Annotated in this window: 56 protein-coding genes (2 of these 56 running past the window's edge); 34 read left to right on the top strand and 22 right to left on the bottom strand. The window is 65.2% G+C overall.

The features are described 5' to 3' along the window. Positions 1–566, top strand: partial view of a transaldolase family protein gene (locus ACW5CM_RS07205; RefSeq protein ID WP_457124622.1) — the 3' portion only. Its footprint begins 106 nt before the window's first position; 566 of the gene's 672 nt are visible here — the last part of the coding sequence; its start codon lies beyond the left edge, outside the window; it ends in the stop codon at positions 564–566. An 89-nt stretch (positions 567–655) separates the two neighbouring features. On the opposite strand, the gene ACW5CM_RS07200 is transcribed toward ACW5CM_RS07205, so the two are convergent. Next, entirely contained in the window at positions 656–1336 is a 681-nt protein-coding gene (locus ACW5CM_RS07200; protein ID WP_438252828.1) for a FadR/GntR family transcriptional regulator, read from the bottom strand. Between the two features lie 48 nt (positions 1337–1384). Here ACW5CM_RS07200 and ACW5CM_RS07195 point away from each other — a divergent pair, with 48 nt between their 5' ends. Next, a complete protein-coding gene (locus tag ACW5CM_RS07195; RefSeq protein ID WP_457124621.1) occupies positions 1385–2251 on the top strand; it encodes an amidohydrolase family protein in 867 nt (288 codons plus the stop codon). 135 nt (positions 2252–2386) lie between these two features. Here ACW5CM_RS07195 and ACW5CM_RS07190 read toward each other — a convergent pair whose 3' ends face one another. Together ACW5CM_RS07190 and ACW5CM_RS07185 are read right to left on the bottom strand one after the other, a co-directional pair. Next, entirely contained in the window at positions 2387–3151 is a 765-nt protein-coding gene (locus tag ACW5CM_RS07190) for an SDR family NAD(P)-dependent oxidoreductase (protein WP_457124620.1), read from the bottom strand. Continuing rightward, complete coding sequence (locus tag ACW5CM_RS07185; protein ID WP_438252831.1) at positions 3148–4008, bottom strand: fumarylacetoacetate hydrolase family protein; 861 nt, start codon at positions 4006–4008, stop codon at positions 3148–3150. The genes ACW5CM_RS07190 and ACW5CM_RS07185 overlap by 4 nt, the downstream gene beginning before the upstream one ends. Positions 4009–4134: 126 nt before the next feature. Here ACW5CM_RS07185 and ACW5CM_RS07180 point away from each other — a divergent pair, with 126 nt between their 5' ends. The 3 genes from ACW5CM_RS07180 (at position 4135) to ACW5CM_RS07170 (ending at position 6906) form a co-directional block, all read left to right on the top strand. Beyond that, on the top strand, positions 4135–5430 hold the full coding sequence (locus tag ACW5CM_RS07180; protein WP_457124619.1) for an L-fuconate dehydratase: 1296 nt from the start codon (positions 4135–4137) through the stop codon (positions 5428–5430). Continuing rightward, positions 5417–6379: an aldo/keto reductase gene (locus ACW5CM_RS07175; RefSeq protein ID WP_457124618.1), complete on the top strand. Its 963-nt coding sequence runs from the start codon at positions 5417–5419 to the stop codon at positions 6377–6379. The genes ACW5CM_RS07180 and ACW5CM_RS07175 overlap by 14 nt, the downstream gene beginning before the upstream one ends. Positions 6380–6486: 107 nt before the next feature. Beyond that, positions 6487–6906, top strand: coding sequence for an RbsD/FucU family protein (locus ACW5CM_RS07170; protein ID WP_438252834.1), 420 nt, complete (start codon positions 6487–6489; stop codon positions 6904–6906). Positions 6907–7010: 104 nt separating this feature from the next. Here ACW5CM_RS07170 and ACW5CM_RS07165 read toward each other — a convergent pair whose 3' ends face one another. After that, complete coding sequence (locus ACW5CM_RS07165; RefSeq protein WP_439255607.1) at positions 7011–7883, bottom strand: sugar phosphate isomerase/epimerase family protein; 873 nt, start codon at positions 7881–7883, stop codon at positions 7011–7013. Between the two features lie 133 nt (positions 7884–8016). Between ACW5CM_RS07165 and ACW5CM_RS07160 the strand changes: the two genes are divergently transcribed. From ACW5CM_RS07160 to ACW5CM_RS07150, 3 genes are all read left to right on the top strand, one after another. After that, on the top strand, positions 8017–9588 hold the full coding sequence (locus ACW5CM_RS07160) for a sugar ABC transporter ATP-binding protein (RefSeq protein ID WP_457124617.1): 1572 nt from the start codon (positions 8017–8019) through the stop codon (positions 9586–9588). Continuing rightward, on the top strand, positions 9588–10619 hold the full coding sequence (locus ACW5CM_RS07155; protein ID WP_438252837.1) for an ABC transporter permease: 1032 nt from the start codon (positions 9588–9590) through the stop codon (positions 10617–10619). The genes ACW5CM_RS07160 and ACW5CM_RS07155 overlap by 1 nt, the downstream gene beginning before the upstream one ends. A 71-nt stretch (positions 10620–10690) precedes the next feature. Beyond that, positions 10691–11695: an ABC transporter substrate-binding protein gene (locus tag ACW5CM_RS07150; protein ID WP_438252838.1), complete on the top strand. Its 1005-nt coding sequence runs from the start codon at positions 10691–10693 to the stop codon at positions 11693–11695. Between the two features lie 90 nt (positions 11696–11785). On the opposite strand, the gene ACW5CM_RS07145 is transcribed toward ACW5CM_RS07150, so the two are convergent. After that, positions 11786–12316, bottom strand: a complete 531-nt coding sequence (locus ACW5CM_RS07145; protein ID WP_438252839.1) for an adenine phosphoribosyltransferase — start codon at positions 12314–12316, stop codon at positions 11786–11788. A 143-nt stretch (positions 12317–12459) separates the two neighbouring features. Here ACW5CM_RS07145 and ACW5CM_RS07140 point away from each other — a divergent pair, with 143 nt between their 5' ends. From ACW5CM_RS07140 to ACW5CM_RS07115, 6 genes are all read left to right on the top strand, one after another. Beyond that, on the top strand, positions 12460–13779 hold the full coding sequence (locus ACW5CM_RS07140; protein ID WP_457124616.1) for an ABC transporter substrate-binding protein: 1320 nt from the start codon (positions 12460–12462) through the stop codon (positions 13777–13779). A 100-nt stretch (positions 13780–13879) separates the two neighbouring features. After that, on the top strand, positions 13880–14920 hold the full coding sequence (locus ACW5CM_RS07135) for a carbohydrate ABC transporter permease (RefSeq protein ID WP_439255610.1): 1041 nt from the start codon (positions 13880–13882) through the stop codon (positions 14918–14920). After that, positions 14917–15807: a carbohydrate ABC transporter permease gene (locus ACW5CM_RS07130; protein ID WP_438252842.1), complete on the top strand. Its 891-nt coding sequence runs from the start codon at positions 14917–14919 to the stop codon at positions 15805–15807. The genes ACW5CM_RS07135 and ACW5CM_RS07130 overlap by 4 nt, the downstream gene beginning before the upstream one ends. After that, positions 15804–17246 carry a GH1 family beta-glucosidase gene (locus tag ACW5CM_RS07125; protein WP_457124615.1) on the top strand — a complete coding sequence of 481 codons (1443 nt, stop codon included), beginning with the start codon at positions 15804–15806 and terminating at the stop codon, positions 17244–17246. Before ACW5CM_RS07130 ends, ACW5CM_RS07125 begins: the two co-directional genes overlap by 4 nt. A 21-nt stretch (positions 17247–17267) precedes the next feature. Next, positions 17268–18263, top strand: a complete 996-nt coding sequence (locus ACW5CM_RS07120; RefSeq protein ID WP_438252844.1) for a LacI family DNA-binding transcriptional regulator — start codon at positions 17268–17270, stop codon at positions 18261–18263. 189 nt (positions 18264–18452) lie between these two features. Then, positions 18453–19124 (top strand): HAD family hydrolase, encoded by a 672-nt coding sequence (locus ACW5CM_RS07115; protein ID WP_438252845.1) that lies wholly within the window; start codon positions 18453–18455, stop codon positions 19122–19124. 5 nt (positions 19125–19129) lie between these two features. Here the strand turns inward: ACW5CM_RS07115 and ACW5CM_RS07110 are convergent, their stop codons facing one another. Then, positions 19130–19984, bottom strand: a complete 855-nt coding sequence (locus ACW5CM_RS07110) for a VOC family protein (protein WP_438252846.1) — start codon at positions 19982–19984, stop codon at positions 19130–19132. A gap of 91 nt (positions 19985–20075) precedes the next feature. Between ACW5CM_RS07110 and ACW5CM_RS07105 the strand changes: the two genes are divergently transcribed. Both ACW5CM_RS07105 and ACW5CM_RS07100 read left to right on the top strand, forming a co-directional pair. Next, positions 20076–20834, top strand: a complete 759-nt coding sequence (locus tag ACW5CM_RS07105) for a LamB/YcsF family protein (RefSeq protein WP_457124614.1) — start codon at positions 20076–20078, stop codon at positions 20832–20834. Next, positions 20834–22378: a 5-oxoprolinase subunit B/C family protein gene (locus ACW5CM_RS07100; RefSeq protein WP_457124613.1), complete on the top strand. Its 1545-nt coding sequence runs from the start codon at positions 20834–20836 to the stop codon at positions 22376–22378. The genes ACW5CM_RS07105 and ACW5CM_RS07100 overlap by 1 nt, the downstream gene beginning before the upstream one ends. A gap of 99 nt (positions 22379–22477) precedes the next feature. On the opposite strand, the gene ACW5CM_RS07095 is transcribed toward ACW5CM_RS07100, so the two are convergent. After that, entirely contained in the window at positions 22478–23818 is a 1341-nt protein-coding gene (locus ACW5CM_RS07095; RefSeq protein ID WP_457124612.1) for a uracil-xanthine permease family protein, read from the bottom strand. A gap of 162 nt (positions 23819–23980) precedes the next feature. On the opposite strand from ACW5CM_RS07095, the gene ACW5CM_RS07090 reads away from it, so the two are divergent. Both ACW5CM_RS07090 and ACW5CM_RS07085 read left to right on the top strand, forming a co-directional pair. Next, positions 23981–24244 (top strand): type II toxin-antitoxin system VapB family antitoxin, encoded by a 264-nt coding sequence (locus ACW5CM_RS07090; protein WP_457124611.1) that lies wholly within the window; start codon positions 23981–23983, stop codon positions 24242–24244. Beyond that, positions 24241–24633, top strand: coding sequence for a type II toxin-antitoxin system VapC family toxin (locus ACW5CM_RS07085; protein WP_457124610.1), 393 nt, complete (start codon positions 24241–24243; stop codon positions 24631–24633). The genes ACW5CM_RS07090 and ACW5CM_RS07085 overlap by 4 nt, the downstream gene beginning before the upstream one ends. Here ACW5CM_RS07085 and ACW5CM_RS07080 read toward each other — a convergent pair whose 3' ends face one another. Next, positions 24634–25494 carry a phosphoribosylaminoimidazolesuccinocarboxamide synthase gene (locus ACW5CM_RS07080; protein WP_457124609.1) on the bottom strand — a complete coding sequence of 287 codons (861 nt, stop codon included), beginning with the start codon at positions 25492–25494 and terminating at the stop codon, positions 24634–24636. It abuts the gene before it with no gap. A 67-nt stretch (positions 25495–25561) separates the two neighbouring features. Between ACW5CM_RS07080 and ACW5CM_RS07075 the strand changes: the two genes are divergently transcribed. Both ACW5CM_RS07075 and ACW5CM_RS07070 read left to right on the top strand, forming a co-directional pair. Then, positions 25562–27109 (top strand): MFS transporter, encoded by a 1548-nt coding sequence (locus tag ACW5CM_RS07075; protein ID WP_457124608.1) that lies wholly within the window; start codon positions 25562–25564, stop codon positions 27107–27109. Next, positions 27100–27177 carry a DUF2442 domain-containing protein gene (locus ACW5CM_RS07070; protein WP_457124637.1) on the top strand — a complete coding sequence of 26 codons (78 nt, stop codon included), beginning with the start codon at positions 27100–27102 and terminating at the stop codon, positions 27175–27177. The genes ACW5CM_RS07075 and ACW5CM_RS07070 overlap by 10 nt, the downstream gene beginning before the upstream one ends. Positions 27178–27324: 147 nt before the next feature. Here ACW5CM_RS07070 and ACW5CM_RS07065 read toward each other — a convergent pair whose 3' ends face one another. The 3 genes from ACW5CM_RS07065 to ACW5CM_RS07055 form a co-directional block, all read right to left on the bottom strand. Beyond that, positions 27325–28329, bottom strand: coding sequence for a sugar phosphate isomerase/epimerase family protein (locus ACW5CM_RS07065; protein WP_457124607.1), 1005 nt, complete (start codon positions 28327–28329; stop codon positions 27325–27327). A gap of 31 nt (positions 28330–28360) precedes the next feature. Continuing rightward, a complete protein-coding gene (locus ACW5CM_RS07060) occupies positions 28361–29500 on the bottom strand; it encodes a Gfo/Idh/MocA family protein (RefSeq protein WP_457124636.1) in 1140 nt (379 codons plus the stop codon). Positions 29501–29581: 81 nt separating this feature from the next. Continuing rightward, positions 29582–30634 carry a substrate-binding domain-containing protein gene (locus ACW5CM_RS07055; RefSeq protein ID WP_438252856.1) on the bottom strand — a complete coding sequence of 351 codons (1053 nt, stop codon included), beginning with the start codon at positions 30632–30634 and terminating at the stop codon, positions 29582–29584. Positions 30635–30929: 295 nt separating this feature from the next. On the opposite strand from ACW5CM_RS07055, the gene ACW5CM_RS07050 reads away from it, so the two are divergent. From ACW5CM_RS07050 to ACW5CM_RS07040, 3 genes are all read left to right on the top strand, one after another. After that, positions 30930–32414 (top strand): sugar ABC transporter ATP-binding protein, encoded by a 1485-nt coding sequence (locus ACW5CM_RS07050; protein ID WP_457124635.1) that lies wholly within the window; start codon positions 30930–30932, stop codon positions 32412–32414. A gap of 5 nt (positions 32415–32419) precedes the next feature. Then, positions 32420–33475 carry an ABC transporter permease gene (locus ACW5CM_RS07045; RefSeq protein WP_457124634.1) on the top strand — a complete coding sequence of 352 codons (1056 nt, stop codon included), beginning with the start codon at positions 32420–32422 and terminating at the stop codon, positions 33473–33475. Between the two features lie 83 nt (positions 33476–33558). After that, positions 33559–34737, top strand: a complete 1179-nt coding sequence (locus ACW5CM_RS07040) for an ROK family transcriptional regulator (RefSeq protein ID WP_438252859.1) — start codon at positions 33559–33561, stop codon at positions 34735–34737. Between the two features lie 73 nt (positions 34738–34810). Here ACW5CM_RS07040 and purD read toward each other — a convergent pair whose 3' ends face one another. Together purD and ACW5CM_RS07030 are read right to left on the bottom strand one after the other, a co-directional pair. Beyond that, positions 34811–36088 carry a phosphoribosylamine--glycine ligase gene (gene purD, locus ACW5CM_RS07035; protein WP_457124606.1) on the bottom strand — a complete coding sequence of 426 codons (1278 nt, stop codon included), beginning with the start codon at positions 36086–36088 and terminating at the stop codon, positions 34811–34813. A gap of 77 nt (positions 36089–36165) precedes the next feature. Continuing rightward, a complete protein-coding gene (locus ACW5CM_RS07030) occupies positions 36166–36837 on the bottom strand; it encodes an NUDIX hydrolase (RefSeq protein WP_439255626.1) in 672 nt (223 codons plus the stop codon). A 43-nt stretch (positions 36838–36880) separates the two neighbouring features. Here ACW5CM_RS07030 and ACW5CM_RS07025 point away from each other — a divergent pair, with 43 nt between their 5' ends. Both ACW5CM_RS07025 and ACW5CM_RS07020 read left to right on the top strand, forming a co-directional pair. Then, positions 36881–37249, top strand: coding sequence for a sterol carrier family protein (locus tag ACW5CM_RS07025; protein WP_457124605.1), 369 nt, complete (start codon positions 36881–36883; stop codon positions 37247–37249). A gap of 48 nt (positions 37250–37297) precedes the next feature. After that, a complete protein-coding gene (locus tag ACW5CM_RS07020; protein ID WP_438252863.1) occupies positions 37298–37606 on the top strand; it encodes a potassium transporter Trk in 309 nt (102 codons plus the stop codon). Between the two features lie 105 nt (positions 37607–37711). Here ACW5CM_RS07020 and ACW5CM_RS07015 read toward each other — a convergent pair whose 3' ends face one another. Beyond that, complete coding sequence (locus ACW5CM_RS07015) at positions 37712–38317, bottom strand: zinc-binding alcohol dehydrogenase (protein WP_438252864.1); 606 nt, start codon at positions 38315–38317, stop codon at positions 37712–37714. Positions 38318–38466: 149 nt separating this feature from the next. Between ACW5CM_RS07015 and ACW5CM_RS07010 the strand changes: the two genes are divergently transcribed. The 3 genes from ACW5CM_RS07010 (at position 38467) to ACW5CM_RS07000 (ending at position 41068) form a co-directional block, all read left to right on the top strand. Further along, complete coding sequence (locus ACW5CM_RS07010) at positions 38467–39531, top strand: ThuA domain-containing protein (protein WP_457124604.1); 1065 nt, start codon at positions 38467–38469, stop codon at positions 39529–39531. Positions 39532–39647: 116 nt separating this feature from the next. Continuing rightward, a complete protein-coding gene (locus ACW5CM_RS07005; RefSeq protein ID WP_457124603.1) occupies positions 39648–40394 on the top strand; it encodes an IclR family transcriptional regulator in 747 nt (248 codons plus the stop codon). A gap of 5 nt (positions 40395–40399) precedes the next feature. Then, positions 40400–41068 carry an IclR family transcriptional regulator gene (locus ACW5CM_RS07000; RefSeq protein ID WP_457124602.1) on the top strand — a complete coding sequence of 223 codons (669 nt, stop codon included), beginning with the start codon at positions 40400–40402 and terminating at the stop codon, positions 41066–41068. A 92-nt stretch (positions 41069–41160) separates the two neighbouring features. Here ACW5CM_RS07000 and dctP read toward each other — a convergent pair whose 3' ends face one another. The 5 genes from dctP to ACW5CM_RS06975 all read right to left on the bottom strand — a co-directional run bounded on the left by dctP (position 41161) and on the right by ACW5CM_RS06975 (position 47493). Beyond that, positions 41161–42213: a TRAP transporter substrate-binding protein DctP gene (dctP, locus tag ACW5CM_RS06995; protein ID WP_457124601.1), complete on the bottom strand. Its 1053-nt coding sequence runs from the start codon at positions 42211–42213 to the stop codon at positions 41161–41163. A 105-nt stretch (positions 42214–42318) separates the two neighbouring features. Beyond that, complete coding sequence (locus tag ACW5CM_RS06990) at positions 42319–42756, bottom strand: type II 3-dehydroquinate dehydratase (RefSeq protein ID WP_457124600.1); 438 nt, start codon at positions 42754–42756, stop codon at positions 42319–42321. A gap of 28 nt (positions 42757–42784) precedes the next feature. Further along, positions 42785–44062, bottom strand: a complete 1278-nt coding sequence (locus ACW5CM_RS06985) for a TRAP transporter large permease (RefSeq protein ID WP_439255633.1) — start codon at positions 44060–44062, stop codon at positions 42785–42787. Positions 44063–44064: 2 nt separating this feature from the next. Next, positions 44065–44652, bottom strand: a complete 588-nt coding sequence (locus ACW5CM_RS06980) for a TRAP transporter small permease (RefSeq protein WP_439255634.1) — start codon at positions 44650–44652, stop codon at positions 44065–44067. A 165-nt stretch (positions 44653–44817) separates the two neighbouring features. Further along, positions 44818–47493 carry an outer membrane protein assembly factor BamB family protein gene (locus tag ACW5CM_RS06975; RefSeq protein ID WP_457124599.1) on the bottom strand — a complete coding sequence of 892 codons (2676 nt, stop codon included), beginning with the start codon at positions 47491–47493 and terminating at the stop codon, positions 44818–44820. A 135-nt stretch (positions 47494–47628) separates the two neighbouring features. Here ACW5CM_RS06975 and purM point away from each other — a divergent pair, with 135 nt between their 5' ends. Genes purM through ACW5CM_RS06960 form a run of 3 tightly spaced genes read left to right on the top strand, consistent with a single transcriptional unit; the run spans position 47629 to position 51515 of the window. Then, on the top strand, positions 47629–48747 hold the full coding sequence (gene purM, locus ACW5CM_RS06970) for a phosphoribosylformylglycinamidine cyclo-ligase (RefSeq protein ID WP_438252865.1): 1119 nt from the start codon (positions 47629–47631) through the stop codon (positions 48745–48747). Positions 48748–48753: 6 nt separating this feature from the next. Beyond that, positions 48754–50226: an amidophosphoribosyltransferase gene (purF, locus tag ACW5CM_RS06965; protein ID WP_457124598.1), complete on the top strand. Its 1473-nt coding sequence runs from the start codon at positions 48754–48756 to the stop codon at positions 50224–50226. Beyond that, positions 50223–51515, top strand: coding sequence for an MFS transporter (locus ACW5CM_RS06960; protein WP_457124597.1), 1293 nt, complete (start codon positions 50223–50225; stop codon positions 51513–51515). Before purF ends, ACW5CM_RS06960 begins: the two co-directional genes overlap by 4 nt. 94 nt (positions 51516–51609) lie before the next feature. Here the strand turns inward: ACW5CM_RS06960 and ACW5CM_RS06955 are convergent, their stop codons facing one another. Next, positions 51610–51795 (bottom strand): DUF3073 domain-containing protein, encoded by a 186-nt coding sequence (locus ACW5CM_RS06955; RefSeq protein WP_438252868.1) that lies wholly within the window; start codon positions 51793–51795, stop codon positions 51610–51612. A gap of 150 nt (positions 51796–51945) precedes the next feature. On the opposite strand from ACW5CM_RS06955, the gene ACW5CM_RS06950 reads away from it, so the two are divergent. Further along, entirely contained in the window at positions 51946–52488 is a 543-nt protein-coding gene (locus tag ACW5CM_RS06950) for a universal stress protein (RefSeq protein WP_438252869.1), read from the top strand. A gap of 22 nt (positions 52489–52510) precedes the next feature. On the opposite strand, the gene ACW5CM_RS06945 is transcribed toward ACW5CM_RS06950, so the two are convergent. Both ACW5CM_RS06945 and ACW5CM_RS06940 read right to left on the bottom strand, forming a co-directional pair. Beyond that, positions 52511–53143, bottom strand: a complete 633-nt coding sequence (locus ACW5CM_RS06945; RefSeq protein WP_457124596.1) for a PadR family transcriptional regulator — start codon at positions 53141–53143, stop codon at positions 52511–52513. Further along, positions 53140–53979, bottom strand: coding sequence for a DUF4097 family beta strand repeat-containing protein (locus ACW5CM_RS06940; RefSeq protein ID WP_438252871.1), 840 nt, complete (start codon positions 53977–53979; stop codon positions 53140–53142). The genes ACW5CM_RS06945 and ACW5CM_RS06940 overlap by 4 nt, the downstream gene beginning before the upstream one ends. Before the next feature lie 203 nt (positions 53980–54182). Here ACW5CM_RS06940 and ACW5CM_RS06935 point away from each other — a divergent pair, with 203 nt between their 5' ends. Then, positions 54183–54557 (top strand): hypothetical protein, encoded by a 375-nt coding sequence (locus ACW5CM_RS06935; protein WP_438252872.1) that lies wholly within the window; start codon positions 54183–54185, stop codon positions 54555–54557. Positions 54558–54561: 4 nt separating this feature from the next. Continuing rightward, on the top strand, positions 54562–55213 hold the 5' portion of the coding sequence (locus ACW5CM_RS06930) for a nitroreductase family protein (RefSeq protein WP_457124595.1). 170 nt of this gene lie beyond the right edge of the window; only the first 652 of its 822 coding nucleotides appear in the window; its start codon is at positions 54562–54564; its stop codon lies off the right edge, out of view.

Genomic DNA, 55213 nt, shown 5'->3' with positions numbered 1-55213 from the left:
ACCCGACGATCCTCGAACGCGGTGGCCGCACTGCGGCCGAGATCCCCGAGCTCTACGCCCGGTGGGAGGCGGAGGGCGCTCAGGAGATCTTCTTCCAGACCTGGGGTGCTGACCGCGCCGCCCTGCTGGGCAACGCCGAAATGATCCGCGCGCTCGGTGAGCGGGTCGCGGTGAAGGTTCCAGCGACCGCCGACGGCTTCGCCGTCGCGTCTACCCTGGTTCGCGACGGCGCGACAGTTCTCATCACCGCGGTCTATTCGGTTGCCCAGGCGCTCGCCGCAGCCAGCATCGGCGCGCAGTACATCGCTCCCTACCTCGGGCGGCTCCGGGATGCCGGAGTCGACGGCGATGCGCTGATCCCCGAGATGCAGGCGGTGTGTGCGGGCAGCGCGACGAACGTGCTCGCGGCCAGTCTGCGCTCAGCCGATGACATCGTCTCGCTGCGTCTGGCCGGTGTGCCGTACTTCACGGCCGCCCCCGACGTTCTCGACGAGGTGCTGTTCCACCAGGTCAGCGACAGCTCGGCTTCGGAGTTCGAAGCGGCCATGGGGCGCATCGGGGCGTGAGCTCGGCTCGCGGTTGCGGGCGCGGGCGCGGGTTGCGGGCGCGGCTGTGGCCGCAGGCTGCGGGCGCGGGCGCGGGCGCAGGCGAGATGTCAGGCCGTCGCGGCCTGACGCAACCAGCGCTCGACCCCGGCGATATGCGCGGTCGAGAGCGACGTGGCCAGGTTCGGATCGTGCTGTGCGATGGCGTCCGCGATCGCGCGATGCTCGGAGAGAGTGCGTTCGACCGCACCCTGCTCGGTGAGGCCGCGCCATACCCGTGCACGCACGGTCTGTCCGCTCAGACTCTCGATGAGACTGGCCAGGTAGCTGTTGCCTGCCATGCGCACGATCTCGCGATGGAAGCGGATGTCGTGCTCGACCAGCTCGTCAATGGTGACCTCAGCCCCATCGACGCTCTCGAGTTCCTCGTGCAGAGCGCTGACCGCCTCGGGGGTGCCGAGGGTTGCGGCAAGGCCCGTCGCCTGCGATTCCAGCATCCGCCGCACCGCGAAGATCTCCAAGAGCGAGTCGTCATCGTGCATGTCGGCGACGAATGAGATCGCCTCCAGCAGCAGGTGTGGCTCGAGGCTCGTGACATATGTGCCGTCGCCGCGACGCACATCGAGCACGCGGATGACCTCGAGCGCCTTGACCGCTTCGCGCATCGAGTTGCGGGAGAGTCCGAGGCGCTCGGACAGTTCCTTCTCCGGGGGGAGTCGATCTCCGGGGGAGAGCTCTCCGGAAACGATCATCGCCTTGATCTTCTCGATCGCCTCATCGGTGACTGCCATGCTCGTCATCATGGCACATAGGTCGGATGTCTGGGGCAGGATGGACGCATGCGTGTTCTCGATTCACATCTGCACCTGTGGGATCCGTCTCGTCTTGATTACTCCTGGCTTGAGGGGCCGCTGCGCGCACGGTTCGGACCCGAGGAACTCGCCGCCGCTGTAGGTGGCATCGATGAGTCGCACGGGTTCGTCTTCGTGCAGGCCGGCTCCGCCGAGGACCAGTACCTCGACGAGGTCGCGTGGGTCTCGTCGGTGGCTGAGCAGGTGAACGTGCGCGGAATCGTCGCCGGCGCACGGCTCGATTTGGGAGAGGCGACAGTGCGGTATCTGGATGCTGTCGCCGAGCATCCGCTCGTGGTCGGAGTGCGTCATCTGCTGCAGGGAGCGCCGGTGGGCCTGGCGCGGTCGGTGGAATTTCGTGCCGGGGCGGCCGCGCTTGCCGAGCGTGGATTGACCTTCGACGCCTGCGTTCAGACGGTGCCGCAGCTGCGGGACGTCATTGACCTGGCGGCCGAGGTGCCGGAACTGCGGATCGTGCTCGACCACCTGGGCAAGCCCGTGGTCGGAACCGCTGCGGACCCGGCTGCGCCGGCGACCGAGTGGGTGGACGCCTTGGCGGCTCTGGCGCAGCATCCGCAGGTCTTCTGCAAGCTTTCGGGACTGCCGGCCGAGGCAGGAGGCGACTGGTCCGCGGGTCAGATGGAGCCGTTCCTGGATGCTGCGGCTGCCGCCTTCGGAGTGGAACGGCTGATGTGGGGCAGTGACTGGCCGGTGTCTGCGGTGCGGGCATCCAAAATCGACTCCGTAGCCATCGGTGCGTGGACCGCAGCTGTGGCATCCTGGGCCGGCGCCCGTGATCTCGACGTCGATGCGATTCTCTGGCGCAACGCCGAGCGGTTCTACGGGCTGGACTAGCCTCAGCGCGGCCGTGAACGCGGCGGTGGGTGTCGCAAATGGCCGCTCCGCATGCGCGTGAGCGGCCATTTGCGACACCTGTCACGTGAGTCGCGGCCACTTGCGACCCCTGCGGGGCGACCGGCGCGCGCAGCGCTACTCGGCGCGCAAGCGCAGCTGCGCCATACCGCCGTCGACTTCGATGGATGTTCCGGTGGTGGAACCGGCTGCCGGGGACACCAGATACGCCACGGCGGCGGCGACCTCATCGGGGGAGACGAGGCGCCCGTGCGGCTGGCGGGCCTCGAGCGCCGCGCGCTCCGCAGCGGGGTCATCGGCCTGACCGAGCAATCGGCCGACCCACGGGGTATCGGCGGTGCCGGGGTTCACGGCGTTGACACGGATGCCCTCACGCAGATGATCCGCGGCCATTGCACGGGTCAGTGCCGACACCGCGCCCTTCGACGCGCTGTACAGGGCGCGCTGCGGGAGTCCGGTGGAGGACGCGATGGATGCTGTGTTGCACACCGCGGCGGCAGGCGATTGCCGCAACCACGGAAGCGCCGCAGCTGTCACGCGTGCGATGCCGGTGACGTTGACCGACAGCACCCGCGCCCACTCGTCGTCGTCGTTCGCGCTGATGTCGCCGACCGCACCGATACCGGCATTGTTGACGACGATGTCGATGCGACCGAACTTTTCGGCGACAGCTGCGACCGCAGCATCCACGCTCGCGCGATCCGAAACATCCGCGGCGAACGCGGCGAAGCGCTCATCCGCACCGGAGGGGTCGCGGTCGAGCACCGCGATCTCTGCGCCGTCAGCGTGCAGACGCTGCGCGATCGATGCTCCGATTCCGGATGCGCCGCCGGTGACGATGGCGACGAGCCCGGTGAGGTCGCGACCACTGGACCCGGTCATTTCTGAGCCTCCCACGCGACGAACTTCTGCTGCTGGCCGCCGAGTCCGTCGATCGAGATGTCGACGACGTCGCCGTCCTTCAGGTACGGGTATTTTCCGGACAGCGCAACACCCTGAGGAGTGCCGGTGAGGATCAGATCACCGGGCTCAAGCGTGACGTACTGCGAGAGGTGGTGCACGATGACGCGCACGTCGAAGATCATGTCGGAGGTGTTCGAGTCCTGGCGGGGTTCGCCGTTCACGAAGCTCTTCAGATTTAGGTTGTCGACGTCGACCTCGTCCGGGGTGACGAGCCAGGGGCCGGTCGGGTTGAAGCCCGCCGCGATCTTGCCCTTGGACCACTGGCCGCCGGAAACCTCGATCTGGAATGAGCGCTCGGAGACGTCGTTGGCGACGACGTAGCCGGCGATGTGGTCATCCGCCTCATCCGGCGAATCGAGATACGCGGCGCGCTTGCCGATCACGATGCCGAGCTCGACCTCCCAGTCGGTCTTCTCGCTGCCGCGCGGGATCGTCACGTCGTCGTTCGGGCCGACGACCGTGTTCGGTGTCTTCAGGAACAGGATCGGGATCGTCGGCGGCTCGGAGCCGGATTCTGCCGCGTGCGCGGCGTAGTTCATGCCGATGCAGATGACCGCGCTCGGGCGGGCGATCGGGGCACCGATGCGCAGATCCGCGGCGCCTTCGAGCTCGGGGAGTTCACCGGCCGCGTGCGCGGCAGCCACCCGCGAGCGGAAGTCGTCGGCGAGAAAATCACCATTGACATCGGATGTCACCGCCCGTAGATCGAGGTGGCGATCACCGTCCACCAGGACGGGAATTTCGGATCCAGGGGCGCCAAGCCGCGCGAACTTCATGGTTCTCCTACCTCGTTGGGGAGCCGCCCGTGGACGGCACGTCTGATTGACAGTATAGACATCGGATGTTTACACTCCAAGAGGTCCGTGCAGAAACTTCGTGCTGCACCAGGAGAGGAATATCCCGTGAGCCGCATCGTCGCCCTCGACACCACCGACATTCGTTTTCCGACGTCGCTGAGCCTGGATGGCTCGGACGCGATGAACCCCGACCCCGACTACTCCGCGGCGTACGTCGTGATCCGCACGGATGCCGACGACGAGATCGCCGGTCACTCCTTCGTGTTCACCATCGGCCGCGGCAACGACGTGCAGGTCGCCGCGATCGATGCACTCGCTGATCACCTTGTCGGCCGCGAGATCGAACCGCTGCTCGACGACATGGGCACGACCTTCCGCGACATCATCGGCGACTCGCAGCTGCGCTGGCTGGGCCCGGAGAAGGGCGTCATGCACATGGCCATCGGCGCCGTGATCAATGCGCTCTGGGACATCAAGGCCAAGCGCGCCGGACTCCCGCTGTGGCAGCTACTGGCCCGTATGACTCCGGAGGAGATCGTCGACCTCGTCGACTTCCGGTACCTGACCAATGCCCTCACTCGCGAGGATGCCCTCGAGATCCTGCGTGCTGCCGTCCCTGGTCGCGCCGAACGCGAGGCCGAGCTGCTGGCCACCGGCTACCCGGGCTACACCACCAGCCCCGGCTGGCTCGGCTACTCCGACGAGAAGCTCGAGCGCCTAGCCCGCGAGGCGCTCGCAGACGGATTCACCCAGATCAAGCTCAAGGTCGGCGCCGACCTCGACGACGACATCCGCCGCTTCCGCAAGGCCCGCGAGGTGCTCGGGCCGGACTTCCCGATCGCGATCGATGCCAACCAGCGCTGGGAGGTCTCCGAAGCGATCGAGTGGGTCGGCGCGCTCGCTGAGTTCAACCCGGCCTGGGTCGAGGAGCCCACGAGCCCCGACGACATCCTCGGGCACGCGGAGATCGCCCGCGGCATCGCCCCGATCCGTGTGGCAACCGGCGAGCACGCCCAGAACCGCATGATCTTCAAGCAGCTGCTGCAGGCGAACGCCATCGAGGTAATGCAGATCGATGCCGTGCGCGTTGCGGGCGTGAACGAGAACATCGCCAACCTGCTCCTGGCAGCGAAATTTGGCGTGCCGGTCTGCCCGCACGCGGGCGGCGTGGGTCTGTGCGAAGCAGTGCAGCACTTGTCGATGTTCGACTTCGTCGCTGTCACGGGCACGCGCGAGGGACGCCTGATCGAGTTCGTCGATCATTTGCACGACCACTTTGTCGTGCCGACCGACATTCAGGGCGGTTCCTACATGCCACCCACCGCGGCCGGTGCCAGCATGGAGATGAAGGCCGAGAGCATCGCGAAGTACGAGTGGAAGGGTGCGCATGTCGCAGACTGAGCTGCGCATCCCCGCGCTCGGGTACGGGGCAGCGAACGTCGGCAACCTCTTTCGAGAGCTGACGGATGACGAGGCCTGGGCGGTGCTGGATGCCGCGTGGGACAGCGGTGTGCGGTACTACGACACCGCTCCGCACTACGGGCTCGGACTCTCCGAGCGACGCCTCGGGGCCTTCCTGCAGACGAAGCCGCGCGACGAGTTTGTCCTCTCCACCAAGGCGGGGCGTCTGCTGCGCCCGAACCCGGAGTTCGATGGTGGCCTCGACACCGACAACGACTTTTTCGTGCCGAACACCCTGCAGCGGGTGTGGGACTTTTCGGATGCTGGCATCCGCTCATCCATCGAAGAATCGAAAGAGCGGCTGGGGCTCGACCGGATCGATCTCGTTTACCTGCACGACCCGGAGCGCAATGACCTCGAGTTGGCGCTCGAATCGGCATTCCCGGCGTTGGAGCGGTTGCGCAACGAGGGTGCGATCGGCGCGATCGGCGTCGGTTCTATGGTCAGCGAGGCGCTGGCTCGATCCGTGCGCGAGGCTGATCTCGACATCATCATGATCGCGGGACGCTACACGCTGCTGGAGCAGCCGGCTGCGGCAGATGTGCTGCCCGCCTGTCGCGAACGCGGCACCGGTGTGGTCGCGGCATCCGTCTTCAATTCCGGGCTGCTGGCCAAAGCCGAGCCGACGCGCGACAGTCGCTACGAATACGGCGGCGTGCCCGAAGGCGTCTGGGATCGACTGCAAAAGATCGTCGCGATCTGCCGGAACCACGACGTGGTGCTGCCCGCGGCGGCGATTCAGTTCCCGCTTCGCGACGAGGTGACGCATGCGGTTGTGCTCGGCAGTTCCCGCCCCGAGCAGGTGCGACAGAACGCCGAGCTCGCAGCCGCTGCGATCCCCGAGGCGTTCTGGCTCGAACTTGCCGCCGAGGACCTGATCCCGGCGTGAACTCTCCGCTCCGGTCGCAATCGCTCCGCCCCGGTCGCAATTCATGTCGCTATTTGTCGATTTGAGCAGCACCAATTGCGACCGGAGCGACAGGAAAGGAAAAGAACATGCTCGAAGGAATCAACCCGCTCCTCACCGGTGAGTTGCTGCTGCACCTGGATCGGATGGGACATTCGGATGCTGTCGTGATCGCCGACGCGCACTTCCCCGCGTGGGCGCTCGGCCGCAACGTGATCGACCTGCCCGGCACGACAACGCCCGAGGTGCTCGCCGCGATCCGCACGGTGATCCCCCTGGACGATGCGCCGGGGCTCGACCTGATGGAATCCGCCGACGCCGTGGTCCTCGACGTGCAGCGTGAGCTGATGGATGCTGCCGGAACGACTGTCGAGACCACCCGATTCGTCGAACGCTTCGCGTACTACGACCTCGCCGGGCCTGCGTACCTGATGGTGCGCACCGGAGAGACCCGCAAGTACGGCAACGCGCTGCTGCGCAAGGGCGTGGTCGGGCACGCGTCGGCGTAGCCGCAGGAGCGCGACAGCCCGGGTGAACCGCTCAGGCTCAGGCTCAGGCTCAGGCTCAGGCCCAGGCCCAGGCCCAGCCCTGGGCCTAGCCCTGGGCCCGCGACCTAGTGCTGGTCGATCGTTCCGACGGCGTGCAGGGCGTCGCGGATGTAGCGGTTCGCGTGGGCCGCGAGGTCATCGGAGTCCTGCCAGAGGTTGCGCCAGATGCCGAGGGTGTTACTGAGCTCTGCGCTGACCACGGCCGACGAGAACGACTCGAACACGACCGGGCCGTCGTAGGCGACGTCGTGCAGCGCCCGGAAGAACGTCGCGAAGTCGACGGTCCCGGTGCCGAGGTATCCGCGGTGGCTGTCACCGATGTGCACGTAGCCGAGCTTTCCTGCGCGCGCGACGTCGTGCACAGGCTGGAAGAAATCCGACTCCTCGATGTTCATGTGGTACGTGTCCAGGTGCACGCTGACGTCGCCGTCCACGCCATCGAGGAAGCCCAACGCGCCGCGACCCGTGTTGAACACGTTCGACTCGTAACGGTTGACGACTTCGAGCGAGAGCCGGATGCCGCGCTCAGCGGCCTTCGCGGCAAGCCCCGAGATCGCGGCCTGGCTGTTCGCCACGCCCCGTGCGGTCACCGGTGCCATGTACTTGCCCATTGCGGAGTAGATGACGCCGCACAAGACATCGCCGCCCATCGTCGCCACATGATCCAGGCAGCGCTCCAGTGTCGAGACGCCTGCGGCGACGACTGAGGCGTCGTCACTGGTCAGGTCGGTCGCGTTCGTCAGCCCGAGGGATGCCGTCACGGCGAGGTCGTTGTCGCGCAGCATCCGTCCGGCCAAAGCGGAGTCGAAGGCGGCGGCGTCCATCAAGGGGATCTCGATCAGGTCGAATCCGGCGTTCTTGGTGCCTTCGATCGCGCGCCGCAGGCCCGCCTCTTCGAAGGTTCCCGTGAAGACCAGGCCGTGCGCACCTATGAGCATTTCAATCCCTCTTTCTGCGCATGCGCGCATTTCCGTGACGAAGTTGTTATTACAGGTCTAGCATGATGAGACGACGTTAGGTACATTTAGATACAACTTGCATCACACAGGATGCTGGTACACAATTGATCCGATGTTTGACGGTAATCTCGGTGTCGACATCTTTTCAGAAATCACGACCTTCAAGGGAGCAGGTGAACATATGAGCGATCCGATCCTCCGAGTAGACGGCATCAGCAAAGGCTTCCCAGGTGTGCAGGCACTGAAGGATGTGCACCTCGAGGTGCGCGCCGGTGAAGTGCTCGTTCTCGTCGGCGAGAACGGCGCTGGAAAATCGACGCTGATGAAGATTCTCTCGGGCATCTACACCCGCGATGAGGGAACGATCACGTTCGAGGGGCAGCAGGTCGAACTGACCAGCCCGTTGCAGGCGCAGCAGCTCGGCATCACGATCATCCATCAGGAACTGAATATGATGCCCGACCTGACGGTTGCGCAGAATATCTTCATCGGACGCGAGCCCACATCTGGTCCGCTGCTGTCCGAGCGCAAGCTCAATAAGCAGACCACTGAGCTACTCAAGGGGCTCGGTATCAAGCTGAACCCGAAGCAGAGCGTGGGCGAGTTGACCGTCGCCGAACAGCAGATGGTCGAGATCGCCAAGGCGCTGTCGTTCAACGCCAAGGTGCTCATCATGGATGAGCCGACATCGGCGCTCACTGACACTGAGGTTGAGACGCTCTTCGTCCTCATCGAACAGCTCAAGGCCAACGGCACCGGCATCGTCTACATCTCTCACCGCATGGACGAACTCCGCCGCCTCGCCGACCGTGTCTCGGTGCTCCGAGACGGTCAATACATCGGATCACTTGAGAAGAACGAGATCAGCGTTCCGAAGATCATCGAGATGATGGTCGGCCGGGTGATCGACGAGGGAACGCGTCCCAGCGCCCGCGATCACGCGAACGATCCGGTCGTGCTCGATGTCGCGAACCTGTCGACCAAGGCGCTGCTGAAGGATGTCAGCTTCCAGTTGCACCGCGGTGAGATTCTCGGCTTCGCCGGCCTCATGGGCGCCGGTCGCACGGAGACCGCTCGTGCCGTGATCGGCGCGGACGCGCGCAGTGCTGGCACGATCTCGATCAACGGCCGCGACGCCAAGATCCGTCAGCCCGAGGATGCCGTCAAGCGCGGCGTCGGCTACCTCTCCGAGGACCGCAAGCAGCTCGGTCTCATGCTCGAGCAGGATGTCACCTTCAACACGGTGCTGGCATCCCTCGGCCGCTACGCGAACGCGATCGGCTGGATGGGTGACAGCAAGGCGAAGAATCAGACCAAGGACTACGTGCAGCAACTGCGCGTGAAGACCCCGTCGGTCAACCAGATCGTCAAACTGCTGTCCGGTGGAAATCAGCAGAAGGTCGTCATCGCCCGGTGGCTGATGCGCGACTGCGACATCCTCATTTTCGACGAACCGACGCGAGGCATCGATGTCGGCGCGAAGGAAGAGATCTACCGGCTCATGCAGCAGCTTGCCGATGCCGGCAAATCCATCATTGTCATCTCGTCGGAGCTTCCCGAGATCCTGCGCGTCGCCAACCGCATCGCGGTGTTCGCGAACGGCCGGATCACCGGAACTCTCCGCAATGAAGAAGCCAGCCAGGAGAAGATCATGCAACTCGCAGCCCACGGGGAGGAAGACTGATGAGCACCCCAAAGCAGTCCGGAGAGACGACGACTGTCATTCAGCAGGCCGTCAACGAGAACACCGACAAGCGTGATGTCGTCGGCTACCTGAAGCGTCAGGTCCAGCAGTCGCTGGCCTTCGGCACGCTCATCGTGCTGGTGATCTTCTTCTCGATCGCCAGCCCCAACTTCTTCACCTTTAGCAACATCGCAACGGTGCTGCTGTCGACAGCGGTGATCGGCATCCTCGCCCTCGGCACGACGTTCGTCATCATCACCGGCGGCATCGACCTCTCGCTCGGCACCGGTATGGCGCTGTGCGCGGTGATGACGGGTGTCTTCGTCACCAATATGGGCCTGCCTGTCTGGGTTGGCGTCATCGGCGGTATCGCCACCGGCGTCCTGATGGGGTTCATCAACGGCTTCAATGTCACGTTCCTGAACCTGCCTCCCTTCATCGCGACTCTCGCGATGATGATGATCGCCGGTGGCCTCGCCCTGGTCATCTCCGGTGTCGCCCCGATCTACTTCTCCAGCTCCGCACCGGATTTCAAGAAGATCGCGCTCGGCATGATTATCCCGGGCATCCCGAACGCCGTCCTCATCACCGCGCTGCTCGCGATCGTCGCGTTCCTCGTGCTGTCGAAGACGCTGCTGGGCCGGTACACCTTCGCGATCGGCTCGAACGAAGAGGCCACGCGCCTGTCGGGTGTGAACACCCGCCGCTGGACGATCCTCATCTACATGTTCGCGGGCGCCTTCACCGGTGTCGCGGGCATCATCATCGCCTCGCGCCTGGATTCCGCACAGCCGCAGATCGGCAGCGGGTACGAACTGCAGGCGATCGCCGCTGTCATCATCGGCGGCACCTCCCTGCTGGGAGGACGCGGTTCCATCCTGGGCACCGTGATCGGTGCACTAATCATGAGCGTGCTGGTCAACGGCCTGCGCATCCTGTCGATTCAGACCGAGTGGCAGAACGTTGTCGTCGGCGCTGTCGTGCTGCTGGCTGTTTTCCTCGACTCGCTGCGCAACCGCCAGCGAACCTGACCCTTCCCTTCCCTTCCCCATCCACACCGTCGGTCATATGACCGACATCCACACAGAACAATGGAGTTTCCATGCGATTTGGCAAGAAGACCGCATTCGCGGCACTCGTGGCCGCATCTGCGCTCGTTATGGCTGGCTGCGCAGGCGGCGGCGGCGAGGTCATCGAAGAGGGCGCCGGCACTGACGGCGGCAGCAGCAGCGACGAGATGTACATCGCCCTGGTCTCGAAGGGCTTCCAGCACCAGTTCTGGCAGGCCGTCAAGACGGGTGCCGAGCAGAGGGCTGAAGAGCTCGGCGTCAAGATCACCTTCGAAGGCCCCGCGGCCGAGACGGAGATCGCGCAGCAGCTCGAGATGCTGACCGCAGCTATCGACAAGAACCCGGATGCCATCGCGTATGCGGCCCTTGACCCCGAGGCGTGCGTCGCACCGCTTGAGAAGGCAGCGGCCCAGGACATCCCGGTCGTGTACTTCGACGCGCCGTGCAACGGTGACGTGGGCCTGAGCCTGGCGGCCACCGACAGCAAGGTGGCCGGTGCGCTGGCTGCAGAGCACATGGCAGAGCTGATCGGCGGCGAGGGCGAAGTCGCCATCGTCGGTCACTCGCAGATCAACTCGACCGGTGTCGAGCGTCGTGACGGTTTCGTCGACAAGATCGAGTCGGACTACCCCGACATCGAGATCGTCGACATTCAGTACGGCGATGGAGATCACCTGAAGTCGGCTGACATCGCGAAGGCCATGATCGCCGCGCACCCCGACCTCAAGGGCATCTACGGCACCAACGAGGGCTCGGCCATCGGCGTCGTGAACGCCGCTAACGAGCTCAACCTCGAAAAGGGCAAGATCCAGATCATCGGCTTCGACTCCGGTGCAGCTCAGCTCAACGCCATCAGGGACGGCCTGATGGCCGGCGCCATCACGCAGGACCCGATCGGCATCGGCGCGCAGGTTGTCCAGGCGGCTTACGACGCTGCCAACGGCGAGGCTGTCGAGGAGTTCTACGACACCGGCTCGTACTGGTACGACGCTGACAACATGGACGACGAGAAGATCGCTGCTGTTCTCTACGAGTGATCTGATCTGACGCAAAAGCGGCTCCTCACCTTCGGGTGGGGAGCCGCTTTCGTGTGCGTGCGGTGCAGTGCGGATGCGTCCGCAGTGCGGTTAGGAGTGGAAGACGGTGTGCAGGTCGCCGACGAGTTCGCGACCGCCGAGGCCGTCGATTTCGAACAGCACCGAGATGCCGGCGACGTGCGAGCCGAGGCGCTCGATCAGCTGGCGTCCCGCCGCGAGGGTTCCGCCGGTGGCGAGCACGTCATCGATGAGCAGCACGCGGGAGCCGGCGGGGATGTCGTCGTGCATCTCGATGGTCGCGGTGCCGTATTCGAGGGCGTAGTCGATGGATGCTGCGGGGCGAGGAAGCTTGCCTGCCTTGCGAATCGGTACCAGACCAACGCCGGCGGCGAGAGCGGCGGCGCTGGCGATCAGGAAGCCGCGCGCTTCGATGCCGGCGATGACGTCGAACTGTCCGAGGAAGGGCTCGATGATCGCCTCGGTGGTCGCCCGCAGGGCGTCGGCGTCGGCGAGCAGCGGGGTGATGTCACGGAACAGGATGCCGGGCTGGGGGTAGTCCGGGATGCTGCGGATCAGGGACTCGGCGCGGGTAAGAGCAGGGGATATTTCGGCTGAGGGCACTGATCGATGCTACTTCACCGCGCTGAGGGTATCTTTCGCTTGACATTCGTGGGAGCGCTCCCATAAAGTAACTGAGCAATGCGTGGGAGCGCTCCCACGTAGTCGCATGACCGACCCGCACCATTTCGCACAAAGGAGTGACCATGAACACACGCGCCCGCCGACGGATGCTGGCCACAGCAGCTGTCGCCTCCATCTCAGCCCTCGCCCTTGCCAGTTGCTCGGCCGACACCGGCAACGCCGACGCCGATGCAGGTGCCTCGTCTGACGAACAGGTCACCCTGTCCGTCACGACCTTCGGCACCTTCGGCTACGACGACCTCTACAAGGAATACGAGGACCTGAACCCGAACGTCACCATCGAAGCGACGAACATCGACACCGGCGGCAACGCCCGTACCGACGTCTTCACGAAGATCGGCGCCGGCGGCGGGCTCAGCGACGTTGTCGCGATCGAAGAAGGCTGGCTCGGCGCCATCATGGACGTCTCGGAGCTCTTCGTCGACCTGCGTGACTACGGCATCGAAGACCGCAAGGGCGACTGGCTGGAGTGGAAGTACGACCAGGGAACCGACGCCGAAGGCCGCGTGATCGGCTACGGCACTGACATCGGTCCGAGCGGTATCTGCTACAACGGCCCTGCCTTCGAGGCTGCGGGTCTGCCCAGCGACCGTGAGTCGGTCGCAGAGCTGCTCACGGGCGACTGGGACAACTACTTCGCCGTCGGCGCCGAGTACACGGCCAAGACGGGTAAAGCCTGGTACGACCACTCTGGATTCGTCTGGAACTCCATGGTCAACCAGCTCGACGAGGGCTACTACACCGCAGATGGTGAGCTCAACGTCGAGGGCAATGCCGAGCTCAAGAAGCGATTCGAGACGCTCGGTGCAGCAACCGAGGGCGGCCAGTCCGCTGCCGAGGCCGCCTGGGACTGGAACGGTGGCAAGTCGTTCGTCGACAGCACCTTCGCCACCCTGGTCTGCCCCGGATGGATGCTCGGAAACGTCGCCGGCAAGCTGGAATCAGGCGGCGGTGACGCATCGACAGGGTGGGACTTCGCCGATGTGTTCCCCGGAGGAGCGACCAACTGGGGTGGCGCGTTCCTCACCGTTCCCGAGACCTCTGAGCACAAGGAAGCCGCTGCGGCACTTGCCGACTGGCTGACCCAGCCTGAGCAGCAGGTCAAGCAGTCCGCTGCTGCTGGCAACTTCCCGTCGACGGTCGCCGCACAGGAGGAGCTGGCTGCTGCCGCGACTCCGAACGAGCTCTTCAACGGCGCACCGACCGGTGCGATCCTTGCGGAGCGTGCCAAGGGCGTCGTTGCGCAGTTCAAGGGCGCGGATGACTCCGTCATTCAGGAGAACGTCTTCGGTCCGCCTCTGAGTGCTCTTGACCGTGGGGAGTTGGGCACTCAAGAGGCATGGGACAAGGCCATCGCGCTCCTGAACGAGCTCGTCGGCTGACCATCCCATCACGCTCAGGTCGCACTTTCTGTCGCTTCGGCGCTGCCTTAGCGACAGAAAGCGCGACCTGAACCGTGCAATCCCTCAGAGGTAGGAACACATGACTCTCACCGCCCAGCGCCGGGACACGGCATCCGCTGCGCCGAAGAAGCCAATCGACAAGGCCAAGCCCTCCTGGCGTCATCGCGCATCTCGGTTCGACCAGAAGGCCTCGCCCTACTTCTACATCTCGCCGTTCTTCCTGGTGTTCGGCATCGTCGGGCTCTTCCCCCTCATCTACACCGTTTACGTCGCCGTGCACGACTGGGATCTGCTCAAGGGCGAGGGAGACTTCGTCGGATTCGCCAACTTCGTCGAGATCCTCGGCGACGGCATGTTCTGGAACTCGATCTCCAACACCCTGAGCATCTTCCTGCTCTCCGCGATTCCGCAGCTCGCGGTCGCGCTCATCGTCGCCTATCTCCTGGATCGCGGACTCCGCGCGCCCACGTTCTGGCGCATGAGCATCCTCATCCCCTTCGTCGTCACTCCGGTGGCTGTGGCGATCATCTTCTCCAGCATCTTCAGTGAGGCTGACGGCCTGGCCAACAACCTCCTCAACCTGCTCGGCATCGTCGACCAGGAGTGGAAGCACAACACCTTCCTCTCGCATATCGCGATTGCCACGATGGTCAACTTCCGCTGGACCGGATACAACGCGCTGATTCTGCTCGCTGCGATGCAGGCCGTGCCACGTGACCTCTACGAATCCGCTGCCATCGACGGTGCGGGCCCGATCCGCCGCTTCATCTCCATCACGATCCCGACGATCCGTCCGACGCTCATCTTCGTGATCATCACAGCGACCATTGGCGGTCTGCAGATCTTCGCCGAGCCGCGCCTGTTCGACGTCTCCACCGCCGGCGGTATCGGCGGCAGCGAACGGCAGTTCCAGACGACGGTGCTGTTCCTCTGGGAGATGGCGTTCTTCCGGCGGAACCTGGGCGAAGCATCCGCGGTCGCGATCCTGCTGTTCCTGCTGATCGTCGGCATCGGCGTGATCAACTTCCTCATCTCACGGGGCATCTCCACAGGTGACGCACCCCAGAACAGAGCTGCGCGTCGTCGCGCCCGCCGTACCGCGAAGGAGCTGAACCGATGAGCGCCACCCAAGCACTGAGCGTGCCCGAGAAGATCCGTCGCAGGCGAGGTATGACCGGCGGTGCAGCCGGCATCGGCAGCCGTCCCGGATTCCTCACCTACGGACTGCTGGCCGCGTTCATCATCGGCAGCGTATATCCGCTCTGGTGGTCCCTCGTCGTCGCCAGCGGCACCAACGCCACCCGTGGTGAGACCCTGCCGATGATCCCCGGCGGAAACTTCTTCGCCAACGCCGCCAAGGTGCTCGATGCCATCCCGTTCTGGCTGGCACTGGGCAACTCGGTCATCATCTCCAGCGTCATCACACTCTCGGTCGTGACGTTCTCCACGCTCGCCGGCTACGCCTTCGCGAAGCTGCGATTCAAGGGCCGTGACGGCCTGATGATCTTCGTCATCGTGACCATGGCGATCCCGACACAGCTCGGAATCATCCCGCTGTTCATGGTGATGCGCGAGCTCGGCTGGACAGGCTCGATCGGCGCCGTCATCGTGCCGACACTGGTCACAGCATTCGGCGTCTTCTTCATGCGGCAGTACCTCGTCGACGTCATCCCGGACGAGCTCATCGAGGCCGCACGCATGGACGGGGCGAACCAGTTCCGCACCTTCCTCACCGTCGGCCTTCCCGCTGCGCGGCCCGCCATGGCGATCCTCGGGCTGTTCACCTTCATGACCGCCTGGACCGATTACCTCTGGCCGCTCATCGTTCTCCCACCCCAGAACCCGACGCTGCAGACGGCGCTCAGCCAGCTGCAGTCCGGCTATTACGTCGACTACTCGATCGTGCTCACCGGTGCGGTGCTCGCGACCCTGCCCCTGCTCATCCTCTTCGTGGTGGCAGGCAAGCAGCTGGTCAGTGGCATCATGGCGGGCGCGGTGAAAGGATGATATCTATGACCCCCAGGCCGTTCCCGGACACCTTCCTCTTCGGCGCAGCCACTGCCGCCTATCAGATCGAGGGCGCCGCTCACGAGGATGGTCGTACGGACTCGATCTGGGACGCATTCTGCCGCGTGCCCGGTGCCGTGATCGGCGCGGAGAACGGTGACGTGGCATGCGACCACTATCACCGGTACCCGGAAGATGTCGCGCTCATGACCGAGCTCGGACTGCAGACCTACCGCTTCTCGACGTCGTGGTCACGGGTGCGCCCCGACGGCGGGGCCGTCAATGAGAAGGGCGTCGACTTCTACAAGCGTCTGGTCGATGAGCTGCTCGGTGCGGACATCCTGCCGTGGCTGACGCTGTACCACTGGGACATGCCGCAGGCGCTGCAGGAGACCGGCGGCTGGACGAACCGCGACACGACCTCCCGCTTCCTCGAATACGCCGCCACCATGCACGACGCGCTCGGCGACCGGGTGAACGTGTGGACGACCCTGAACGAACCGTGGTGCTCGTCGTTCCTCTCCTACACCGGCGGCGAGCATGCCCCCGGGCACACGAGCGTCGCCGAAGGGCTGCTCGCCTCGCACCACCTGCTGCTGGCGCATGGCGCGACCGTGCGTGAACTGCGGTCGCGCGACGCGGACCTCAACCTCGGTATCACGCTGAACCACACCGTCGCTGACCCGGTGAACCCGCATGACCTGGCCGATGTCGACGCCGCCCGCCGCATCGACGGCCAGTTCAATCGCTGGTTCCTGGATCCGATCTACCGCGGCGAATACCCATCGGATATCGTCAGGGATATTCGCGCGGTCGATGCGGATGCTGTGGACCAGTTCGAATCCGCGATCCACGACGGCGACATGCAGACGATCTCGCAGAAGATCGACACCCAGGGCGTGAACTACTACCACGGTGACTTCCTCTCCGGCACGGCTCCTGCCGAGAGCCCCGTCGCGGGCGGTCCGCCCACGGAGCGACGGGTGCGCAGCCCGTATCCGTCCAGCGAAGGCATTCATTCCGTCGAGCGAGGACTTCCGCGCACCGCGCAGAACTGGGAAGTGCAGCCGGAGGGCCTCACGCGTCTGCTGCAGCGGGTGTGGACCGACTACGCGGAGCCGGCCGGAACGGTGCTCTACATGACGGAAAACGGCGCCGCCTACGATGACGAGGCTGTTGTGGAAGACGGTGTGACGCGGGTTCACGATGCTGATCGCACCGAGTTCCTGCGGCTGCACCTCGGCGCGGTTCTGGATGCGGCGGATGCCGGCGTCGACGTTCGCGGCTACTTCTACTGGTCGATGTTCGACAACTTCGAGTGGGCCTGGGGCTACGATAAGCGCTTCGGAATCGTGCGCGTCGACTACGACACTCAGCAGCGCGCTCTGAAGGACAGCGGTCGGGAGTACGCTCGCATCATCGCTGCACGTTCTCTCTGAGTGCGCGAAGAAGGGGGAGCCGTGCTTTCACGCGCAACCATCGAAGAGGTGGCTGCGGCCGCCGGAGTGTCCAGGTCGACGGTTTCTCGCGTGGTCAATGGCTCGACCGCGGTCAGTCCGGCCGCGCTCGAAGCCGTGCAGAACGCGATCGCGACGTTGCGCTATGTGCCCAACCGTGCGGCGCGTTCGCTCGCGTCACGACAGACGCACGCGATCGCGTTGATTGTTCCGGAGGACACCACGCGGTTCTTCGGTGAACCCTTCTTCGCATCGATCGTCGCCGGTATCACCGGTGCGCTCGGCGGCTCGGACTACCTGTTGAATCTGCTCGTCGCCAGTGACGATCCCGGGGCGAAGATGACGAGTTTCGTGCGCAACGGGGGAGTGGATGGGGCGCTGATCGTCTCGCATCACACCAGTGACGCGTTCATCGAGCAGATCATGGATGCTGTGCCTGTCGTGTTCGGTGGACGATCAGCGAACCCGCGGCCCGGCGACTATGTCGTCGACGTCGACAACGTGGCCGCCGCTCGCGGGGCAACCCAGCACCTCGTCGACAGTGGGCGCACGCGCATTGCGACGGTCTCCGGGCCCTCGACGATGCTTGCCTCGGTCGATCGTGTGCAGGGTTATCGTGAGGTGCTCTCCGAGTCAGGGCTCACCCCCTTCGCCGAGGTGGAGGGCGACTTCAGCGAGGAGAGTGGTGTCGAGGCCGCGCGGCAAATCCTGGAGATCGGGATGCCGGATGCGATTTTCTTCGCCAGCGATCTGATGGCGCGCGGGGCACTGACGGTGCTGCGCGGTGCGGGGATCCGCGTGCCGGAGGACATCGCCGTTGTGGGCTTCGACGACTCGGCGGTCGCGCTGAGCGCGGTTCCGCAGCTGACGACAGTACGCCAGCCGATGTATCAGATGGGCGAGACAATGACCGCGGTGCTGCTGTCGCGACTGAAGGGCGAGGAGCCGCCGCAGACGACGATCCTGCCGACGGAACTGGTGGTGCGCGCTTCGGCGTAGAGAAACGGTCCGTTTGTTCTGGTCCTCTATCCTGTGCCACGTGGTGAGAGTGAGGACAGTGCGATGACCCGGTATCCGGAGATCGCCGATGACCTGCGCCGCCACCAGACGCGCGGTTGATTCACCCCTGCTCGGCCTCGTGCACGGCTTCACCGCCTGCACGAGGCCGAGCGCTGAAACAGGAGCACCATGAGTAACAGACAGCCCGCAAACCGCCGTCCGGCCGCGGTTCTCTGGGATATGGATGGCACGATCGTCGACACCGAATCGCATTGGATCGCCGCCGCAGACGAGATCCTCCGATTCCATGGCATTCAACCGAGCGCAGAGGATCTGACCCCACTGGTCGGAATGGCACTGACCGACGGCGCTGCGCTCATGCAGCGGCTCGGTGCTGACGCATCTGTGGCGGAGCTGGTCGAGCGGCACTTGGAGTTGGCCATGCGCAACACCGCTCTGGCCGGTCTCACCTGGCGTCCCGGAGCGCTCGAGATGCTCGCGGCGCTTCGCGGTTCCGGCATCCGACTCGCTCTGGTGACCATGTCGTATCGGACCTATGCCGACACGATTATCGCCGCACTGCCGAAGGGCACCTTCGATGTCGTCGTGACCGGTGACGACGTCGAGCAGGGCAAACCGTTCCCGGACGCGTACCTGCGGGCGGTCGAACTGCTCGGGGTCGAGGCGCGAGACTGTGTGGCGATCGAGGATTCACTGATCGGTCTCGCGGCGGCTCGAGCCGCCGGGACGCAGACTCTGGGGGTGCCGCATCACATCGAGATTCCGACGGATGCCGCGGATGCTGTGTGGCCGACCCTCGCGGGCCGCCATCCTGCCGAGTTGCGCGTTCCGCTCGGCTGATTCGCTCAGGAAGCCGCCAGTTCTGCCTTCAGCGTGTTGTGCCACGGGTCGAGGAATGTGAGCGTCTTGCCGTCATCGGCGACCTGAGTGCCGAAGTGCTTCAGGCGCTCGCCGAGGTCACCGAGGGCATCCGTGTTCGGCAGGGCGAGGTCGACCTGACCGAGCCCGAGTGCGGGCATCCGTGGGCCTGCTCCGCGCGAGTTCCATACGTTCATCGCCATGTGATGGTGATATCCGCCGGCGCTGACGAACAGCGCCTGATCGCCGAGCGAGGCGGTCGCGTCGAAGCCGAGCTGGTCGACGTAGAAGCTGCGCGCGGTTGCCGCGTCGCCGACGGAGAGGTGCACGTGGCCGATCTGGGCAGGGGCCGTGTCGGTGGGGGCCTCGCCGAGGTGCTCGCGCAGAAAGGTGTTGGGGTCGAGGTAGAGGGTGGCCATCTCGACCTGGCCGTGCGTCCAAGACCACTCCGAGCGGTCACGATCCCAGTACAGCTCGATGCCGTTGCCTTCGGGATCGGTGAGGTAGAACGCCTGGCTGACGAGGTGATCCGCGCTGCCGGTGAACGTCTGGGGCGCATGCTGCGCGACCGACAGCAGTGCCGAGGCGAGAGCTGCCTGCGTTTCGAACAGGATGGCGGTGTGGAACAGACCGGCCGATCCGGCGGCCTGGTGCTTGAGTGTCGGCTCGTGCTGCAGGATGACGATCGGTGTTCCGGAGCGTCCAAGCACCACACTGTCGCGTTCGGTGCTCAGCACCTGAAGGGTGACGATGTCGCGGTAGAACGCTGTCATAGCATCGAGGTCGCCGACGAACAGAGTGACGGCACCCATACTTGTTGCCGCGGCAAGTTTTTCGTTCATGCAGGGGATAACCCCGGGCCCGTGCGAGATATTCCCGACCGGATCACGCCTACACTCGGGGGTGAATCGCCAGCTGACGAATCGGAGCGCCATGGGAAGCATCGACCTGAACTCCGACCTGGGCGAGAACGTCGCAGACCGCATCGTCAGCGATGACGCAAGCATGCTGCGCATCGTCACCAGTGCCAATATCTCCTGCGGATTCCACGCCGGGAGCCCGGAAGGCATCCGCGAAACGCTCACCAGAGCCGCACGGGGCGGCGTCACCATCGGCGCGCATCCGAGCTACCGCGACTACGCGAACTTCGGGCGCATCCCGGTTGATATCGACTCAGCGACGCTGCAGGCACACGTCGAATATCAGCTTGGCGCGCTGATGGGGCTCGCGTCCGCGGCTGGTGCGATGGTCTCGTACGTCAAGCCGCACGGTGCGCTGTACAACGCGATCGCGCACGATGAGCGTCAGGCGAAGGATGTCGTCGCTGCCGTCCGTGCGATCGACCCGAGCCTGGTACTGCTGGGACTGGCCGGCGGCATCGCACTGGACGTCGCCCGACAGACGGGGCTCGCCGTGGCCGCCGAGGCGTTCGCCGATCGTGCCTATACGCCCACCGGTCAGTTGCTCGCGCGCACCCAACCGGATGCTGTTCTGCACGATCCGCGCGAGGTGGCCGATCGCATGGTGCGACTTGTGACCGAAGGGGTGATCCGCGCGGTCGATGGCTCGGACATCCGGGTGGATGCGCAATCGATCTGCGTGCATGGTGACAGTCCCGGTTCTGTGGCCATGGCGGCGGAGACTAAGCGCTCGCTGCAGGGGGCGGGCGTGACGATAGCCCCGTTCGTCTGATGCGCATTCTTCAGGCATCCGATCGCGCACTTCTCGTTGAAGCCGCCGATCTTGCTGAGGCGATGCGGATGAACCGCGCCTGGGAGCAGGTGCCGGGAATCATCGAGCGCATTCCCGCAGCACGCACGGTGCTCGTGAGGTTCGATCCCGTGCAGGTCTCGGCCGCATCTTTGGCTGCGGCGTTGGAGGCGACCGGGACGGATGCCGCGCACGAGTCGGCGGAGCACGAAGTCGTCATTCCCGTGCACTACGACGGTGAAGACCTTGCGGAGGTCGCCGCGCTGCTCGGCGTATCGCCTGAGGAACTGGTGACTCGACACCTGGCCGCGCGCTGGGAGGTGGCCTTCTCGGGATTCGCGCCCGGGTTCGGATACCTCGTCGGCGATGATCCGCTGTTCCAGGTGCCGCGCAGGTCGTCGCCACGGACGCGTGTTCCGGCAGGGGCGGTGGCGCTTGCTGACGAGTTCACCGGGGTGTATCCGCGGGAGAGCCCGGGCGGGTGGCAACTGATCGGCCGCACCGACGCCGTCATGTGGGACATCGACCGTGACCCGCCCGCGTTGCTGGCGCCCGGGGCCGCGGTGCGATTCGAGCGCGCCCGGCGGGACTCAGCCGCTGCTGTGGCCGTACCGGGACGGCGGGAGGTCCCAGATCATCCGGCAGTTGATCGGCGCGCGGGCGGCATCGAGGTCGTGCAGACCTCGCTGCAACTGCTGGTTCAGGATGCGGGCAGACCGGGCCATGCGGCGCTCGGTGTCTCAGCATCCGGAGCCGCCGACCGCAGAGCGCTGCGCGACGCGAATCGAGCGGTCGGAAATGAGCCCGGTTCCGCCGTAGTGGAGAGTGTCGGCGGCGTGGTGCTGCGCTTCCGTGGTGCTGGGGTCGCCGTGGTCACCGGCGCCATCGGAGCGCTTTCGCTTGTAGATGCCGCCGGCCCCCGCACTGCCGTGCACGGTGTGCCCTTCGCGACGGCCGACGGCGATGAACTCACACTGGGGCATCCGACCAACGGCCTGCGCTACACGATTGGTGTTCGTGGCGGTGTGGATGTGGCATCCGCTCTGGGTAGTCGGGCCAGTGACACGCTCGCCGGTCTCGGTCCTGCGGCACTGCTGAGCGGAGATTCGATCCCGATCGGTTCGACCAGGCGCGGGGTGGTGGAGCCCATTGCCGCTGAGCGGATGCTGCCAGCACCCGGAGATCTCGTCGAGCTGCAGATCACGCTCGGCCCCCGCGACGACTGGTTCACCGCGAAGGCACGCGCGACGTTGACCGAGCAGGAGTGGCTGGTCACGTCCCGCTCCGATCGCGTCGGCATGCGGCTGCAGGGCGACGTGCCGCTGGAGCGCAGCATCCTGAGCGAACTTCCCAGTGAGGGCGCGGTGACGGGAGCGATCCAGGTGCCACCGGATGGGCAGCCGGTGCTGTTCCTGCCGGATCACCCGCTCACCGGCGGCTACCCGATCATCGGCGCCGTGACCGATCGGTGCTTGGACCTCGCCGGGCAACTGCCGCCGGGCGTGCGCATCCGATTCCGCGTGTGAGGGTGTTACGCACAGCGGAGCCTGTTGCATCTGTCGGAGGTTTCTCTAGAATTCCTCCGACGGATGCAACAGGCTCCGACAAGTGCAACAGGCGAGAGGCTACTCCGGGTCGCCGCCCAGCGGGCCGACGGCGGGAATGGGGCCGCCGTCATCGGCACCGGTCTTGCGAGCGCGAGCGATCGCGTTGCCCAGGTGGTAAATGAGGAGGGCGGCGACGGTGCCCAACACGATGGCGCCGAGCTCGAAGCCGTCCCAGTTCATGGCGTACCCGCCGATGGCGAGCACGAACGACACGGCCACCGTGTACTGGTTGACCGGCCGGGAGAAATCGACGCGGTTGTCGACCCAGATCTTGATGCCGATGACGCCGATGAGGCCGTACAGCGCCGTCGTGACGCCACCGAGGACCCCTTCGGGGATCGTGTTGAAGATGAATCCGACCTTGGGTGAGAAGGCGAGCAGGATGGCCGCTGCGCCGGCGACCCAGTAGGCCGCGGTCGAGTACACGCGAGTCGCCGCCATCACGCCGATGTTCTCGCCGTAGGTGGTCGTGGCCGAACCGCCGAATCCACCCGCAAGCGCCGTGGCGACACCGTCGGCGAGGAGTGCGCGACCGGTGTGCTTGTTGATTGACGGGTCGTTGGTCATGGTCGCGACGCCGCGGACGTGACCGACGTTCTCGGCGATGAGCACGAGGATAACGGGCAGGAACATCGGCACGTAGGCCCATGCCATCGGGTCGGTGATCGCGGCGAGGTGGAAGTCGGGCAGGCCGATCCACGCAGCATCCTCAATGCCCTCGAACCGCACCTGATCGGTGAAGATCGCCACGATGTAGCCGACGATGACGCCGAGGAAGATCGAGATGCGTCCGAGGAATCCCCGGAACAGCACGCTGAACAGGATCACAGCGATGAGGGTGATGGAGGCGAGCTCGGGCTGAGCGTTGAAGTTGTTCCAGGCTGCGGGGGCGAGGTTGAAGCCGATGAGGGCAACGATCGAGCCTGCCACCACCGGAGGCATGAGCTTGTCGATCCAGCCGATGCCGACGGCCTGAACGATGAAACCGATCGCCGCGAGCGCGACACCGACGACGAGGACGCCGACGAGCGCCTGGGTGATCTGCTGCGCCGTCTCGAGCGACTGGCCGGCGTTGATCGCCGTGATCGGCGCGAGGAACGCGAAGGACGAGCCGAGGTAGCTGGGCAGGCGGTTGCGCGTGATCAGCAGGAACAGCAGGGTGCCGATACCCGAGAAGAGCAGCGTGGTCGACACGGGGAAGCCGGTGATGATCGGCACCAGGAACGTCGCGCCGAACATCGCGACGATGTGCTGTGCGCCGATTGCGAAGGTGGCCGGCCAGTTCAGTCGTTCTTCGGGTTTGACGACAGAACCGGGTGCGACGGTGTGACCGTCACCGTGAATTTTCCACACGGGCATGCGGGAGCTCCTCATTTCGGGATGGCGGAAGTGCTGGAGTAACACTACCGATTCCTGAGGGTTAGCTGGATGCTTGGCGCGGTCCTGCACTGGGCGCGGCAATGTCGGATGCCGAGGGTAGAACTGTGGCCGTAATGGTAGAAGGGTGCGAAAATGGGTGCCATGAGCCTGAACATCAAGAATGAAGAAGTGCACGCTCTCGTGCGCCGGCTCGCGGAACTCACCGGCCAGAGCCAGACGAGCGCGGTGGAGGATGCTGTGCGCCGAAGACTCGAAGAGGTGGACGGAGCGAAAGAGAAGCAACGCGCGGAGAAACTTGCGTGCATCGCCCGGATCGTGGAGGAGGCCAGCAGAGTTCGGTACACGTGGGCTGATTACGAAGCGATCATCGATGAGATGTATGACGAGAATGGAATGCCGCGATGATCGTCGACTCCTCGGCTTTCGTCGCCGTTCTGCTCGATGAGCCCGAAGGCAAAGCGTATGGCGCGCTTCTCGCGAGCGAACCCGTGAAGCTTTCGGCGGCGACTTTGACTGAATGCAGCATCGTGCTCGAAGGGAAGCGTGAGCGAGGACTCACCGAGCGCTTCGAAGAGCTGTTGCGCGTGACAGACGCCGAAGTCGTTCCCGTCAATGAGGCGATCGCCCGAACGGCGTTCGCCGCGCATCGTCGATACGGGCGCGGCTCCGGAAGCCCGGCGAAGCTCAACTTCGGTGACTGCTTCAGCTACGCTCTCGCGATCGCGCGCGACGAGCCGCTCCTGTTCAAGGGTGACGACTTCATCCACACCGACGTGCGAGTGGCTGCGCGCTGATTACGCGGTCAACCGGGTGATGAGCTCGCGGTAGCGGTCGGCGGTGCGCACGACGATCTCCTCGGGCAGCACGGGCGGCTCGCCCTGCTTGTCCCAGTTCGCGGCCAGCCAGTCGCGGACGATCTGCTTGTCGAAGCTTGCCATCCGCTCGGTGGGAGTCGTGCCGGCCTGCCAGGCCGCGGCATCCCAGTAGCGGGAGGAGTCGCTGGTGAGAACCTCGTCGCCCAGGCGCAGGGTGCCTTCGGCATCCGTTCCGAACTCGAACTTTGTGTCGGCGAGGATCAGACCGTGTTCTTCGGCGATTGCGGCAGCGCGTGTGTAGATCGCGATGGATGCGTCCCGCAACTCAGCCGCACGCTCTGCTCCGACGAGCTCGACGACCTTCTCGAAGGTGATGTTCTCGTCGTGTTCGCCCATCGGCGCCTTATAAGCGGGGGTGAACAGCGGCTCGGGCAGGCGGTCGCCGTTCTGGAGACCGGCGGGCAGCGGGATGCCGCAGACAGTGCCGTTCTCGACGTACTCGGCCCACCCCGTTCCCGTGATGTATCCGCGCACGACGCACTCGATCGGCAGCATTTCCAGCGACTGCGCGAGCATGGCGCGGTCGGCGACAGCATCCGGGACTTCACCCTCGGCGAGGTGATTAGGGAAGTCGAGCTGCGCGAACCACCAGCGACTCAGCTCGGTCAGCAGCGCGCCCTTGTCCGGGATGCCGGGGGACAGAACGAAGTCGAATGCGCTCACCCGGTCGCTGGCGACGACGAGGATGCGGGTGTCTGCCGGATCCTCGGAGGCGTAGAGGTCGCGGACCTTGCCCGAGTAGAGGTGACGCCAGTTGGGGATTCTCGTCGCTTCGCTCACGTGTTCATTATCCCGGGTGGGACGGATGCCGGGAACCAGTGTCCCCGGTCGGGTGTAGCGTGGCGGCGTGACCGAGCAGCGCCCATCATCGACAGCGTCCACGCCCGCGCCCGAGCGCAGCCCGTGGCCGGCGCTGTGGGCGCTCGTCATCGGCTTCTTCATGATTCTGGTCGACACGACGATCGTCTCGGTCGCGAACCCCGCCATCAAGGCAGCGCTGGATCCCACCTCGAACAACCTTGACCGGGTGGTGTGGGTCACCAGCGCCTATCTGCTCGCCTATGCCGTTCCCCTGCTCATTACCGGCCGCCTCGGCGACCGGTTCGGTCCGAAGAACATCTATCTCGCAGGACTCGCGATCTTCACGCTGGCATCCCTGTGGTGCGGTCTGTCGACGACCCTCGATGGGTTGATCTGGGCGCGCGCCGCGCAGGGCATCGGCGCGGCATTGCTGACGCCGCAGACGATGGCGGTGATCACCCGCACGTTCCCGCCCGAGCGGCGCGGAGCGGCGATGGGGCTGTGGGGCGGAGCATCCGGCGTCGCTATGCTCGTCGGTCCGCTGGCCGGCGGATTCCTCGTCGACGGGCTGGGCTGGGAATGGATCTTCTTCATCAATCTGCCCGTCGGTGTCGTCGGGTTCGTGCTCGCATGGATGCTGGTGCCGAAACTGGAGACGCACAAGCACCGTTTCGACATTCCGGGTGTCTTCCTCAGCGCCGTGGCGATGTTCCTCATCGTCTTCGGCCTGCAGGAGGCGGAGGCTTACGACTGGGGAGTGATCTGGGGCCCGATCTCTGTGTGGGGTCTGATCATCGCGGGTGTCATCGTGCTGGGACTGTTCCTCTGGTATCAGTCGCGCACCAAGAATGAGCCGCTCGTACCGATGGACCTGTTCCGAAACCGCAACTTCGCCTGGTCAAATATCACGATCGTCACGGTGGGCTTCACCGTGACAGCGCAGGGGCTGCCACTGATGTTCTTCCTGCAGACGGCGCGTGGACTCACACCGACCGAGTCAGCGCTGCTGCTGATTCCCATGGCGATCGCAGCCGGGGTCGTATCGCCGTTCGCGGGCCAGCTGCTGGACCGCATCGACCCGCGTCTCATGCTGGTTCCCGGGCTGCTGCTCGTATCGGTGTCGCTGTTCTTGTTCGCCGCGATGATGAACACCGAGATTCCGATCGGCTGGCTGCTCATTCCCTCGGCGCTGCTCGGCTTCGGCAACGCGGGAATGTGGGGGCCGCTCGCCACCACAGCAACGCGCGATCTGCCGATGCACCAGGCGGGTGCCGGAGCGGGCATCTACAACACCGCGCGCACGATCGGTTCGGTCCTCGGCTCCGCCGCCATCGCCGCGTTCATGCAGAATCGGCTGGTCGCGAATCTGCCGGGCTCAGAGGATGGATCGGGCAGCTTCGGTGGTGGCAAGCTGCCGGATGCCGTCGCCGCACACTTCGCAGATGCCATGGCGCAGACGATGCTGCTTCCGGCGGCCTTCATTCTGCTCGGCGTTGCCGCAGTGCTGTTCCTGCGGCGTCCGAAGCATCTGGCGCCGCGACGTAAGCGCGGCCAGGAGATGAAACGCACTCATTCTCCACGGAAATCGGCGTAGGCGAAGGCATCCATTGGCCACAGATCGACGAGGATATCTCGATAGCGGCGCTTCTTCGCGGCCGCTGAGCGGTGTCCGTTGAATTCTGCTTGCGCGAATGAAAGTGACACGCGCTGCAGAAAGAAATGCAGCGCGTGCCACGAACGACAGAGCGAGTAAGGGAACGACACCGCGAGCCGCAGTCGACTCAGCGGTTCAGCGGGTCGAGAAGGTTCTCACTTCGTAGAGAACGCCGAGTCGAACGCGGCATCCGACGGCCGGTACTTCGACAGCTTCCGCACGAACTCCAGTGCCTCTGGAGCTCCGACGAGCCGGTCCATGCCTGCATCCTCCCACTCCACCGACAGCGGCCCGGTGTATCCGATGGCATTCAGCATCCGGAAGGCGTCCTCCCACGGCACGTCACCGTGACCGGTGGAGATGAAGTCCCATCCGCGGCGCGGGTCAGCCCAGGGAAGGTGCGAGGAAAGGCGGCCGTTGCGGCCGTTGCCCAGGCGCTTCTTGGTGTCCTTGCAGTGCACATGGTAGATGCGGTCCTGGAAATCCCAGAGGAAGGCAACCGGGTCGATGTCCTGCCACACCATGTGCGAGGGGTCCCAGTTCAGTCCGAACGCCTCGCGATGCCCGATTGCCTCGAGGGTGCGCTTGGTCGTCCAGTAGTCGTAGGCGATCTCAGACGGGTGCACCTCGTGCGCGAAGCGGACACCGACCTCATCGAACACATCGAGGATCGGGTTCCACCGGTCGGCGAAGTCTTGGTAGCCGGCCTCGATCATCTCGTCGGTTGCCGGCGGGAACATTGCGACGTACTTCCAGATCGATGAGCCGGTGAATCCGGTCACCGTCTTCACGCCGAGCTTGGCTGCCAGCCGGGCCGTGTTCTTCAGCTCTTCCGCTGCGCGCTGACGCACGCCTTCCGGGTCGCCGTCTCCCCAGACCTCATCGGAGACGATGTTGCGGTGACGCTCGTCGATCGGGTCGTCGCACACCACCTGTCCCTTCAGGTGGTTGGAGATCGTCCAGACCTTGAGGCCGTTACGCTCGAGAATCGCGAGCCGATCCTTGATGTACTCGTCATCGTCCCAGCGCGAGGGGTCGAGGTGGTCGCCCCAGCACGCGATCTCGAGACCGTCGTAGCCCCATTCGCCCGCGAGGCGACAAACCTCTTCGAACGGCAGGTCGGCCCACTGGCCGGTGAACAAAGTGACTGGTCGTGACATCGTCGTCCTCTTTCTCTTGTCTGTTTGTCGTTTAGACGTCGGTCCAGGCGGATCCGCTTGCCGCGCTGCGCGCAACCGCATCCAGAACCCGCTGCACGAGCAGGCCCTCGGCGAATCCCGGGTGCGGGTCGGTGCCGGATGCAACCGCCTCGACCAGGTCTTTTACCTGATGGGAGAAACCGTGTTCGTAGCCGAGCATATGGCCGCTCGGCCACCAGCCCGAGAGGTAGGGATGCTCGGGTTCGGTGACGAGCACGCGGGTGAAGCCCTGCGTCGCGGTATCGGCGGTCGCGTCGTAGAACTCGAGCACGTTCATGTCTTCCAGGTTCCAGTGCAGCGCACCGGCATCGCCGGATATCTCGATGTCGAGGGCGTTCTTGCGTCCGGTTGCGAATCGCGTGGCCTCGAAGGATGCCAGAGCACCAGAGTCGAGACGCCCGGTGAAGATGGCGACGTCATCGACGGTGACCCGGCCGCGACCAGCACCTGCGGTGCCGCCGAGGCCGACGCTCTCGCCCATTAACGGGCGTTCCTTGACGAGTGTCTCGAGCACTCCGGACACACTGGTGACGTCCTGGCCGGTAACGAACTGCGCCATATCGATCGCGTGCGCACCGATGTCCCCGAGGGCGCCGGAGCCGGCGCGATCCTTGTCGAGGCGCCAGGTCATCGGGGATTCGGCATTGGCAAGCCAATCCTGTCGATAGCTCGCCCGCACCTGGCGGATGCTGCCGATCCGACCCGCGGCGATCATGTCGCGCATGAGGGTCACTGCCGGCACTCGCCGATAGGTGAATCCCACCATCGCGCGCACGCCGCGCTCAGCGGCTTCGGCAGCGGCCTGGGCCATCGCCTCCGCCTCAGCTACGGAGTTGGCCAGTGGCTTCTCGCACAGCACGTGCTTTCCGGCGGCGAGTGCGGCGATGGCGATCTCGGCGTGTGATTCGCCGGGGGTGACGATGTCGACGAGGTCGATGTCGTCGCGTTCGATGACAGCGCGCCAATCAGTAGAGGTCTCGGCCCAGCCCCATTTGCGGGCAGCGGAGGCGGTCTTGTCCGCGTCGCGGCCGACCAGCACGCTCATCTGCGGTGCGAGAGGCAGATCGAACGCGGCCGGTGCCTGGCGCCAGCCGACGGAGTGCGCCGCTCCCATGAATCCGTGGCCGATCATGGCCACTCGCAGCTCAGTTGTCATCTTTACTCCAAGAAATAGCGTGGGGCGAGCACAGAAGTGCCCGCCCCACAGAGGTGATCAGGACTCGAACGCGAGATCGATGAACTCGTCGACGTTGTCCTTGGTCACCACGGGGGCGTCCAGCACGATGCGGTACGGAACGCTCGGCGTGATCAGATCGCTCACCGTCTTGTCCTGAGCGATCAGTCGCGCCAGCGCGATGCCGTCGGCAGCCTGCGTGGACGGGTAGATGACGGTCGCCTTGATGACGCTGTCATCTGCCTTGATGCGATCCATCATGTTCACGCTGCCAGCACCGCCGACCATGAAGAACTCATCGCGGCCTGCTGATTCGATAGCGGCCATGACGCCGACGCCCTGGTCGTCATCGTGGTTCCAGATCGCATCGATCTGCGGGTTCGCCGAGAGCAGCTGCGAGGCTGCGGTCTCGCCGCCGGCGACGGTGAAGTCCGCGGCGACGCGCGGGCCGACCTCGAGGCCGCACACTTCGAGCGCGTCTGCGAAGCCCTGGGAGCGATCCTGGGTCAGCGGCAGTGAGTCGACGCCGGCGATCTCTGCGACCACAGCGTCGCTCTGGCCATCGAGCTCCTCGCAGATGTAGGTGCCAGCGCTGACGCCCATGCCGTAGTTGTCGCCGAGTACCGTGACGCGCGAGGCGAAGGTGCTCGAGAACTCGCGGTCGACGTTGATGACGGGGATGCCGGCGTCCATCGCCTTCTGGGCGACCTGCGTGAGAGCTGCACCGTCGGTCGGCAGGAGCACGATGGCGTCCACCCCGTCGTTGATGAACTGCTCCACCGCAGCGATCTGCTGGTTGGCATCGTTGGTGCCCTCGGCCTGGCGCAGTTCGACGTCGTCGAAGCCCTCCGCCGCGTTGATGGCACCGGTGTTGATCGCGCCGAGCCATCCGTGGTCGGCCTCAGGGCCGGACCAACCGATGGTGACCGTGTCGCCGGAGGCCTGGTTCTCCTCGCTGGTGGTGCCCTGGTTCTCGGTGTTCGCTTCGCCTTCGCTGCCGTCGCTGGTGCAACCGGCGAGCAGAGTGACCGCGAACAGTGCGGCCGCTCCTGCCATCAACGGACGAAGCCTGCGTGTGCGCATGCTGTGCATGTCTTTCCTCCTTGAAATGTGATGCAGATGCGTTCGATGCGCACGCGGAGCGGACTGCATTACTCACGGACGCACGAGCACTGACACCGTCAACGTAGCAGAAGCATGCGCAGGTTGGCCAGCTTTTGCATTGGTTTAGGCAAAAGATTATGCAACGTTGGAATCCAGTCGTTGAGCAGGGCCTCCGTGCCGTGCCGCGCCGATTTGGATCCAGCGGCGTGGTCTCGCATTCGCAAAGAGAGCGTGTTATGTTCCTGCTGTGATCAAAGATGACCAAACTTCGGCATTACTGGAAATGCGTGGAGTCGAGAAGACCTTCGGTGCTGTCCGAGCGCTGCGCGGGGTCGACCTCGCGATTCTCCCGGGCGAAGTGCACTGCCTGCTCGGGCAGAACGGCGCGGGAAAGTCCACGCTGATCAAGACGCTTGCCGGCGTCTACCAACCCGATGCCGGTGAGGTGCGCTGGAACGGTGAGGTCGTCACGATCGACAACCCACAGGCAGCCATCGATCTCGGTATCGCCACCATGTACCAGGAACTCGATGTCGTCGACGATCTCACGGTGGCCGAGAACATCTTCCTCGGGCACGAGCTCTCTCGTGGCGGATTCACTCGCCGCAGCGAGACCACCGCTCAGACGCGGGCGCTGCTGAAGCGGCTCGGGCACGAATCGCTGTCGCCGCACGCCGAGGTGGGTTCGCTCAGCGCCGCGCAGAAGCAGATCGTGAGCATGGCCAGGGCGCTGTCGCACGACATCAAGCTGATCGTGATGGATGAACCATCGGCCGTTCTCGACTCCGAAGAGGTGCGCAATCTCTTCCACATCGTGAAGGACCTCACAGTTGAGGGCATCGCCGTGATCTACATCACGCACCGCCTTGAGGAGATCCGCACGATCGGCGACCGGATCACCGTGCTCAAAGATGGCGCGAGCACTGCGAGCAACCTTTTGGTCGCAGATACGTCGACCGCCACGCTCATCAAGCACATGACCGGCCGAGTCGTGGAGAACGTCTTCCCCGCAGCCGTGCCGATCGCCGCCGACGCCCCCGTTCTGCTCGAGGTCGAGGACCTCAGCCTGGACGGCGTCTTCGATGACGTGTCGTTCTCGGTGCGAGCCGGCGAGATCATCGGACTCGCGGGGCTGGTCGGATCTGGTCGGTCCGAGATTATCGAGACCGTCTACGGTGCTCGGTCCGCGACCTCGGGCAGCGTCCGAGTCGAAGGCAAGCCGCTGCGGAAGGGTTCGGTGTCGGCCGCCGTTCGGGCAGGGCTCGGCCTCAGCCCGGAAGAGCGAAAATCACAGGGGCTGGTTCTCGGTGAACCGATCTTTCGGAACATCACACTGTCCTCGTTCACCCGGGAGGCGAAGGCCGGCTGGCTCGATGAGCGGGCCGAGCGCGCCATCGCTCGCGAGCAGATCGCGGCGATGGAACTGCGCCCCGCAGACCCTGATCTTCCCGCCGGAACCCTCTCCGGCGGCAACCAGCAGAAGATTCTGCTGTCGCGCTGGCTCGTGCACGGCAGTCGTATCCTCCTGTTGGATGAGCCCACGCGCGGCGTCGATGTCGGCGCCCGTGCGGAGATCTATGCGTTGATTCGCCACCTGGCCGCGGACGGCCACGCGATCGTCGTGATCTCCAGCGAGATCGAGGAAGTCCTCGGTCTCGCCGACACCGTGCTCGTCGTCGGCGACGGACGCGTACTCACTTCTCTTCCCGCTTCCGAGATCGACGAGCACGGTGTGCTCGATCTCGTCATGAAAGGAACCGCCGCGTGAGCGAGCTGACCCAGAATCCCGCCGTCGACCAGAAATCGGCCTCGCCGCTGAAGTCGCTGTTCTCCGGCGCCGCAGGGCGCAATATCGGTCTTGTGCTGGCGTTGCTGGCCATCGTCGTCGTCGGCATGGTCACAGCATTCGACAGCTTCACCAACTTCGGCAACGCCCTGGTGATCCTGCGACAGGCCTCGATCATCGGCGTGATCAGCGTCGGCATGACCTTCGTCATCATCGGCGGTGGCATCGACCTCTCCGTCGGCGCGGTGCTCGCACTGGCATCCGTCGTCGGCTCGCTCGCCGCCATCCAGGACATCGCCAAATCGTCGCACTGGATAGTCACGATCATCGTCGCGCTGCTCGTGGGAACGGGGGCTGGCCTCATCAACGGTGTCGTCATCGCCTACGGCAAGGTCGCGGCTTTCATGGCGACCCTCGCCATGCTGGTCGGAGCGCGTGGGCTCGCAGAGGTACTCGCCAATAACCGCACGCTTGTCGTCTCGGACCGCGACTTCCTCAAGGCGATGAACATCGACCTGCTCGGCATCGACATTCTGATCTGGATCTTCGCCATCGTCGCCGTCGCCGGCTGGCTACTGCTGAACCGCACGACGTTCGGGCGTCGTACGGTTGCGATCGGCGGCAACCGCGAGGCCGCGAGGCTCGCCGGCATCAAGGTCAAGCAGCACACTATGCTGCTGTACGCGCTCGCAGGTTTGACCGCCGGCATCGCCGCGATCATGATCCTCGGACGCACCACCGCCGGAACCTCCACCCACGGAAACCTCTACGAGTTGGATGCCATCGCCGCAGTCGTCGTCGGTGGCACGTTGCTGATCGGTGGGCGTGGCACCATCACCGGCACCGTGTTCGGCGTGCTGATCTTCGCGACTCTGCAGAACGTGTTCGTGCAGAACAACATGTCCTCGTCACTGCAGGCGATCGCCAAGGGCGTGATCATCGTCGTCGCCGTGCTGCTGCAGCAGCGTTTTGCAGGAGGGGGCGGCGCCAAGAAGACGCCGAAAGCGTTGACGGCGATGAAGACGCCGACGCCGCGCGGCTAGACTTCCCCTTCGGAAGACGAAGCGCCGACCGGCACCGGACGGCGCAGCTTTCAGACGCTGATCACGACATCTACAGGGGCACCATGGCAAGCAATTTGAGCGGTCCCGGCGTCGGGGAACTCTTCCAGTTGCTCCGCGATGGCGAGCCGCGCACCCGGGCCGAGCTGGCGAAGACGTCTGGTCTCGCGCGCTCGACGGTGGCCGCACGCGTGGATGAGCTCATGCGAATGGGGCTCATCACCCCGGTCGCCGACGCAGTCTCGACGGGAGGGCGTCCGCCCTCGCAGTTCGCCCTGAACCCTGCCTCGAGGGTGGTCATCGGCGCTGATATCGGCGCCTCGCACACGACCGTCGCCGTCACAGATCTTGCGGGCACCATCTTGGCCGAGCGCACCGGCGACATCGCCGTAGCGACCGGACCCGAGGCAGTGCTGAACTGGCTGGTGGACGCGGTGACCGAGCTGATGATCGAGATCGATCTCGAACGCAGCCTCATCGCTGCCATCGGCGTCGGTGTTCCGGGGCCGGTGGAGCATTCCACCGGTCGCCCGGCTCGTCCGCCGATCATGCCCGGCTGGGACGGCTTCGACGTGCCCGGTTGGGTGCAGCAGCATCTGCATGTTCCGGTTCTCGTCGACAACGACGTGAACATCTCGGCTCTCGGCGAGAGGGCAGCTGCCTGGCCGACGACCGATCACCTGATCTTCGTGAAAGTGGCGACCGGCATCGGTGCGGGCATCATCTCCGGCGGTCAGCTGCTGCGCGGGGCCCAGGGAATCGGCGGCGATCTCGGACATGTGCGCGTCGCTCGCGGTGCGGACGTGCCGTGTCACTGCGGCAACACCGGATGCTTGGAAGCGCTCGCCTCCGGACCCGCGATCGCACGCAATCTCGCTGCGCAGGGGATCGAAGCTCGCAGCGGTCACGACGTTGTCGAACTCGTCAAGGGTGGCAGTCTCGACGCGGTTCAAGCGGTGCGGCAGGCAGGACGCGACCTCGGCGAGGTGCTCACGGCATCCGTCAGCCTGCTGAATCCCTCGGTCATCGTCATCGGCGGGGCAATGGCTCGCGTCGGAGAGCATCTCATCGCCGGGGTGCGCGAGGTCGTCTACACCCGTTCGATGCCGCTGGCCACTGAGCAGCTCGCGATCGTGCAGTCGGCGACAGCCGGGCAGGCTGCCGTCCGCGGGGCGAGCATGCTCGCCGTGGAGTACGCGCTTTCACCCGAGATTCTGCCGCGCAGCTTCAGCCTCACCAGGTGAGGCGCTCGGCCGCTGGGTGCTGGGTGCTGGGCGCTGGGCGCCGGGCGCTCGGCCGCCGGTGCTCGGCCGCTGGTTACTCGCTGACGCGGGCGGCGATGTCGCTGCGGAAGTGCGCGCCATCCAGGCTGATGCGGTTCATCGCCTCGTAGGCCTGTGCGCGCGCGGCGGCGAAGTCTGCTCCGACCGCGACGACGTTGAGTACGCGACCGCCGGTGGCGACGAGGTCTCCGCCCGGGGCATCCGGACCCGCAGTCGCAGCATGAATGATGCGCACGCCCTCGACGCCTGAGGCATCCGCGAGCCCGGAGATCTGGCGACCGGTCTGCGGGGACTCTGGGTAGCCTTCGCTGGCGAGGACGACGGTGATCGCGACGTCGTCGCTGAAGACGGGCTGCGGCTGGTCTTCGAGGGTTCCGGATGCTGCGGCCAGCAGCAACTCGGACAGCGCCGTGACGAGCCGGGGCAGTACGACCTGCGTCTCCGGGTCGCCGAAGCGCGCGTTGAACTCGATGACCTTGATGCCCGCGTCGGTGAGGATGAGTCCGGCGTACAGCAGGCCGATGAACGGGGTGCCTTCGGCATCCAGCTGGCGGATGACGGGGAGGGCGACTCGCTCGGTGACCAGGTCGACGAAGGCTGTTTCGCTGCCGAACTGCTCATCCAGCCACGGCAGTGGTGAGTAGGCGCCCATGCCGCCGGTGTTGGGGCCCGCGTCGCCGTCGTAGGCGCGTTTGAAGTCCTGCGCGGGGCTGAGCGCGCGCACCGTGTCGCCGTCGGAGAGGAAGAACAGCGAGACCTCAGGGCCTGCGAGGAACTCCTCGATCAGCACCGGGCCGGTCGGCAGATAGTGCTCGGCGTGCGCGAGTGCCTCGGCGCGGTCGGAGGTGACGATGACTCCCTTGCCAGCGGCGAGGCCGTCGGCCTTCACCACGTAGGGTGCGCCGAGGTCATCGAATGCGGCTTCGACTTCGACGGCGGATGCTGCACGCACGGCACGTCCGGTCGGCACGGATGCAGCATCCATGATGCGCTTCGCGAAGGCCTTCGACCCCTCCAGTTGAGCGGCGGCCTTGCCCGGTCCGAACACCGGGATGCCGCGCTCGCGCAACGCATCGGCGACGCCGGCGACGAGCGGAGCCTCGGGGCCGATGATGACGAGGTCGACAGCATTCTCGTTGGCGAAGGTGGTCACCGCTCCGCCGTCGAGCTGGTCGACGGTGACGAGCGTCGCATCCTCGGCGATGCCGGCGTTGCCGGGGGAACAGAGCAGTTCGTGCTCCGTCTGCTCGGCCTTCAGGGCGAGGATGATCGCGTGCTCACGGGCACCGGAACCGAGGACGAGGATCTTCACCCCTCCAGACTAGCGACGCTCGCGTGCCCGGGGTGGCGAGACGGGGTCTGCGCGCCGGGACGAACGGCCCGGATCGGTCAGATGGGCCGTTCGATCGTGGCATCCCAGGGCACCGTCCACCCGGCAGCATCGAAGATGCGGTCGAGCACGATGGCGGTGAAACCCCACACGATCGTGCCGTTGATGTCGAATGCCGGGCTGCGGAATCCGACGTTTTCGCGGCTGACCACCGAGGTGTAACGGTTGGCGGGGTCGAGCAGCTGTGCAACCGGAACCCGGAACACCTCGACGGTTTCGGCATGATCGACAGCGGCCACCTTCGACGGCTTCGTCCACCAGGCGAGCACCGGAGTGACGCGGTGGTTGCTGGCGGCCAGCGGCAGCTCAGGCAGGGTCGCGAGCACTTCGACTCCGGTTGGGTCGAGTCCGGTCTCCTCTTCAGCCTCGCGCAGCGCGGTTGCGGCAGGATCGGCATCGCCGGATTCGCGCCGACCGCCGGGGAACGAGACCTGCCCGGGGTGCGATGAGAGCGTGGGCGCGCGACGTTGCAGCAGGACGTCGAGGTCGCGGGCGACAGCGGCGTCCGCAGTCGGTGCGGGGATGCTGTCGAGCACCCCGAACAGGATGAGTACCGCAGCCCGGCGCGCGGCCGAGGCATTGGCGAGTTCCGGGAACGGACCCGCCCACCCGTGTGAGAGCGCCCCGAGCAGCTGAGCGCGTGCGTTTTCCGAATGCTGACTGTCACCCACAGTCCGACCATACGCGGTGCGCACGATCAGACAAGATGGAGACATGGCCAAGAAGATCGACATCTCGGATGGGCGAGCGGCGCTGGATGCTGTGCGCTCTGCGCTCGCCGCGGGGGAGAAGCCTGCGCGTCCGGCGTCGGCGACGGCCGTCCGCTACCTGCTGCAGCTGCTCGATGAGAAGGCCCCGGGCAACAGTGTCGAGGTGCGGGTGCCGCCGTTCGGCGCCGTGCAGGTCGTGCAGGGACCGCGGCACACGCGTGGCACCCCGCCGAATGTGATCGAGATGGATGCGGCGACCTGGATCGCTCTGGCGACCGGGGCGGAGGATTGGGCCGATGCGTACGCTGCGGGCCGGGTCCACGCATCCGGAACTCGCGCCGATCTGCGCGACCTCTTGCCGTTGCGCCCGTAGCGCCCGGTATTCGGCATGCACCGAGGTGAACAGTGGGACAATGGAGACATGTCTGCCCCTGACTCTCACCACACCGTCGAAGCGACCGTTCGGCGGGTGCCGCGCTATGGAGTGTTCCTGGGCATCGGCATCGTGGTCGGCATCATCGCCGCAGGCATCCTGACGATGGTGGGAAACTACGAGCCGTCTCCCGTGCTCGATGTGGTGTACCCGCCGAGCCAGGTCTTCGGTTTCGCGCTGCTGTGGACGGTTCCGATCGGTGTCGGCCTCGGTGGCATCGTCGGCATGGTGCTCGAGCGCATCGCGCGTCGCCACGATCGCGTCGTCCGCGTCGATCGCGAAACCATCGTCGAGTAATTCTCGTTGCGAGTGGCCGGTTGTGGCTCGCTTTTGCGTGATTTTCGAGCCACGCGCGCCCACTCGCGGGGGTGATATTGGGGGCGCAGGGGCTACGGGGTGGGGCTACGCTAGCTCGCCGATAACGGGGCGGATTGCCTCGTCGAACGCGACCACATCGCGCCGCAGGCCGTCGGTGACGGCGACAGTGAGAGCGCCGATCCACCAGATGCCGCGCTGAGTGAACGGCAGCACCTGCACATTCAGCTCGAACGAGTGCGCGCGGCGACCGATCTCTCGTTCGAACTCGGCGATTGCACTCGCGTAGGCCCGGTACGAGTCGCCGCCGGTGGAGGTGTTCATCGAGTCCACGTAGCGGTTGTGCGCGGTCTGGGCGTACTGCTGCGCAGGCGTGGCCAGCGGAGTGATCGCCTCGCGCAGCTGCTCGGCACCGCTCGCGGGCAGTGCGACGATCGTGTCGAATCCGTCGACGAGTTCCAGCGGGCCCTCGGCAGGATGCGCTCGCGGCTCCACGGTCATATTCCAGTAGTCGCGCCACTGCTTCTCCAGCGCGAGGGTGGCATCGGCAGCATCCGGAGTACGCACCGGCAGGTCGCGCAGTGCCGGCAGGTCTTCGGGAACTCGGATGCCGAGGTGCTGGCGCAGCGCAAGGGCGACGAGCACCGGGACTCCGGCGTCTTCGCGGATCAACCACTGCGGCTTGTCGGCCATGGCACCATCCTAGGGAGACTGCGCACGCTTTGCCGGTGCGGGTCTGACTTACTGGATGGAACACGCGTTGCCACAGCCTCCACTGATGCCTAGGTTCAGGGTCGAGCCGGCTCTTCTGGCTTCCGATTCGAATGATCGAGGGAGATCACGTGAAATCCATATTGCGTTCGGGCATCGCGCTGGTGGCGGCTGCCGTTCTCGGCGCTGGCCTCTTCGCCGCGAGCACGTCGACCGTGAGCTTGAACAACGGAAACGGGCACAGCAACAGTGGGAACAACGGCAACGGCAACGGCAACGGCAACAACGGCAACAACGGCAACAACGGCAACAACGGCAACAAAGGTAACGGCAACAAGCCGGTCACAGCCGATGCGGTCTACCTAGACGGCATCAAGGACTACGGTGTCTGCCGCGGACTCAGCACCGACTGCTACCACGACTGGGGCAACACCTGGGAAGAGGGCGAGGAGAAGCGGATCCTCATCTGGAGCCGCACCGGCGGCCCCCGCCACGCCCACCTCGGCACGCCGCTCGAGCCCGGACTAAACCCGCCACTGAACGCGGACAACGTCGCGCAGGCCGGGCTGAAGACCTGGGCCGAGGAACGTGGCATCGCGGTTGACTACACCGAGGACCTGTCCGCATTCTCCCGCCTGAACAACTACCAGGCGATCGTGTTCCTGAGCTCCACCCGCGACAGCCTCGACGACTCGGCACAGACGGCGCTCATGCAGTTCGTTCGACGCGGCGGCGGTTTCGTCGGCATCCACAACGCTTTCGGCACCGAGTACCACTGGCAGTGGTACGAAGGACTGCTCGGCGGCACGAACTTCTACGATCACGCGCCGAACCGGCCCGGCACCGTGGAGGTCATCAACGACAAGGATGTGTCGACGGAGTTCATGCCTGAGACGTGGGGCTTCACCGACGAGTGGTACAACCTGCACCCGTACCCGAGCTACGTCAACGTGCTCCTCGAAGTCGATGAGCAGACGAGCCTCAACGGACGCGAGTCGGGTCACCCCGGCCACGGGGCCGAGCACCCGGTCAGCTGGTGCCACTACTACGACGGCGGCCGTGCCTGGCTGACAACGCTCGGTCACTCCGTCGAGGTATGGACCGATGCCGAAGCCGAGAACGATGACCTCTTCCAGAGTCACGTCATGGAGGGACTCGAGAGCGTCATGGGAATCAAACCGTTCTGCGCGGTCTGATCCACCCGCAGGGCCCGAACGTGCAACACGCGTTCGGGCCCGTTGCGCTCCCTCACACCACGCAGTAGCTTCGATCCCGAGCGGATCGAACAGACCGCCTCTTTCGAAGGGTCCCGATGTCGAGTCTCTCTCCCGTTCCGGCAGAACGTCCCTCAGTATCCGTGCTCACGCGTATTCTGTCGATTTTGGATGCCGTCAAGAGTGCGGACGGTGCGATCTCCGTCACACAGATCGCTTACGCCACCGACATTCCGAAGTCCACGGCTGCACGGCTCGTGAGCGAATTGGTCTCGCAACGCTATCTGGTGCGCGGCGATGGCGGCATCAGTCTGGGGCTTCGACTCTTCGAGCTCGGCGCCAGGGCAACGATGCCGCGCCGGCTGGTCTCCGCGGCGGCACCGATTATGAGCCACCTCGCGCAACGCACGGGCGAACGCGTTGGCCTGTGGGTGCAACAGGGCACGGATATGGTTTCGCTGGCCGCGGCGCCGGGCAGGCTCCCCATGCTCCCCACCTGGGCCGGCATGCGCTCGCCCGCCCTGACCACCGCGAGTGGCAAGGCCTTCCTCGCCTTCTGCGAGGACGAGCGCGTCATCGACCTGGTCAGCGCACCGCTCATCGCCGCAGAGATGCTGCGCTTCCGCCGAGAGCTCACCGACGTGCGCTCCTCAATGCTGGCGACCGACTCCGGGGCTTCCTACCGAGGTGTGCTGGCTGTCGCGAGTCCCATCATCGGCTCGGACAGCAGCGTGATTGGCGCGATCTCTGTCGCCGGTCCCTCTGATGCGATGCGCCCGGACAACGTGGCGCCGCTGGTGCGCGCCGCCGGTGTCTCGCTGGCCAAACGACTTCCTGCGGCCTGATCGTCATGCGTACGGCGTCGTGGACGGAAGCTGTCAGCGTGCTCGATCGGATGAGCGCGATTCTTGATGCCTTCGGAGAGCTGGGCGAGGGACTCGGAGTCACTGAACTCGCGCGGCGAGCGAACCTGCCGAAATCGACGGTGTCGCGCATCGCGGCCGACCTTGTGGCGGAAGGCTACCTTGATCGCGTCGACGCCAATCTCTACCTCGGGCTGCGCCTGTTCGAGCTGGGGCAGAACGTCGAGCAGCCCCGGCGGCTGCGCCGGCTCGCGATCAGCACGATGACTGCGCTTCGCGATGCTACGGGGCAGAACGTGCAGCTTGCCATCGCCGACGGCGAGGAGATCGTCATCATCGCCAATGCGCACGGGCGTGAAACCGACCACCCGGTTGCGCGCATCGGCGAGCGGCTGCCGCGCGCATCGACTGCTCTCGGTGCGGCCTTCGAGAAGTTCACCGCACACGATAGTGCGCGCGCGCGTCACGATGTCGCGCCGGTGTCTGAGGTCGTCCATGGTGGCCACGTGTGCCTGGCCAGCCCCGTGTACGAGCGGGCCAGCGTGATCGCGGCGCTGGCAGTGAGCGGCGGGATCGGTGACCTGGTCCCCGGCGACGCCGCACCCTTCGTGCGCCGCGCGGCCGTAGCGCTCAGTAAGCGCATCGCTGCAGACTGAGCAGCCGAACCCTGCCCCCAAAAGCGAACCCTGCCCCCAAAAAGCCCTGTGGGGCAGGCGCCGAAGCGCCCGCCCCACAGATTCAGCTCAGATCAGCCGGCGCTTTCGCGGATCGCCTGGTAAGCCTCGAGGGTCTCCCCTGAGTAGTACTCGCTGAAGAAGTCCTCCGACTGCGAGATGAAGGCATCCATGTCGATCTCATCCTGTTCGATAACGGTGAAATCGGGGTTCTCACGGTAGCCGTCGATGATCTCCTCGGTCTCCTCCTCGACGCAGGTGCGGTTCTCGCCGCGGATCTCGCGGATCGTCTTCTCCAGCAGTTCGGTCTGCTCGTCGTTCAGCTTCTCGTAGGTCTTATCGCTGACCACGGCGAACTGGATGCCGACGTTGTGGTTGTTGAGAACCGCGACGTTGAGCACCTCGTCGTAGCTGGACGAGTGGGTCGCCACGATCGGGTTCTCCTGGCCGACGGCGATGCCCTGCTGCAGAGCGGTGTAGACCTCTTCCACCGCGACCGAGACCGGACTGTCCACACCCAGGGCCTCGGCGTTCGCCAGGAATCCGGGGGAGTTGGGGAAGCGGATGGGGACGCCCTTAAGGTCTTCGGGGCTGCGGATCTCGACGTCCTTGGTGGTGAATGTGCGGTTTCCGAACAGCCAGCCGTCGACGATCTTCACACCGGTGGCGTCGTGGAACGCGGTGAACAGGTCCTCGGATCCGTTATCCATCCAGGAGAAGGCATGATCGACGTCATCGAACGCGTACGCGGCATCGACGGCTTCGATAGGAGCGAATGTGGTCGCAAGCTCCGAGCCGCCGAGCAGGTCGATGTCGATGTCGCCAGCCTGCACCATCGGGAAGCGATCGGCGTGCGGGCCGAGCTGGCTCGATGGGTACAGCTCGACGGTGAATCCGAGATCTGACGCCTCCAACCGGTCTTTCAGCAGTTCGACGCCGCAGTAGTAGTTCGGCGTCTGCTCGTTTTGCGTGAGAGACACCGTGAGGGTCACGTCGTTCGCGTCTGACCCGGACGCGCCGTTCTCAGCGGGCGCGGCACCACCGCTGCAGCCCGCGACCATGAGCGCGGTGGCGGCGAGCGCCGATACTGTGACGGCGCTGCGACGCATCGTGATGTTGTTTACCATGTGACTCTCCTCTTATCTCGCGCTTCATCGCGCTGGTCTGGGGCTTATGTTGACTCTTGCCTGCGGGTGCCAGATCACAAACCGGGCTCTCGACGAGTGGAACGCTCAGCTGGCGAGCGCGTCTGCTGCGCGGACAGCGAGCTGATATCCGAACGCTCCGGCGCCGGCGATAACCGTGGTCGCGACGGTCGACATCAGCGAGTGGCGGTGCGCCTCGTCGCGAGCGTGGATGTTCGAGATGTGGACCTCGACAATCGGGATGCTGAGGATGCGCAGCGCATCGAGCACCGGAACGGACTGGAAGCTCAGCCCCGCTGGGTTGATGACGACGGCGGCACCGTCGCGATGCGCATCGTGCAGCCACCCGATGATCTCGTGCTCGGCGTTGGACTGCTCGAACGCGAGCTCGAACCCCAGCTCTTCGGCGAGGTTTGCGCACTCGGTCTCGATGTCCTGCAGGGTCACAGTGCCGTAGATGTCGGGTTCGCGCATCCCCAGCATGTTGAGATTCGGGCCGTTGAGCACGTAGAGCTTTCGGATCACGGTCGGGTCCTTTCGAGGCGACGTCATGTCAGAGGTTCAGCAAGGTCGGCACGATCGTGACGATCGTGGGGAAGAGCGTCAGCAGGAGCAGCACCGTGCCGAGTGGGATCAGGAAGGGCAGGATGCCCCGGAACAGCTCGCCCATCGGTCGTCGAGTGACCGAGCCGACGACGAACAGCACGGCGCCGACCGGTGGAGTGAGGGAGCCGATCATGAGGTTCACGATCATGATCACGCCCAGGTGCACCGGATCGATGTCGTAGGTCGCCGCGATCGGCAGCAGGATCGGCACCAGCACGAGGATCACCGGCGTCGCTTCGAGGAAGATTCCGAGCAGGATCAGCAGCACGTTCAGCAGCAGCAGGAACACGACGGGATTGTCGGTAAGGCCGAGGAGCAACTCGCCGAGGTTGCGCGAGACCTGCTCGCGGGTGAGGACCTGGCCCAGCAGGTTCGAGGCGCCCAGGATCAGCAGGATGCCGCCTGACATCAGGACCGTCTCCTTGGCCGCCTTCCAGAAGGCGCTCCAGGTGAGCGTGCGGTAGACCGCACCGAGTGCGAGCACGACGGCCGCGGCGATTCCCGCGCTTTCGGTCGGGGTGAACCAGCCGCTGAAAATGCCGCCGAGGATGATCACCGGGATCATCATCGGGCCGAGCACGCGTACGGTCGCGCGGCGCAGCATCGTTCCGTTGAAGGGCCGGCCTCCGGCGATGTTCGGGTGGAAGCGCACCCAGACCGCGATGTAGACGCCAAGACCCAGCGCCATCAACGCCGCCGGGAGCACGGATCCGGCGAACAGCGCGCCGGTCGAGATAGAAGCTGTGGCGGCGAACAGCACGGCCGGGATGCTGGGCGGCATCACGGTGCTCAGCAGCGAGCTTGACGCGGTGAGGCCGGCGGAGAATCCGTAGGGGTAGTTCGCCTTCAGCATCTGCGGCACCTGCACCTTGCTCGTGGACGCGGCATCCGCAAGAGCAGAGCCACTGATCCACGAGAAGCCGACCGCGGTGGTGAGGTTGACGTAGGCGAGGTTGCCGGGAAGGCGGGGCAGCAGGGCGCGGGCGAAATCGTACAGCCGCGTGGCGATGCCGAGATGGTTGGCGACGGTGCCGACGAAGATGAACAGGGGCACCGCCAGCAGCGGGAAGCTGTTGATGCCGTTGACGATCGCGGTGGTGGTGTACCCGGCTGAAAGATTGTGGGTGTAGAAGTAGAGCATGCTCGGCGCGATCATCGCGAAGGCGACGGGCACGCGCAGCAGCAGCAGGACGACCATCAGGACGACGAAGAGCCAGAGGTCCATGATCAGCCCTCCATCTCAGAGATCTCGAGTTGACGTTCCGGCCGGTTCGCATGCGGGATCTTCCACAGCGAGTGGATGCCGGTGGACACGCCACCGATGAAGGCGAAGATGTAGAGGATCCCCAGGGGGATGCCCATCGCGGCGCTGACGCGCATCCACTCGAGGCTGACCTTCACGTAGGCGTCGTAGACGAGCGCGATGCTGGTGATCACCATGATCACAGCCGAGACGATGCGCAGGGCGACGAAGAGCTTCTTGCCGCGCAGCACGCCATCGAACACCTCGATGACGATGTGGCCGTTGCGTCCGGTGAGGTACCCCATCATCATGAACGTCATCGCAATCATCGACAGCAGTGCGAGCTCACCCGCACCGACCCAGCTGATGACAGGGAAGTAGCGACCGGCCACCTGATACATGACACCGAAGAAGATGCCGCCGAACAGAATGACGCCGACGATCATCTCGGTGTGCGAGAGCACCCGGATGAACAGTGACTCCTTCGGGACATCTGAGTTCAGCTCCGGTGTCGTGAAGACGGTCTCGGTGTGGCCGTAGATCGACGCCTCGCGATCCTTGCGTCCTCGCATGGTTGACCTCTCTGTCTCGGCGGTTTTCTGACCGCCGTGCTGGCAACTCTGGTCGGGCGGTCCTGGTGTGACCAAGCCTCGTCCCGACGAATGGAACGGCCCCCACGCGCACGTGTGCCGCGCCGCCGGGGAAGGCGACGCGGCACACGCGATTGCGAGATCCGTCTACTTGGTTACGGTAACGCTCACGGTCGATCTGATCTGCTTCTGGACACCTTCATGTACGGCGTGCGTGATGACGGTCAATTCGGTCACTCCCGCCGGCACGTTGTTGTCGAGGTTAGCCTTGTCGAACTTCAGGACGACGTGATTCCTGCTGCCAGTGACCTTCGACGCGGGGACGGGCTGGAGACCGAGCTCGGTCTCCAGCAGCACTTCACCCTCGTGTACGTATCCCTTCGGCAGATCGAGGTGCGCGTTGACGGTGCCCTTCACCTTCGTGAAGAGTCCCTTCTTCGCGCTCAGATCCAGCGAGCCAGGGCGGAACGTCAAGGCGCCGGGGTGGTCCTCCGACTCGGCATACACTTCGATCTTTCCGGTGGGTCGGGGATCGGTGCAGTCGTTGAAGAAGTAGTCGCCCGCCTTGTCGAACGTGTGCTGGTAACTCTCCCCTGGCTGCAAACGCGCGTTGAACTCCCCTTCGAAGAACTGGGTCGCGCAGTGCTCCAGCTGGTTCGGATGCGTGGTGAACGTCTCCGCACCCGGGTTGAGGAATGTCACCGCGGTTCCGACCGGCACCCGCAGGTGCGTCGGCTGCATCGCTGCCTGGTTCGTGCTGTCCGCAGCTTCGGCAGTGTCAGAGGTGCGATCCGAACGGGCCAGCAACACGGTGTTGTCGACCGTTGCGCCCTCGACCGCTGAGCCCTGCACCGGCCGCCGAATCGACAGCGGAGCGGTCAGCGGGCCTTCCTGGCTGCCGGATGCCGTCACGAAGTCACCGCCGAGCTTGAACGCCCACAGGGCGTCGCCCTTGGTCACCGATCCGCCGTAGGGGTTCGTGGTGCCAGCCGCGAAGACAGCGACATACTGCTCGCCGTCGACCTCGTACGTCACCGGTGCCGAGCCGATGCCGGTTCCGGTCTGGAACTGCCAAAGCACATCTCCCGTGACGGCATCCATCGCGAGCAGTCGTCCATCGATCTGGCCGACGAACACGAGATCGGATGCTGTCGCCAAGGGCCCCTGACCGTGCGACATGTCGGTGCCGAGGTGCTGCAGCCACTCGACGGCTCCGGTGGAAGCGTCATAGGCGACGATGCCGCCGGTCTGGTACTGACCGATCGCGCGCTGCCCGTTGGCGGATGCGCCGTTCCAGTGCGCCACATTGTTCGTGCCGTAGGGGAAGTACACGAGGTTCGTGTTGTGGCTGTAGGCGTTGTTCGACCAGTCGCCGCCGCCGTTCTGGCTGGTGGTAGAGAGGATTGGGAGATCCCACTGCGGGTCGTACATGCAGCCCTCGCGATGTCCTACATGGCCGTCGGGATAGGTCAGGTGCTCTTGATCTGCGGCGACGTAGCTGTCCGGGTTGAATACGAGGTTGCCGTCTTCGTCCGGCTGATAGCCGTTGTAGTTGGGCACGCCGCGCCAGGGGTCGCCGGGCACGTTGTCGGGACCGAGCTTCTCCCAGGCCACGCATTCGGGAAGCAGCCGCTCGAGGGGGAACGGCTGGGTCTCAGCATTCGCCTGGCGGTCGTCAGTGATCACCGGCTTGCGCTCAGTCGGCAGTACCGGTTCACCGTTCGTGCGATCCAGCACGAACTGGTGGCCGGACTTGCTGCCGTAGAAGATCACCTGGCGCTCCACACCATTGACCTCGATGTCGGCGAGGTTCGGGGCGTGCACGTTGTCCATGTCCCAGATGTCGTGGCGGATCGATTGGTAGTGCCACTTGTAGTCGCCGGTGGCGGCGTCGACAGCGACGAGGGTGTCGGAGAAGACGTTGTCGCCGGGGCGGCCGGAGCCGTCCTGCGAGGTGTTGCAGCTGCGCGGGTTGCCGAACGTCATGTAGTACATGTCGAGTTCCGGGTCGACGGCGCCGTGCATCCACGATGTTGCGCCGCCTTCGACCGCGCAGTCGGTACCGTCCTCGTGCACCGGCCCCCACGTTTCGGAAGCGTCGAAGGATTCTCCGTTGACGCCGGTGAAGATTTCACCGCGGTTGGGGCCGCCGAAGAAGTGCCAGACGTAGCTGCCATCGCTGGCGTCGAGAGCGACGACGGCGCCGCGGTCGCCGTCAGCAGCGTGCGCGTAGACGATCCCCTCCGAGTAGACCGTTGCGACCTTCGCCACCCGGCCGAGGTTCTCGCCGTCGGGTCCGACCGGCTGTACCGCCCAGATCTCCTCGCCCGTGGTCTGATCCAACGCCACGACACGGTTGTCGCCTGCGAGCGTGTAGATGCGGCCCTCACCGGCAGAGACCCCGCGGCGCGTGCTCGACATTCCGTACTCGTGATTCTCCCACTTCCAGACAGAATCGCCGGTGGCGCCATCCACGGCGATCACTCCGCCGCTGGGGGTGTCGAGATACATCACACCGTCGACGACGATCGGTGTGGTCTGCTGACCGGTGGCACCGGATGCCGGAGCGACTGCCGAGACGTTCGTACGCCACGTTGGTGCCAGCTGGTCGAGGTTCTTCTTCGTGATCTGGTCAAGGGCGGAATAATGCTGGTTTCCCAGATTTCCGCCGACAGTCGGCATATCGTGCCCGGTCGGCGCTGTGGCGGTCAGGCCATCGCCTGCGCCTTCGTCGACTGCGTAGACGGGGCTGACGGCGAGGGAAAGCGTCACAGCCGCTGCGATCCCCGCCACCCCCAGCCGTGTTGCGAGATGGGTGGACATCGTTCGGCTCCTTGGTCGTCATCGGTCCCTGGATGCTTCGGAAGCTAGCGCGGTTGCCCGGTGCTGCCAATCGATGGCCCATCGGATGAGACGCCGGCGGAATCCGGGGGCCCGCGGCGGCGGTAGTCTTGTCACGTGGCTGCCTCTCCCACTAATCCCTATTCCGAAGCCGGCGTCGATACCGCTGCGGGTGATCGCGCTGTCGAGCTGATGAAGTCGTCTGTGCGCGCAACGCACGGACCTGAAGTGCTCGGAGGCGTCGGCGGGTTCGCCGGGCTCTTCGATGCCACAGCTCTTCTCGGCTACACCAAGCCGTTGCTGGCAACCAGCACGGATGGTGTCGGCACGAAGGTCGCGATCGCGCAGGCCATCGACAAGCACGACACGATCGGGCAAGACCTGGTCGGCATGGTCGTGGACGACATCGTCGTGGTGGGGGCGAAGCCCCTGTTCATGACCGATTACATCGCCTGCGGCAAGGTCATCCCCGAGCGCATCGCCGACATCGTGCGCGGTATTGCGGATGCGTGCACCGCGACCGGCACGGCGCTCGTCGGTGGCGAGACCGCTGAGCACCCGGGCCTTCTCGGCGTGGACGACTACGACGTCGCTGGCGCCGCAACCGGAATCGTCGAGGCTGGTGCCGTCCTCGGTGCCGAGCGCGTGCAGGACGGCGATATCGTTCTGGCGCTGGCATCCAGCGGTCTGCACTCCAACGGCTACTCGCTCGTGCGTCACATCATCACCGGTGCCGGCATCGGCTACGGCGACACCGCAGCCGACTTCGGCGCGACGTGGGGCGAGACGCTGCTCGAGCCGACCCGCCTCTATACGCTTCCGCTGCTGCGCCTGATCGACACCCTCGCCGATGGCAGCATCCACTCCCTCAGCCACGTCACCGGCGGCGGCATCTCGGCGAACCTCGCCCGTGTGCTGCCCGTCGGCAGCTGGGCAGAGGTCGATCGCTCCACCTGGTCGCCCAGCCCGATTTTCCGCGTGCTCAGCGACATCGCCGGGACCACGCTCGAGTCGGCCGAGGGTACCTGGAACCTCGGAATCGGTTTCCTCGCCGTGATTGACGCTTCGCAGAAGGATGCCGCGATTGCAGCGCTCGCCGAAGAGGGCATCAACGCCTGGCAGGTCGCGACCGTCGGAACCGGCGCACGTCCGGCCGGCGAGTTCGAAGAGGGCGCCAAGGGCGTCGACGGTGGTGCAGTGCGTCTGATCGGCGCGTACGCGGACGGAGCGAAGTAACACCCCATGTGCGGAATCGTCGGAGTGGTCGCAGGCGGCCCGGTCAATCAGGACATCTACGACGCGCTCCTGCTGCTGCAGCACCGCGGTCAGGATGCCACCGGTATGGCCACTGCAGAGCCCAGCGGTGTCATGCACATCATCAAGGCCGAGGGCATGGTGCGCGAGGCCTTCCGCACCCGCGACATGCGATCCTTGCTCGGAAACGTCGGCCTCGGCCATGTTCGCTACGCCACCAAGGGCACAGCATCCAGCGAAGAAGAAGCCCAGCCGTTCTACGTGAACTCGCCCTACGGCATCATCCTGATCCACAACGGCAACCTCACCAACACCCGCGAACTCACCGCCGACATGGCCAAGCGCGATCGCCGGCACCTGAACTCCTCCAGTGACACCGAGCTGCTGCTGAACGTGCTCGCCGGTGAGCTGCAGGCGACGACCTCCGATGTTGATCTCGACTCCGAGCGCATCTTCGAAGCGGTCAGCCGCACGCATCAGCGTATTGAGGGTGCCTATGCCGTGATCGCCGTGATCGCCGGTCACGGGCTCCTCGCATTCCGTGACCCGCATGGCATCCGCCCGCTGATCCTCGGCCGTCGCGACGGCGCTGGGGCGAACGGTGAGACGCAGGACGAATGGATTGTGGCCAGCGAGTCGCTCGTGCTCGAGAACGGCGATTACGAGGTCGTCCGCGAGGTCGCACCGGGTGAAGCAGTCTTCATCACAGACAAGGGCGAGCTGTTCACGCAGCAGTGCGCCGAGCAGCCGCAGCTGTTCCCCTGCGCGTTCGAGTACGTCTACCTCGCCCGTCCAGACTCGACCATGAACGGCATCGCGGTGTACGAGTCGCGACTGCGGATGGGGGAGCGCCTGGCCGACACGATCGCGAAGCACGTGCCGCGCGAGAAGATCGACGTCGTCATGCCGATCCCGGACTCGGCCCGCCCCTCCGCGATGGAGGTGGCCCGCAAACTCGGCATCGAGTACCGCGAAGGCTTCTACAAGAACCGCTACGTCGGGCGCACCTTCATCATGCCGGGGCAGGCAGTGCGCAAGAAGAGTGTGCGACAGAAGCTCAACGCGATGTCGACGGAGTTCCGCGGCAAGAACGTGCTGCTCATCGATGATTCCATCGTGCGCGGTACGACGAGCAAGCAGATCATTCAGATGGCGCGGGATGCCGGTGCCCTCTCGGTCACCTTCGCCTCGGCCGCCCCACCCGTGCGGTACCCGCACGTCTACGGCATCAATATGCCGTCCAAGCATGAGCTGATCGCCTACGGCCGCACGATTCCGGAGGTTGCCGCCGAGCTCGGCGCCGACCACCTGGTCTACCAGGAGGTCGAGGATCTGAAAGCGGCGATCATCGAGGGGTCGGCTATCACCGATCTGGACATGAGCTGCTTCGACGGCCGGTACGTGACCGGCACGGTCACCGACGAGTACCTCGAGTGGGTCGAGAGCTCGCAATCTTCGTGACCCGGCCCCTGTGGCGCGGGCGTGCCCTCGCGGTTCTCGGCATTCTGCTGTGTGCCTTCTCGCTGCGTTCGGCGGTGGCTTCGCTCTCACCGGTAATCGACTACATCGGCGCGGACTTCCCCCTGCCCACCGCGGTCGTCGGGTTGATCGGAACGGCGCCACCGGTGTGCTTCGCGATCTTCGGGCTCTGCGCACCTCTGCTCGAGCGGCGCCTGGGGTTGGAAGCGGTGACCGTCATCGCGCTCTCCGCGATTGCAACGGGGCTGGTGCTGCGCGGGCTGTCGTTCGGATCGGTTTCTCTGCTTGCGACGACGGCACTGATCTTCGCGGGCGTGGGCATGGGGAACATTCTGGTGCCGCCGCTGGTCAAGAAGTACTTCCCCGACCGGCTCGGCCTGATGCTCACGCTTTACACAACGGCGATGGCGCTGTCGACGTTCCTGCCGCCGCTGATCTCGGTTCCGGTGGCGGACGCTGCGGGCTGGCGCGTATCGCTGGGGCTGTGGGGTGTGTTTGCTCTGGCCGGGGTGCTGCCGTGGATGGCGATCCTGGTGAGCGGTCGGGCGGCACGTCGGCCGGCGATGGATGCTGCGCCCGCTGGCGCGGCGAATGCCACGGCATCCGATCCTGCTGAACTGTCGACCGGGCCGATCGCCGTCGTGCCGACGAACTCGCGGGCATTCGCTCGGCTGGTGCGACTGCCGATGGCCTGGTCGATCGCCGTCGTGTTCAGCACCTCGTCGATCGCCGCCTACGTCTCGTTCGCCTGGCTGCCGGCCATCGTCACAGATGTCGCCGGAGTCTCGGCGAGCACGGCGGGGCTGTTGCTGTCGGTGTTTGCCGTCATGGGGCTTCCGGCTTCACTGCTCGTGCCGGTTCTGGTGGTGCGATTCCAGGCCACGCGCCCGCTGTATGCGGTGGGCTCTGCCAGTGCGCTGCTTGGTGTCGCAGGTCTCCTGTTTTGGTCGAACGCGGTCACCATCTGGTTGTGGGTGACGATCTTCGGCATCGTCGGCGTGATGTTCCCGTTGGCGCTGGTGCTCATCAGTATCCGCTCGCGTACGCCGGAAAGCGCTGTGGCACTGAGCAGTTTCGTGCAGAGCGCCGGTTATGTGATCGCTGCGGGCTTCCCGTTGCTGATCGGCGTGCTGCACGACATCAGCGGCAGTTGGACTGTTCCGCTGCTGGTGCTGGGCGCTGTATTCCTCGCCTCGATCCCCTTCGGAGTCATCGCCGGTCGGCGGCGGACGGTCGAAGAAGAGTGGGAACGACGCCACGGAACCTGGTGACAGGTTGCCGAACCTGGTGACAGGTTGCCGAACCTGTGACAGGGTACGACGAAGGCCCCGCTACCGAAGTCGCGGGGCCGCGCACGAAAAGCGGTCAGGCCTTTTCGAGCTCGTCTTCGTCTTCATCCGCGTACTCGTCCGCCCATTTATCGACGTAGGCGTTTTCGTCCGTCGGATGAGCCAGCTCGCGCTCCAGCGCAGAGTAGTTCACCGAAGGACTGTATGCCTTGAGTTCGCGGGCGATCTTTGTGTGTTTCGCCTTTTGACGGCCACGGCCCATGCGCGAGACCCCCTCACGAGTTAAGCTGTCGGACAAGCGAGTGCCCGAAGCGTTTCACGACACCGGCGCGCAGCCGGTAAGAGTAACATTTAGGATAGCACGAGGGCCAGGTCCTCTGGCCTTCGCCGGTTGGTGAAGGGAACGATTCTCATGGCAGATGCAACCTCCTCTCCGTCCGACGAAGCGGCTCAGGATGCCGCCCTGCAAAAGGCGGTGATCGTCGGGATGCAGCCGGATCAGGCGCCGCACGTCCTGCAGGAGGCGGCCCGCTTCGCAGCCCTGCTGAACGTTCCCATCGTGGTCGCTCACGTCGACGTCACGCGATTTGTCACCTATGAAGACCCGGACGGCTACGTGCACTCGGCGCCGATCGATCTGAACATCGAAGCGGGCGTCGCTGAGTTCGAAGAGGTCCAAGATCAGGCGCGGGCCCTTCTTGAGGGCAGCGCCCTCACCTGGGCCGCACGTCAGCTCGTCGGCGACCCTGCTCTTGCCATCAAGCAGCTCGCAAACAGGCTCGATGCGCAGCTCATCGTCGTCGGAACCCGCAAGCGCGGTCTCGGCGAATCGATCCGCGAATTCTTCACCGGCTCCGTGGCTGCTCGTCTCGCCCACCGGCAGCACCGCTCGGTACTTGTGGTTCCGTTGGAGCAAGAGGTCCCGGACGACCAGGCCGAGATCTGGACCGAGTAGCCGCACGGCCGCGGCTCTCGGCCTAGCTGCTGGATGAGTGCAGCGCACCGGTCACGGCGTGAGCTGCGGCATCCATCGCACTTTCGAGATCTTTCACCGTCGCTTCACTCAGCGTTCCACCCCGCGCGACGTGGGTGCGAAGGTCGGTGCGCACGCGTGCGCGGAAGTCGTTGATCGCAGCGTCGGCGCGGTGCAGCTGCTCACGACTGGATGTGCGCTCACTGGTTGCCGGCTTCGATGTCGACGGGCGACTCTTCGCGGCCGCTCGCTCATCGTGCGCTGCTGATGCGAGGTCGGCACGAAGGCTCTTCATGGCGTCCTGCACGCTCTGTCGCACCTCGTTGGCGATCAGTCGAACGGAATCGGCGAGGCCCGACTCGATGCCGGCCAGGTCGTTCTCGCGGCTGGCGAGCTCAGCGCGACCGGCGTCGGTGATCGCATAGATCGTGGTGCGACCATCGATGGTCTTACTGACCAGTCCCTCTTCCTCAAGCTTCGCAAGCCGAGGATAGATGGTGCCCGCGCTCGGAGTGTAAGTGCCCCCGGTGCGATCGGTCAGAGCCTGGATGATGCCGTAGCCGTGCTGCGGCGATTCGGCCAGCAGTGACAGCAGATAGAGGCGCAGGTCGCCGTGCGAGAAGACGGTGGGGCTCATGAGTCCCACTCCTCGTCGTCGGCTGCGGTGGTCAGCGGGCGACGCAGAACTGTCGTGTCCCCGGAGACCGAGTTCGTGCGGATGTCGACGAAGGAGCCAGCCAGCTCACCGGTGGAACCAGCGAAGCTGGTGGGTCCGGAGCTGGCGCGGTCGATGCCGTCGATCGTCACGGCGCCGCTCATCGAGCGCGCCACGTAGTTGGCAGGCAGCGTCTCTTCGAGTCGAATCGTGTTGTCGCCCGAGACGGTGTTCAGCGTGATCGAATTGACGGCGCCGCCAGCATCCACCCAGATCGCACCGGAGACGCTGTCGACAGTCGCCTTGCGGATCGAACCGGTGATGGCGACGTCGCCGGAGACGCTGTTCGCGTTCACGGAACCCGTGAGACCGCGCACCTGCACGTCGCCGGAGACGGAGTTCAGCGTCAGATCTCCGGTGTGCGTGTCGACGATGAGTTCGCCGGAGACCGTGTTCAAGCGCGCGTCGTTGGTGAGCCCGGAAACCAGGGCACCAGCGCTGACGACGCCGAGGTTCAGGGCGATGCTGCGGGGGACTGCCACGCTGACTTCGGCACGCGGCCCGCCAGAGCCGAAGTTGCGGAACACCTCGAGGAAGTTGTCCCACCCCAGCTGCGGGTGATCGATCTCGATCTGGGTGCCGTCAGATTCGATGCGCAGGTCTTTGACGCTGACTCCGTGCACCTCGATGCGGATGCCGGGTTCGTCGTGTGCGATGACATCGACCTGGCCGCGGACGAGGCCGACCTTGAGCCGGGTCGCCTGGGGGATGTCGATGACACGTTCTTCGCCGGGGGCGATGAGCCATTTCTCGGTCATGTTCTCTCCTGGGGTTGATCGTGCTTCGGTTGGTCGGTCTGGGGTTGATCGCGATATATCGCGTGTTTCGACAATAACACGATATATCTCGAGTTTGTCAAGCTTTCTTCGTTCGACAAGCACAAATGGCTCGATCCGTGGTCCCAATGCAGCCATTTGTGCCTGTTGAACGCAGCCGGAAGCGAACGGCATAGGGTCAAGACATGGACCGCCGTCGGCACCCCACGAACGCAGCGCCACTGTTCGCCGCAGCAGCGCTGAGCTATACCGCGAACTGCGCGCTGGGGACAGCTGTCGCCGCAAAACTCATTGACTCCAGTGGCTTCCGCTGGTTGCATCATGCGCTGTACATCGTGACCTGCGCCGCCAGCGCGGCCGCCGTCTCTGCGGCATGGTGGGCAACGCCGCGGAGCGCGAGTCGTCGAGCGGCGCTCGCGCTGCTTCCCGCCGCAGTGCCGCTCGCTGCGATCGCATATGTGCGAACGCACAGCCGACAGCATCCACTCATCGCTCTCGCTGCTGCCCCGTTCATCGCCAGGGGCTTCGCATTGTCGCGTCGTCCCGCAGACCGGAAGTGATCGCATGGAACTTCTCGACGCCATCCGCCGCCGTAAGACGACCAACGGTGCCTTTCTTCCCGACGCCGTCTCCGAGGAGCATCAGCGCCTGCTTCTGGAAGCCGCCGGTCGGGCACCGTCACAACTGAACAGCCAGCCGTGGCGATTCGTCGTCATCGAGAACCGCGAGACGATCGACGAGATCGCCCGTGTCTCCGGCGAGAGCATGACAGAGGCGATGTCCAACGGCACGTTCTTCGAGCGCTACAAGCCATACTTCCGCTTCAGCCAGGCCGAGATGGACTCCAAACGCAGCGGAATGCTGTTCGACAAGCTCCCTGCGGCGCTTCGACCCTTCACAAGCCAGGTGTTCACGAAGCGTGGACAGACGCTGATGAACGCCTTCGGAGTGCCGAAGACACTCGGCGCGGAGAACCGGAAGCTCGTCGCCGGCTCCCCACTGCTGCTGGGCGTGATGCTCGATCGCAGTGAGTATCGCCCGGGACAGCTGTCATCGTTCTATTCGGTGTTCAGCATGGGCGCGGCGATGGAGAATATCTGGCTGACGACGGTCGAGCTCGGCATGGGCATCCAATTCATCTCCTTCCCGATGGAAGTCCCTGGCCGCTGGGATGAGATCGTCGGGCTGCTGCGCGTTCCGGATGACCTTGAGCTGA

It is taken from the genome of Microbacterium wangyouchuni (assembly GCF_054072595.1).
Note: the sequence above shows the minus strand (reverse complement) of the source record. Positions and strands in the feature narration are given on the sequence as shown.

Coding starts and splice junctions, on each gene's coding strand:
- ACW5CM_RS07200 (WP_438252828.1), bottom strand. CDS start 1,336: ATGGCAGTCACCGATGAGGCGATCGAGAAGATCAAGGCGATGATCGTT.
- ACW5CM_RS07195 (WP_457124621.1), top strand. CDS start 1,385: ATGCGTGTTCTCGATTCACATCTGCACCTGTGGGATCCGTCTCGTCTT.
- ACW5CM_RS07190 (WP_457124620.1), bottom strand. CDS start 3,151: ATGACCGGGTCCAGTGGTCGCGACCTCACCGGGCTCGTCGCCATCGTC.
- ACW5CM_RS07185 (WP_438252831.1), bottom strand. CDS start 4,008: ATGAAGTTCGCGCGGCTTGGCGCCCCTGGATCCGAAATTCCCGTCCTG.
- ACW5CM_RS07175 (WP_457124618.1), top strand. CDS start 5,417: ATGTCGCAGACTGAGCTGCGCATCCCCGCGCTCGGGTACGGGGCAGCG.
- ACW5CM_RS07170 (WP_438252834.1), top strand. CDS start 6,487: ATGCTCGAAGGAATCAACCCGCTCCTCACCGGTGAGTTGCTGCTGCAC.
- ACW5CM_RS07165 (WP_439255607.1), bottom strand. CDS start 7,883: ATGCTCATAGGTGCGCACGGCCTGGTCTTCACGGGAACCTTCGAAGAG.
- ACW5CM_RS07160 (WP_457124617.1), top strand. CDS start 8,017: ATGTTTGACGGTAATCTCGGTGTCGACATCTTTTCAGAAATCACGACC.
- ACW5CM_RS07155 (WP_438252837.1), top strand. CDS start 9,588: ATGAGCACCCCAAAGCAGTCCGGAGAGACGACGACTGTCATTCAGCAG.
- ACW5CM_RS07150 (WP_438252838.1), top strand. CDS start 10,691: ATGCGATTTGGCAAGAAGACCGCATTCGCGGCACTCGTGGCCGCATCT.
- ACW5CM_RS07140 (WP_457124616.1), top strand. CDS start 12,460: ATGAACACACGCGCCCGCCGACGGATGCTGGCCACAGCAGCTGTCGCC.
- ACW5CM_RS07135 (WP_439255610.1), top strand. CDS start 13,880: ATGACTCTCACCGCCCAGCGCCGGGACACGGCATCCGCTGCGCCGAAG.
- ACW5CM_RS07130 (WP_438252842.1), top strand. CDS start 14,917: ATGAGCGCCACCCAAGCACTGAGCGTGCCCGAGAAGATCCGTCGCAGG.
- ACW5CM_RS07125 (WP_457124615.1), top strand. CDS start 15,804: ATGATATCTATGACCCCCAGGCCGTTCCCGGACACCTTCCTCTTCGGC.
- ACW5CM_RS07115 (WP_438252845.1), top strand. CDS start 18,453: ATGAGTAACAGACAGCCCGCAAACCGCCGTCCGGCCGCGGTTCTCTGG.
- ACW5CM_RS07110 (WP_438252846.1), bottom strand. CDS start 19,984: ATGAACGAAAAACTTGCCGCGGCAACAAGTATGGGTGCCGTCACTCTG.
- ACW5CM_RS07105 (WP_457124614.1), top strand. CDS start 20,076: ATGGGAAGCATCGACCTGAACTCCGACCTGGGCGAGAACGTCGCAGAC.
- ACW5CM_RS07100 (WP_457124613.1), top strand. CDS start 20,834: ATGCGCATTCTTCAGGCATCCGATCGCGCACTTCTCGTTGAAGCCGCC.
- ACW5CM_RS07095 (WP_457124612.1), bottom strand. CDS start 23,818: ATGCCCGTGTGGAAAATTCACGGTGACGGTCACACCGTCGCACCCGGT.
- ACW5CM_RS07090 (WP_457124611.1), top strand. CDS start 23,981: ATGAGCCTGAACATCAAGAATGAAGAAGTGCACGCTCTCGTGCGCCGG.
- ACW5CM_RS07085 (WP_457124610.1), top strand. CDS start 24,241: ATGATCGTCGACTCCTCGGCTTTCGTCGCCGTTCTGCTCGATGAGCCC.
- ACW5CM_RS07065 (WP_457124607.1), bottom strand. CDS start 28,329: ATGTCACGACCAGTCACTTTGTTCACCGGCCAGTGGGCCGACCTGCCG.
- ACW5CM_RS07060 (WP_457124636.1), bottom strand. CDS start 29,500: ATGATCGGCCACGGATTCATGGGAGCGGCGCACTCCGTCGGCTGGCGC.
- ACW5CM_RS07055 (WP_438252856.1), bottom strand. CDS start 30,634: ATGCACAGCATGCGCACACGCAGGCTTCGTCCGTTGATGGCAGGAGCG.
- ACW5CM_RS07050 (WP_457124635.1), top strand. CDS start 30,930: ATGCGTGGAGTCGAGAAGACCTTCGGTGCTGTCCGAGCGCTGCGCGGG.
- ACW5CM_RS07040 (WP_438252859.1), top strand. CDS start 33,559: ATGGCAAGCAATTTGAGCGGTCCCGGCGTCGGGGAACTCTTCCAGTTG.
- ACW5CM_RS07025 (WP_457124605.1), top strand. CDS start 36,881: ATGGCCAAGAAGATCGACATCTCGGATGGGCGAGCGGCGCTGGATGCT.
- ACW5CM_RS07020 (WP_438252863.1), top strand. CDS start 37,298: ATGTCTGCCCCTGACTCTCACCACACCGTCGAAGCGACCGTTCGGCGG.
- ACW5CM_RS07015 (WP_438252864.1), bottom strand. CDS start 38,317: ATGGCCGACAAGCCGCAGTGGTTGATCCGCGAAGACGCCGGAGTCCCG.
- ACW5CM_RS07005 (WP_457124603.1), top strand. CDS start 39,648: ATGTCGAGTCTCTCTCCCGTTCCGGCAGAACGTCCCTCAGTATCCGTG.
- ACW5CM_RS07000 (WP_457124602.1), top strand. CDS start 40,400: ATGCGTACGGCGTCGTGGACGGAAGCTGTCAGCGTGCTCGATCGGATG.
- dctP (WP_457124601.1), bottom strand. CDS start 42,213: ATGGTAAACAACATCACGATGCGTCGCAGCGCCGTCACAGTATCGGCG.
- ACW5CM_RS06985 (WP_439255633.1), bottom strand. CDS start 44,062: ATGGACCTCTGGCTCTTCGTCGTCCTGATGGTCGTCCTGCTGCTGCTG.
- ACW5CM_RS06980 (WP_439255634.1), bottom strand. CDS start 44,652: ATGCGAGGACGCAAGGATCGCGAGGCGTCGATCTACGGCCACACCGAG.
- ACW5CM_RS06975 (WP_457124599.1), bottom strand. CDS start 47,493: ATGTCCACCCATCTCGCAACACGGCTGGGGGTGGCGGGGATCGCAGCG.
- purF (WP_457124598.1), top strand. CDS start 48,754: ATGTGCGGAATCGTCGGAGTGGTCGCAGGCGGCCCGGTCAATCAGGAC.
- ACW5CM_RS06955 (WP_438252868.1), bottom strand. CDS start 51,795: ATGGGCCGTGGCCGTCAAAAGGCGAAACACACAAAGATCGCCCGCGAA.
- ACW5CM_RS06950 (WP_438252869.1), top strand. CDS start 51,946: ATGGCAGATGCAACCTCCTCTCCGTCCGACGAAGCGGCTCAGGATGCC.
- ACW5CM_RS06945 (WP_457124596.1), bottom strand. CDS start 53,143: ATGAGCCCCACCGTCTTCTCGCACGGCGACCTGCGCCTCTATCTGCTG.
- ACW5CM_RS06940 (WP_438252871.1), bottom strand. CDS start 53,979: ATGACCGAGAAATGGCTCATCGCCCCCGGCGAAGAACGTGTCATCGAC.
- ACW5CM_RS06935 (WP_438252872.1), top strand. CDS start 54,183: ATGGACCGCCGTCGGCACCCCACGAACGCAGCGCCACTGTTCGCCGCA.